General features: G+C 67.2%; 52 protein-coding genes, 6 tRNA genes and 1 pseudogene (2 of these 59 only partly in view). 34 read left to right on the top strand and 25 right to left on the bottom strand.

Translation table 11 applies throughout. From position 1 onward, the window contains the following. Window positions 1-24, top strand: partial view of an acetate/propionate family kinase gene (locus IAG39_RS06815; RefSeq protein ID WP_118932802.1) — the end only. 1,161 nt of this gene lie to the left of the window's left edge; 24 of the gene's 1,185 nt are visible here — the last part of the coding sequence; the start codon falls outside the window, past its left edge; it ends in the stop codon at window positions 22-24. Then, entirely contained in the window at window positions 21-794 is a 774-nt protein-coding gene (gene fabI / locus IAG39_RS06810) for an enoyl-ACP reductase FabI (protein ID WP_059379492.1), read from the top strand. Before IAG39_RS06815 ends, fabI begins: the two co-directional genes overlap by 4 nt. A 36-nt stretch (window positions 795-830) precedes the next feature. On the opposite strand, the gene IAG39_RS06805 is transcribed toward fabI, so the two are convergent. The 4 genes from IAG39_RS06805 to tkt all read right to left on the bottom strand — a co-directional run bounded on the left by IAG39_RS06805 (window position 831) and on the right by tkt (window position 7,031). Continuing rightward, entirely contained in the window at window positions 831-2,519 is a 1,689-nt protein-coding gene (locus IAG39_RS06805; protein WP_118932803.1) for a SulP family inorganic anion transporter, read from the bottom strand. A gap of 158 nt (window positions 2,520-2,677) precedes the next feature. After that, window positions 2,678-3,874: a phosphoglycerate kinase gene (locus IAG39_RS06800; RefSeq protein ID WP_118932804.1), complete on the bottom strand. Its 1,197-nt coding sequence runs from the start codon at window positions 3,872-3,874 to the stop codon at window positions 2,678-2,680. A gap of 95 nt (window positions 3,875-3,969) precedes the next feature. After that, a complete protein-coding gene (gene gap / locus IAG39_RS06795; protein WP_013395726.1) occupies window positions 3,970-4,980 on the bottom strand; it encodes a type I glyceraldehyde-3-phosphate dehydrogenase in 1,011 nt (336 codons plus the stop codon). A 14-nt stretch (window positions 4,981-4,994) separates the two neighbouring features. Next, a complete protein-coding gene (tkt, locus tag IAG39_RS06790; RefSeq protein WP_059379495.1) occupies window positions 4,995-7,031 on the bottom strand; it encodes a transketolase in 2,037 nt (678 codons plus the stop codon). A gap of 265 nt (window positions 7,032-7,296) precedes the next feature. On the opposite strand from tkt, the gene IAG39_RS06785 reads away from it, so the two are divergent. After that, on the top strand, window positions 7,297-8,028 hold the full coding sequence (locus IAG39_RS06785) for a 16S rRNA (uracil(1498)-N(3))-methyltransferase (RefSeq protein ID WP_118932805.1): 732 nt from the start codon (window positions 7,297-7,299) through the stop codon (window positions 8,026-8,028). Window positions 8,029-8,038: 10 nt separating this feature from the next. Here IAG39_RS06785 and IAG39_RS06780 read toward each other — a convergent pair whose 3' ends face one another. The 4 genes from IAG39_RS06780 to IAG39_RS06765 form a co-directional block, all read right to left on the bottom strand. Continuing rightward, window positions 8,039-8,506 (bottom strand): barstar family protein, encoded by a 468-nt coding sequence (locus IAG39_RS06780; protein ID WP_059379497.1) that lies wholly within the window; start codon window positions 8,504-8,506, stop codon window positions 8,039-8,041. Then, the gene (locus tag IAG39_RS06775) at window positions 8,503-9,735 is read right to left on the bottom strand and encodes a patatin-like phospholipase family protein (protein WP_223283379.1); all 1,233 of its coding nucleotides are present in this window, start codon (window positions 9,733-9,735) and stop codon (window positions 8,503-8,505) included. The genes IAG39_RS06780 and IAG39_RS06775 overlap by 4 nt, the downstream gene beginning before the upstream one ends. Continuing rightward, entirely contained in the window at window positions 9,716-12,004 is a 2,289-nt protein-coding gene (locus tag IAG39_RS06770) for an NADP-dependent malic enzyme (RefSeq protein ID WP_187774086.1), read from the bottom strand. Before IAG39_RS06770 ends, IAG39_RS06775 begins: the two co-directional genes overlap by 20 nt. A gap of 142 nt (window positions 12,005-12,146) precedes the next feature. Beyond that, complete coding sequence (locus tag IAG39_RS06765) at window positions 12,147-13,040, bottom strand: FAD-binding protein (protein ID WP_118933875.1); 894 nt, start codon at window positions 13,038-13,040, stop codon at window positions 12,147-12,149. Between the two features lie 42 nt (window positions 13,041-13,082). Here IAG39_RS06765 and IAG39_RS06760 point away from each other — a divergent pair, with 42 nt between their 5' ends. After that, window positions 13,083-14,243 carry a pyridoxal phosphate-dependent aminotransferase gene (locus IAG39_RS06760; protein ID WP_118933874.1) on the top strand — a complete coding sequence of 387 codons (1,161 nt, stop codon included), beginning with the start codon at window positions 13,083-13,085 and terminating at the stop codon, window positions 14,241-14,243. Window positions 14,244-14,310: 67 nt separating this feature from the next. On the opposite strand, the gene IAG39_RS06755 is transcribed toward IAG39_RS06760, so the two are convergent. Then, a complete protein-coding gene (locus IAG39_RS06755) occupies window positions 14,311-15,129 on the bottom strand; it encodes a lytic transglycosylase domain-containing protein (RefSeq protein WP_059380216.1) in 819 nt (272 codons plus the stop codon). Between the two features lie 82 nt (window positions 15,130-15,211). Between IAG39_RS06755 and ubiD the strand changes: the two genes are divergently transcribed. Further along, window positions 15,212-16,756 (top strand): 4-hydroxy-3-polyprenylbenzoate decarboxylase, encoded by a 1,545-nt coding sequence (ubiD, locus tag IAG39_RS06750; RefSeq protein ID WP_118933873.1) that lies wholly within the window; start codon window positions 15,212-15,214, stop codon window positions 16,754-16,756. A 58-nt stretch (window positions 16,757-16,814) separates the two neighbouring features. Then, window positions 16,815-16,985, top strand: a complete 171-nt coding sequence (locus IAG39_RS06745) for a hypothetical protein (protein WP_165867921.1) — start codon at window positions 16,815-16,817, stop codon at window positions 16,983-16,985. On the opposite strand, the gene IAG39_RS06740 is transcribed toward IAG39_RS06745, so the two are convergent. The 9 genes and pseudogenes from IAG39_RS06740 to IAG39_RS06700 form a co-directional block, all read right to left on the bottom strand. Beyond that, window positions 16,968-17,336 carry a hypothetical protein gene (locus IAG39_RS06740; RefSeq protein WP_118933872.1) on the bottom strand — a complete coding sequence of 123 codons (369 nt, stop codon included), beginning with the start codon at window positions 17,334-17,336 and terminating at the stop codon, window positions 16,968-16,970. The two genes, IAG39_RS06745 and IAG39_RS06740, sit on opposite strands and share 18 nt — an antisense overlap. A gap of 3 nt (window positions 17,337-17,339) precedes the next feature. Further along, a complete protein-coding gene (locus IAG39_RS06735) occupies window positions 17,340-17,756 on the bottom strand; it encodes a phage holin family protein (protein WP_059380220.1) in 417 nt (138 codons plus the stop codon). A gap of 69 nt (window positions 17,757-17,825) precedes the next feature. After that, complete coding sequence (locus IAG39_RS06730) at window positions 17,826-18,143, bottom strand: YqjD family protein (RefSeq protein WP_013395739.1); 318 nt, start codon at window positions 18,141-18,143, stop codon at window positions 17,826-17,828. Window positions 18,144-18,226: 83 nt separating this feature from the next. Further along, window positions 18,227-18,952, bottom strand: coding sequence for a hypothetical protein (locus IAG39_RS06725; RefSeq protein ID WP_373429137.1), 726 nt, complete (start codon window positions 18,950-18,952; stop codon window positions 18,227-18,229). 128 nt (window positions 18,953-19,080) lie between these two features. Then, on the bottom strand, window positions 19,081-21,810 hold the full coding sequence (locus tag IAG39_RS06720; protein WP_205736612.1) for a nitrate reductase: 2,730 nt from the start codon (window positions 21,808-21,810) through the stop codon (window positions 19,081-19,083). 21 nt (window positions 21,811-21,831) lie between these two features. Further along, window positions 21,832-23,034, bottom strand: a pseudogene (locus tag IAG39_RS06715) (NAD(P)/FAD-dependent oxidoreductase); the annotation flags it as partial. An 8-nt stretch (window positions 23,035-23,042) separates the two neighbouring features. Then, window positions 23,043-23,918, bottom strand: coding sequence for an ABC transporter ATP-binding protein (locus tag IAG39_RS06710; protein WP_118933870.1), 876 nt, complete (start codon window positions 23,916-23,918; stop codon window positions 23,043-23,045). Window positions 23,919-23,922: 4 nt separating this feature from the next. Next, window positions 23,923-24,753 carry a nitrate ABC transporter permease gene (gene ntrB, locus IAG39_RS06705; protein WP_059380223.1) on the bottom strand — a complete coding sequence of 277 codons (831 nt, stop codon included), beginning with the start codon at window positions 24,751-24,753 and terminating at the stop codon, window positions 23,923-23,925. 24 nt (window positions 24,754-24,777) lie between these two features. After that, window positions 24,778-26,079 (bottom strand): CmpA/NrtA family ABC transporter substrate-binding protein, encoded by a 1,302-nt coding sequence (locus tag IAG39_RS06700; RefSeq protein WP_118933869.1) that lies wholly within the window; start codon window positions 26,077-26,079, stop codon window positions 24,778-24,780. A gap of 395 nt (window positions 26,080-26,474) precedes the next feature. Between IAG39_RS06700 and IAG39_RS06695 the strand changes: the two genes are divergently transcribed. After that, window positions 26,475-27,059 (top strand): ANTAR domain-containing response regulator, encoded by a 585-nt coding sequence (locus IAG39_RS06695; protein ID WP_059380225.1) that lies wholly within the window; start codon window positions 26,475-26,477, stop codon window positions 27,057-27,059. 103 nt (window positions 27,060-27,162) lie between these two features. Beyond that, window positions 27,163-28,578: a siroheme synthase CysG gene (gene cysG, locus IAG39_RS06690; protein ID WP_118933868.1), complete on the top strand. Its 1,416-nt coding sequence runs from the start codon at window positions 27,163-27,165 to the stop codon at window positions 28,576-28,578. A gap of 70 nt (window positions 28,579-28,648) precedes the next feature. Here the strand turns inward: cysG and upp are convergent, their stop codons facing one another. The 3 genes from upp to IAG39_RS06675 form a co-directional block, all read right to left on the bottom strand. Then, window positions 28,649-29,287 (bottom strand): uracil phosphoribosyltransferase, encoded by a 639-nt coding sequence (gene upp, locus IAG39_RS06685; RefSeq protein WP_054451547.1) that lies wholly within the window; start codon window positions 29,285-29,287, stop codon window positions 28,649-28,651. 186 nt (window positions 29,288-29,473) lie between these two features. Then, a complete protein-coding gene (dacB, locus tag IAG39_RS06680) occupies window positions 29,474-30,922 on the bottom strand; it encodes a D-alanyl-D-alanine carboxypeptidase/D-alanyl-D-alanine-endopeptidase (protein WP_118933867.1) in 1,449 nt (482 codons plus the stop codon). 99 nt (window positions 30,923-31,021) lie between these two features. Then, window positions 31,022-32,179 carry an ABC transporter substrate-binding protein gene (locus tag IAG39_RS06675; RefSeq protein WP_059380228.1) on the bottom strand — a complete coding sequence of 386 codons (1,158 nt, stop codon included), beginning with the start codon at window positions 32,177-32,179 and terminating at the stop codon, window positions 31,022-31,024. Window positions 32,180-32,415: 236 nt separating this feature from the next. Here IAG39_RS06675 and IAG39_RS06670 point away from each other — a divergent pair, with 236 nt between their 5' ends. The 6 genes from IAG39_RS06670 (at window position 32,416) to secF (ending at window position 38,997) form a co-directional block, all read left to right on the top strand. After that, entirely contained in the window at window positions 32,416-33,231 is an 816-nt protein-coding gene (locus IAG39_RS06670; protein WP_059380229.1) for an IclR family transcriptional regulator, read from the top strand. 134 nt (window positions 33,232-33,365) lie between these two features. Next, window positions 33,366-34,424, top strand: coding sequence for a tRNA preQ1(34) S-adenosylmethionine ribosyltransferase-isomerase QueA (queA, locus tag IAG39_RS06665; protein ID WP_118933866.1), 1,059 nt, complete (start codon window positions 33,366-33,368; stop codon window positions 34,422-34,424). Next, a complete protein-coding gene (tgt, locus tag IAG39_RS06660; RefSeq protein WP_118933865.1) occupies window positions 34,421-35,557 on the top strand; it encodes a tRNA guanosine(34) transglycosylase Tgt in 1,137 nt (378 codons plus the stop codon). The genes queA and tgt overlap by 4 nt, the downstream gene beginning before the upstream one ends. Window positions 35,558-35,671: 114 nt before the next feature. Continuing rightward, the gene (gene yajC / locus IAG39_RS06655) at window positions 35,672-36,016 is read left to right on the top strand and encodes a preprotein translocase subunit YajC (RefSeq protein ID WP_054451553.1); all 345 of its coding nucleotides are present in this window, start codon (window positions 35,672-35,674) and stop codon (window positions 36,014-36,016) included. Window positions 36,017-36,127: 111 nt separating this feature from the next. Continuing rightward, a complete protein-coding gene (gene secD / locus IAG39_RS06650; RefSeq protein ID WP_059380232.1) occupies window positions 36,128-38,008 on the top strand; it encodes a protein translocase subunit SecD in 1,881 nt (626 codons plus the stop codon). Between the two features lie 53 nt (window positions 38,009-38,061). Further along, window positions 38,062-38,997, top strand: coding sequence for a protein translocase subunit SecF (secF, locus tag IAG39_RS06645; protein WP_054451555.1), 936 nt, complete (start codon window positions 38,062-38,064; stop codon window positions 38,995-38,997). Window positions 38,998-39,042: 45 nt separating this feature from the next. Here secF and IAG39_RS06640 read toward each other — a convergent pair whose 3' ends face one another. Then, window positions 39,043-39,378, bottom strand: coding sequence for a hypothetical protein (locus IAG39_RS06640; RefSeq protein ID WP_124260389.1), 336 nt, complete (start codon window positions 39,376-39,378; stop codon window positions 39,043-39,045). A 120-nt stretch (window positions 39,379-39,498) separates the two neighbouring features. Between IAG39_RS06640 and IAG39_RS06635 the strand changes: the two genes are divergently transcribed. The 5 genes from IAG39_RS06635 (at window position 39,499) to IAG39_RS06615 (ending at window position 42,328) form a co-directional block, all read left to right on the top strand. Next, on the top strand, window positions 39,499-39,813 hold the full coding sequence (locus IAG39_RS06635; RefSeq protein WP_118933863.1) for an ArsR/SmtB family transcription factor: 315 nt from the start codon (window positions 39,499-39,501) through the stop codon (window positions 39,811-39,813). Next, window positions 39,810-40,169 carry an SRPBCC domain-containing protein gene (locus IAG39_RS06630; RefSeq protein ID WP_118933862.1) on the top strand — a complete coding sequence of 120 codons (360 nt, stop codon included), beginning with the start codon at window positions 39,810-39,812 and terminating at the stop codon, window positions 40,167-40,169. Before IAG39_RS06635 ends, IAG39_RS06630 begins: the two co-directional genes overlap by 4 nt. Before the next feature lie 44 nt (window positions 40,170-40,213). Next, window positions 40,214-40,819, top strand: coding sequence for an ATP-dependent Clp protease proteolytic subunit (locus IAG39_RS06625; RefSeq protein ID WP_054451559.1), 606 nt, complete (start codon window positions 40,214-40,216; stop codon window positions 40,817-40,819). A 70-nt stretch (window positions 40,820-40,889) separates the two neighbouring features. Then, window positions 40,890-41,567 carry a VOC family protein gene (locus IAG39_RS06620; RefSeq protein ID WP_118933861.1) on the top strand — a complete coding sequence of 226 codons (678 nt, stop codon included), beginning with the start codon at window positions 40,890-40,892 and terminating at the stop codon, window positions 41,565-41,567. A 50-nt stretch (window positions 41,568-41,617) separates the two neighbouring features. Continuing rightward, window positions 41,618-42,328 carry an alanyl-tRNA editing protein gene (locus tag IAG39_RS06615; RefSeq protein WP_118933860.1) on the top strand — a complete coding sequence of 237 codons (711 nt, stop codon included), beginning with the start codon at window positions 41,618-41,620 and terminating at the stop codon, window positions 42,326-42,328. A 44-nt stretch (window positions 42,329-42,372) separates the two neighbouring features. Here IAG39_RS06615 and IAG39_RS06610 read toward each other — a convergent pair whose 3' ends face one another. Next, on the bottom strand, window positions 42,373-43,134 hold the full coding sequence (locus IAG39_RS06610) for a phosphatase PAP2 family protein (protein WP_118933859.1): 762 nt from the start codon (window positions 43,132-43,134) through the stop codon (window positions 42,373-42,375). Between the two features lie 168 nt (window positions 43,135-43,302). Between IAG39_RS06610 and miaB the strand changes: the two genes are divergently transcribed. The 5 genes from miaB (at window position 43,303) to lnt (ending at window position 48,889) form a co-directional block, all read left to right on the top strand. After that, on the top strand, window positions 43,303-44,736 hold the full coding sequence (miaB, locus tag IAG39_RS06605; RefSeq protein ID WP_118933858.1) for a tRNA (N6-isopentenyl adenosine(37)-C2)-methylthiotransferase MiaB: 1,434 nt from the start codon (window positions 43,303-43,305) through the stop codon (window positions 44,734-44,736). Further along, entirely contained in the window at window positions 44,733-45,758 is a 1,026-nt protein-coding gene (locus tag IAG39_RS06600) for a PhoH family protein (protein ID WP_059380239.1), read from the top strand. Before miaB ends, IAG39_RS06600 begins: the two co-directional genes overlap by 4 nt. Continuing rightward, window positions 45,748-46,221 carry an rRNA maturation RNase YbeY gene (gene ybeY / locus IAG39_RS06595; RefSeq protein ID WP_059380240.1) on the top strand — a complete coding sequence of 158 codons (474 nt, stop codon included), beginning with the start codon at window positions 45,748-45,750 and terminating at the stop codon, window positions 46,219-46,221. The genes IAG39_RS06600 and ybeY overlap by 11 nt, the downstream gene beginning before the upstream one ends. Before the next feature lie 152 nt (window positions 46,222-46,373). Then, entirely contained in the window at window positions 46,374-47,264 is an 891-nt protein-coding gene (locus tag IAG39_RS06590) for an HlyC/CorC family transporter (protein ID WP_118933857.1), read from the top strand. Beyond that, window positions 47,261-48,889 carry an apolipoprotein N-acyltransferase gene (gene lnt / locus IAG39_RS06585; RefSeq protein ID WP_118933856.1) on the top strand — a complete coding sequence of 543 codons (1,629 nt, stop codon included), beginning with the start codon at window positions 47,261-47,263 and terminating at the stop codon, window positions 48,887-48,889. Before IAG39_RS06590 ends, lnt begins: the two co-directional genes overlap by 4 nt. A 7-nt stretch (window positions 48,890-48,896) precedes the next feature. Here lnt and IAG39_RS06580 read toward each other — a convergent pair whose 3' ends face one another. Next, window positions 48,897-49,952 carry an aldo/keto reductase gene (locus IAG39_RS06580; protein WP_118933855.1) on the bottom strand — a complete coding sequence of 352 codons (1,056 nt, stop codon included), beginning with the start codon at window positions 49,950-49,952 and terminating at the stop codon, window positions 48,897-48,899. On the opposite strand from IAG39_RS06580, the gene IAG39_RS06575 reads away from it, so the two are divergent. The 10 genes from IAG39_RS06575 to IAG39_RS06530 all read left to right on the top strand — a co-directional run bounded on the left by IAG39_RS06575 (window position 49,951) and on the right by IAG39_RS06530 (window position 54,928). After that, entirely contained in the window at window positions 49,951-50,196 is a 246-nt protein-coding gene (locus IAG39_RS06575) for a hypothetical protein (protein ID WP_124260388.1), read from the top strand. The two genes, IAG39_RS06580 and IAG39_RS06575, sit on opposite strands and share 2 nt — an antisense overlap. Window positions 50,197-50,308: 112 nt before the next feature. Next, a tRNA-Ala gene (locus tag IAG39_RS06570) sits at window positions 50,309-50,384 on the top strand. A 39-nt stretch (window positions 50,385-50,423) separates the two neighbouring features. Then, window positions 50,424-50,499, top strand: a tRNA-Glu gene (locus IAG39_RS06565). 64 nt (window positions 50,500-50,563) lie between these two features. Continuing rightward, window positions 50,564-50,640, top strand: a tRNA-Asp gene (locus IAG39_RS06560). A gap of 103 nt (window positions 50,641-50,743) precedes the next feature. Continuing rightward, window positions 50,744-50,819, top strand: a tRNA-Ala gene (locus IAG39_RS06555). 39 nt (window positions 50,820-50,858) lie between these two features. Then, window positions 50,859-50,934, top strand: a tRNA-Glu gene (locus tag IAG39_RS06550). A 71-nt stretch (window positions 50,935-51,005) separates the two neighbouring features. Next, window positions 51,006-51,082 (top strand) — tRNA-Asp (locus IAG39_RS06545). A 214-nt stretch (window positions 51,083-51,296) separates the two neighbouring features. After that, entirely contained in the window at window positions 51,297-52,790 is a 1,494-nt protein-coding gene (locus IAG39_RS06540) for a PAS domain S-box protein (protein WP_118933854.1), read from the top strand. A 246-nt stretch (window positions 52,791-53,036) separates the two neighbouring features. Further along, window positions 53,037-54,056, top strand: coding sequence for a biotin synthase BioB (gene bioB, locus IAG39_RS06535; protein ID WP_118933853.1), 1,020 nt, complete (start codon window positions 53,037-53,039; stop codon window positions 54,054-54,056). Next, window positions 54,053-54,928, top strand: coding sequence for an EamA family transporter (locus IAG39_RS06530; RefSeq protein ID WP_165867922.1), 876 nt, complete (start codon window positions 54,053-54,055; stop codon window positions 54,926-54,928). Before bioB ends, IAG39_RS06530 begins: the two co-directional genes overlap by 4 nt. Window positions 54,929-54,944: 16 nt before the next feature. Here the strand turns inward: IAG39_RS06530 and IAG39_RS06525 are convergent, their stop codons facing one another. Next, window positions 54,945-56,209 carry the 3' portion of an MFS transporter gene (locus IAG39_RS06525; protein ID WP_118933851.1) on the bottom strand. Its footprint extends 118 nt past the window's final position, so the window shows 1,265 of its 1,383 coding nt (coding positions 119-1,383); its start codon lies off the right edge, out of view; it ends in the stop codon at window positions 54,945-54,947.

Raw genomic sequence — 56,209 nt, 5'->3', positions numbered from 1 at the left:
CTGGAACTGGTGAGGCAGCGATGAGCGCGCTCCTGCCGCTGGCGGGCAAGCGCGGCCTGGTGACGGGTATCGCCAATGCGGATTCGATCGCCTGGGGCTGCGCCAAGGCGTTTCACGCCCTGGGCGCGGAATTGGCCGTGACCTACCTGAACGACAAGGCCTTGCGGCATGTGGAGCCGCTGGCCCGCCAGGTGGAAGCGCCCCTGCTCTTGCCGCTGGACCTGATGCGCGAAGGCCAGCTGGAGGCCGTGTTCGACAGCGTGGCCGCCGAATGGGGTCAGCTGGATTTCGTGCTGCATTCCATCGCCTTCGCCCCGCGCGACGATCTGCACGGCCGCGTGACCGACTGCTCGCGCGAAGGCTTCCTGCAGGCCATGGACGTGTCCTGCTGGTCCTTCATCCGCATGGCCAAGCTGGCCGAGCCGCTGATGCGCAACGGCGGCGCGTTGTTCTGCATGAGCTACTACGGCTCGCAGATGGTGGTCGAGCACTACAACATGATGGGGCCGGTAAAGGCGGCGCTGGAGTCCGCCACCCGCTACCTGGCGGCGGAACTGGGCCCGCAGGGCATACGCGTGCACGCGATATCGCCGGGGCCGCTGAAGACGCGCGCCGCTTCGGGCATCGCCGAATTCGACGCGCTGCTGGACCGCGCCCAGGCCAAGGCGCCCACGCGCAGCCTGGTGTCCATCGACGACGTGGGCGAAGCCACCGCCTGGCTCGCCACCGATGCCGCCCGCCGCATGACCGGCCAGACGATCTATATCGACGGCGGCTATCACATCATCGATTAAGGGGGGCGCCTGGCCGGGGCGCCTTGGCTGGGCGCGCTAGCCCAGCGCCGCGGGCGGCGCCTGGCGCCAGCGTTCGATCGCTTCCACGGCCTGCTCGGGGCTGCCGAAGATCTTGTCGCGACCGATCTTCTTGACCAGGCCGGAGCGCTCCAGCGCGGTGCGGAACTGGCCATGTCCGCCCGCCACCAGCAGCGTGATGCCGCGCTCGTCCAGCTCGTGCTTCAGTTCATACAGCGCCTCGACCGCGTCGGCGTCGGCCTGGGTCATGGCTTCGGCGTCCAGCACGAACCAGCGCACGTCGCCCGCCTGCTCGATGACCTCGCGCGCGCGGCGGCGGAAGGCGTCGGCGTTGAAGAACCACACCGAGGACTCGAACAGCCAGATCACCGTACCCGGCACCGGCTGGGCTTCGGGATTCAGGTGCAGCTTGCCCAGCACCGTTTCCCCGGGCAGCCGGCCCAGCAAGGCATCGCGCGGATTGCCCGACACATACATCGCATACAGCAGCGTGGCGCCGACCGACACCGCCACGCCCTGCAGCACGCCAAAGCCCACCACGCCCACCGCGGCCAGGATGCCGAAGGCCAGCTCGATGCGCGAAATGCGTGCCAGGCGCATGAAGGCATGGCCGTCGAACAGGCTGATGGCGGCCAGCAGCAGGATGGCCGACAGCACGGCCTGCGGCAGCCAGAACAGCGGCCCGCTCAATAGGCTCACCACCACCGCCAACGCCACCGCCGCGGTGACGCTGACCAGCGGCGAGGAACCGCCGGCCACCAGCCCCACCGCCGTGCGCGAGTCCGCGCCCGTCACCACGAAGCCCTGGAACAGGCCCACCGCCATGTTGGCCGCGCCAAAGCCCACCAGCTCGCGGTTGGGATCCACGTGTTCGCCCGTGCGCGCGGCAAAGCTGCGCGCCGTCACGATGCCGCTGGAAAAGCTGACAACGAGCACCCCCGCCGCGCCCAGCAGGATGCCGTCCACGCCCTCCAGGCGCACCGGCAGGCTCAGGGCTGGCAAGCCCGCAGGCACCTCGCCCACGACGGCGATGCCCAGGCCAGGAAAGTTGAACAGCCAGGACAGCACGCAGGCCAGCACCACCAGCAGGATGGGACCGGGCCAGTTCGGCCGCCAGCGCTTGACCGCCACCAGCAGCGCGCAGGACGTCAGGCCCAGGATCAGGGTCGGGATCTGGATTTCGGGCAGACGCCGCGACAGCTCCAGAAAGGGATGCACCAGGCCGCTGTTGCGCAGGCCCACGCCGGTCAGGCCGCTCAACTGCGACAGCGCCAGCGTGATCGCCACGCCCGCCATGTAGCCGATCAGCACCGGCCGCGACAGCAGGTTGGCCAGCACGCCCAGCCGCAGCGCGCGCGCGATCAGGCAGCCCACGCCCACCGTCAGGGCGATGCCGGTGGCGGCCACCAGCCGCTCTTCCGGCGTGGTCAGCGCCATGCCGGTCAGGGTGGCGGCGATAAGGGTGCAGGTGGCCGTATCCGGCCCGACGATCAAGGTGCGCGACGAGCCGAACAAGGCGTAGCCCAGCATCCCGGCGATGGCCGCCCACAGGCCCGCCACCGGCGGCACGCCCATCATGGCGGCATAGGCCAGGCCCACCGGCAGCGCCACCGCCGCCACGCTCAGGCCGGCGGTGATGTCGCGCCGCGCCGATTCCCGGTTGATGCCGCGGAAATTGTTGAGGCCGGGAATGAAGCGTAGGTTCATGGTGCTGCGGAGAAATCGGGGATGAAGCGAGCGCGAGGCGCGCCAGATTGCGCCAAGGCTACACCAAGCCAGCCAAACCGGGGCGGCCGGGATCAAGGCGCCGGCATAAAAAAAAGCCGCCCCATCGGGGCGGCTTCGGTCTTGCATGGCTAGCCGTATTACTTGGCGTAGCGCGCTTCCAGCACGGCCACGGCGGGCAGGGTCTTGCCTTCCAGGAATTCCAGGAAAGCGCCGCCGCCGGTCGAGATGTAGCCGACCTGCTCGCCGATGCCGTACTTGGCAATGGCGGCCAGGGTGTCGCCGCCACCGGCGATCGAGAAGCCTTCCGATTCGGCGATCGCGCGCGCCACCACCTCGGTGCCGTTGGCGAACTGGTCGAACTCGAACACGCCCACCGGGCCGTTCCAGACGATGGTGCCGGCCTGCTTCAGGATATCGGCCAGTTGCGCCGCGGTCTTGGGGCCGATGTCCAGGATCATGTCGTCGTCGGCCACGTCTTGCGCCGCCTTGACGGTGGCTTCGGCGTCGGCGCCAAAGGACTTGGCGCACACCACGTCCACCGGAATCGGCACGGCGGCGCCGCGCTGCTTCATGATGTCGATCACGGCGCGCGCCTGGTCGACCTGGTCGGGTTCAGCCAGCGACTTGCCGATGGACAGGCCGGCAGCCAGCATGAAGGTGTTGGCGATGCCGCCGCCCACGACCAGCTGGTCGACCTTGTCGGCCAGCGACTGCAGGATCGACAGCTTGGTCGATACCTTGGAGCCGCCAACGATGGCGACCAGCGGACGCTTGGGTTCGTGCAGCGCGCGGCCCAGGGCTTCCAGTTCGGCGGCCAGCAGCGGACCGGCGCAGGCCACGGGCGCAAAGCGCGCGATGCCGTGGGTGGTGGCTTCGGCGCGGTGGGCGGTGCCAAACGCGTCGTTGACGTAGACGTCGCACAGCGCGGCCATCTTCTTGGCCAGCGTTTCGTCGTCTTTCTTTTCGCCGACGTTGACGCGGCAGTTTTCCAGCAGCACGACCTGGCCATGATCGACCTGGACGCCGTCGACCCAGTCGCGCACCAGCTGCACCGGCATGCCCAGCAGTTCGGACAGGCGCTGGCCGACCTTGGCCAACGAATCGGCTTCGGTCAGCACGCCTTCCTTGGGACGGCCCAGGTGGGAGGTGACCATGACGGCCGCGCCGGCGTCCAACGCCATGCGGATGCCAGGCACCGAGGCGCGGATGCGGGTGTCTTCGCTGATGCGGCCGGCGTCGTCGAACGGCACGTTCAGATCGGCGCGGATGAACACGCGCTTGCCGGACAGGGCGCCGGACTTGGCCAGCGCGGACAGAGTGTTGACCTTGGACATATTTGGATTCCTACGATGGGCGTACAAAGGGGACGAACCCATTTTCCGCGTACGCGGAAAACAAATCCGTCCCCTCTATGGACTAGCCGTGTTGCTTACTTGGCCGACATCAGCGCGACGGTGGTGTCGAGCATGCGGTTCGAGAAGCCCCACTCGTTGTCGTACCAGGACGAGACCTTGACCAGGCGGCCCGAAACCTTGGTCAGCGACGCGTCAACGGTGCTGGAGGCCGGGTTGTGGTTGTAGTCCACCGAAACCAGGGGCTCGGTGTTGTAGTCCAGGATGCCCTTGAGCTCGCCTTCCGAGGCGGCCTTCAGGATGCCGTTCACTTCTTCGGCGGTCGTGTCGCGGCTGGCCACGAACGACAGGTCGACCAGCGACACGTTGATGGTCGGGACGCGGATGGCGTAGCCGTCCAGCTTGCCGTTCAGTTCCGGCAGCACCAGGCCCACGGCGGCGGCAGCGCCGGTCTTGGTGGGGATCATGCTCATGGTGGCCGAACGCGCGCGGCGCAGGTCTTCGTGGTAGACGTCGGTCAGGACCTGGTCGTTGGTGTAGGCGTGGACGGTGGTCATCAGGCCGTTTTCCAGGCCCAGCTTGTCGTTCAGCGGCTTGACCAGGGGGGCCAGGCAGTTGGTGGTGCACGAAGCGTTGGAAATGACGGTGTCGGTAGCCTTCAGCACGCCGTGGTTCACGCCGTACACGATGGTGGCGTCGACATCCTTGCCGCCGGGGGCCGAGATGATGACTTTCTTGGCGCCGCCCTTGATATGCGCGCCGGCCTTTTCCTTGGTCGTGAAGAAGCCCGTGCACTCCAGCACCACGTCGACCTTCAGCTCGCCCCAGGGCAGCTCGGCCGGATTGCGGTTGGCCAGCACGCGGATCTTGTCGCCGTTGACGACCATGAAGTCGCCGTCGACTTCGACGGTGCCCGGGAACTTGCCGTGGGCGGTGTCGTAGCGCGTCAGGTGAGCGTTGGTCTTGGGATCGCCCAGGTCATTGATGGCGACGATTTCGATATCGTGCTTCTTGCCACCTTCGTAGTGGGCACGCAGGATGTTGCGGCCGATGCGACCGTAACCGTTGATGGCGACGCGAATGGTCATGACTAAGCTCCTTTTTACAAAACTTGCTTGACGGTCTCGGCCACCTTGTCGGCGGTCAGCCCGAAGAACTTGAACAGTGCGCCGGCCGGCGCGGATTCACCGTAGCGGTCGATGCCGACGACGGCGCCTTCCAGGCCCACGTACTTATGCCAGAAGGCGGTAACCCCGGCTTCGACAGCCACCCGCGGCAGGCCCTTGGGCAGCACGGATTGCTTCCAGGCGGCGTCCTGGCGGTCGAACACGTCGGTGCTGGGCATGGAGACCACGCGCACGGCGATGCCTTCCTTGGCCAGCTGCGCCTGCGCGTCCAGCGCGATGGCGACTTCCGAACCGGTGGCGATGATGACGGCGCGGGCGCCTTCGGCATCGCGCAGCACATAGCCGCCGCGGGCGATGGCGTCCACGGTGGCGGCGTCGCGCGGCACGAACGGCAGGTTCTGGCGCGACAGCAACAGGGCCGTGGGGCCGCCGTCGTGCACGTCCATGCCGATGCTGGTCGGGCGCGTCACGGCCGCGTTCCAGGCCACGGCGGTTTCAGCCGTATCGCAAGGACGCCACAGCGACAGGTTGGGGATCAGGCGCAGGCTGGCCGCATGCTCGATGGACTGGTGGGTCGGGCCGTCTTCGCCCAGGCCGATGGAGTCGTGGGTGAACACGTGGACCACGCGCTGCTTCATCAGCGCGGCCATGCGGATGGCGTTGCGCGAGTAGTCGGAGAACGTCAGGAAGGTGCCGCCGAACGGCAGGTAGCCGCCGTGCAGGGCCACGCCGTTCATGATGGCGGCCATGCCGAATTCGCGCACGCCGTAGTTGATGTGGCGGCCGAACTGGATGCCCTTATCGCCGGCGCGGACGGCGGCAACGCCCTTCCAGTCGGTGAAGTTGGAGCCGGTCAGGTCGGCCGAGCCGCCCAGCATTTCCGGCAGCAGCGGCGCCAGCGCGGTGATGGCGAACTGCGACGCCTTGCGGGTGGCGACGGTTTCGGCCTTTTCCAGCGTGGCGTCCAGGAACGCCTTGAACTGTTCGGCGTAGCCGGCGGGCATTTCGCCCTTCATGCGGCGCTTGAATTCAGCGGCTTCGGCGGGGAATTCGGCGGCGTAGGCGTCGAACGCGGACTGCCATTCAGCCTGGGCGGCGGCGCCCTGCTTGCGGCCATCCCAGCCGTCGTAGATGTCTTGCGGAATCTGGAACGGTTCCGACGACCAGCCCAGCGCGGCGCGGGTGGCGGCAATCTCGTCCTTGCCCAGCGGCGCGCCGTGCACGTTGTGCGTGCCGGCCATGTTGGGCGAACCCTTGCCGATGACGGTGCGGCAGACGATCAGCGTGGGCTTTTCCGATTGCGAGCGCGCGGCCTTGATGGCGGCGTCCACGGCGGCGACGTCATGGCCGTCGATGCCGCGGATCACGTTCCAGCCGTAGCCTTCGAAGCGCTTGGCGGTGTCGTCGGCGAACCAGTGTTCGACGTGGCCGTCGATGGAAATGCCGTTGTCGTCATACAGCACGACCAGCTTGCCCAGCTTCAGCGTGCCGGCCAGCGAGCAGACTTCGTGCGAGATGCCTTCCATCAGGCAGCCGTCGCCGGTGAAGGCGTAGGTGTGGTGGTCGACGATGGCGTGGCCGGGCTTGTTGAATTCAGCAGCCAGCAGCGCTTCGGCCAGCGCCATGCCCACGGCATTGCCCAGGCCCTGGCCCAGCGGGCCGGTGGTCGTTTCCACGCCCGGGGTGATGCCCACTTCGGGGTGGCCCGGCGTCTTGGAATGCAGCTGGCGGAAATTCTTCAGCTCTTCGATCGGCAGGTCGTAGCCGGTCAGGTGCAGCAAGGCGTAGATCAGCATCGAGCCGTGGCCGTTGGACAGCACGAAGCGGTCGCGGTTGGCCCAGGCGGGATCCTTGGGATTGTGACGCAGGTTGCCGGCCCACAGGGCTTGGGCGATTTCCGCCATGCCCATGGGAGCACCCGGATGCCCGGAGTTCGCTTGTTGCACGGCGTCCATCGCGAGGGCGCGGATGGCATCCGCCAAGGCAAGTTTAGGGGCGGTCGGATTGCTCATTCGGAAGGCTCTTTGAAGCTGGCGGGCCTACGGTCAAAATAGGGGCCAGTTGAGTAGGTTGCGAAGCATGGGATTTTAGCATCCAGGGGTTTCCCCGACGCCATCGGCCATAAGGCGGCCCGTGCTAGGCTAGCTTTCTGAGGACAAGTGCCCCCACGCCGCGCCCGCTGCGCGGGCTAGCTGCCCCCCAAGGGGGCGTTTTTGCCTTGGGACGGCCCGGCGGCAAAAGTATCCTTCTCCACATCAAATCAGTTCTCGCACATTTATGTCAGCCCCCCGCTTCTTCTGCGATATCCCCCTGAGTACCGGCGCCCGCGTGGCGCTTCCCGAAGCCCTGGCGCACCATGCGCTGCGCGTGCTGCGCCTGCGCGCGGGCGAGGCCGTGGCGCTGTTCAACGGCCAGGGCGGCGAGTATCCCGCCACGCTCGAAGTGGAAGGCAAGGCTGGTTTTGCCCAGTTGGGCGAATTCCTGCCGCGCGAGGCCGAACTGGGCGGCCGCGTCACCCTGGTGCAGGGCCTGCCTTCCGGGGACAAGATGGACTGGGTGGTGGAAAAGGCCGTGGAGCTGGGCGCCGCGCGCGTCAGCCCCATCGCCGCCCAGCGCAGCGTGCTGCAGCTGTCGGGCGCCCGGCTGGACAAGCGCGTGGCGCATTGGCAGCGCATCGCGCAGTCCGCCAGCGAACAATGCGGCCGCAACCGGCTGATGGCGGTGGACGCGCCGGTCACCCTGGCCGAATGGCTGCAGCAGCCCGCGGACGGCCTGCGCCTGCTGTGCCACCCGGAAGCGCGGGACGATCTTGCCGGCGCGCTGCGGGCCGCGCCCGGCCTGCAGGCGCTGACCCTGCTGGTGGGACCGGAGGGAGGATGGTCGGACAAGGAATTGGCCCAGGCCCGCGAGGCGGGCGTGCAGGCGGTGCGATTCGGCCCCCGGGTGCTGCGCACCGAGACCGCGGGGCTGGCGCTGCTGTCGGCGGCCAGCGCGCTGCTGGCCTGGTAAAACAACCGGATCAGTGGTCTTCGCCGTAGGGCGCTGCCGCCACCCCGGGCTCGGGGTCCGGATGGCGTCCGGCGTGTTCGATGACATACGCAAAAACGCGGCCGTTTTCGCGGGCGAAATCGGCCGCGTCGGAGCAGACGGTTTCAATGCGGCCCGAGTCTTCTTCCAGCGCCGGGTCGCCCGAATGCAGCTTGTACAGCCACAGCACCACGCCGGTCTTGTGGTCCAGCACGGTATCGCACAGGCAGTCGTAGAGGGCGTCGAGGTTGCCGCCGAAGTATTCGGGGAAATCCACTGCCTTGACGATGGCGCGCAGCACGGCGGAACGGCTGCGGGCAGGATCGCAATTGGCGACGAACAGGGCCAGGCCAAGCTCATGGGCGGCGTCCACCACGGCCTTCTTGTCCAGCCCGTCATGGGCCAGCGCACCGCCGCGCATCAGCTGCCGCTGCAGAGTAGATTGGCCATTGCGCGTCATGCCTGAGCCCCCTTGAAAAAGGCGATCACTTCGTCGTTACGCTGCATCGTATCGGCATAACCCAGTTCAATCAATCGCTTGGTGTAGCTGGATTCAAATAAGAGGTAGGACATCAGCGAACCGCCGCCGGGACGGTCTGGATCGGACGATACACCGAGTACGCGGAAAAGAGCACGGGCCTGGGTCGGCATATCCTGCAAATGTTCCAGCGCCATGACGTCCAGCGACTGGCTGGGCGTGATCGTCAGGACCTCGATGCGGCGCGCATGCCCGTGCTGCGCCCCTTCCGGGCCGGACTGATCCATCAGGAAGTTGATGCGCTCCAGGCGCTCGACGTCCGCCGACAGGCCGTCCAGGAAGATGCTGGCCAGCGCATGTCCGCCGACCTGGGCCAGCGAGGGGTAAGGCGGCGAATCCTCGCGGTTTTCCGGGTGGGTTTCGTCGCGGAAACCCGTGCCGATCACCAGCACGCGATGCGCGCCCAGGTGGATGGCAGGACTGATGGGCGCAAGCTGGCGCATCGAGCCATCGCCGCACCACTCCCCCTTGCCGTGCACCTGCACCTGCCGGGCCGGAAAGACGAACGGAATGGCGGACGAGGCCATCAGGTGGTCGATGCCGATGGGCGTGGGCAGCGCCAGGCGCAGATAGCGGTGCCAGGGCTCGATGGGCGTGTGCGCCTGGTAGAAGGTCAAGTGCTCGCCGCTGGTATAGCCCGAGGCCGTGATCGCCAGCGCCGACAGCGCGCCGGTTTCCAGGTTGGTGCGCAGATGCTGGAAGTCCAGCACCCGCTCCAGCAGAGCCTGCATGGGGCTGTTGTCCAGCAGCGAATGGGGCCGCTTGCGCGTCAGGCCCGAATACATCCACCCCAGCGACAGCAGCCCCAGCCAGCGCACGCCGGTGCGGATCAGGCCGGGCGCGTCGGCCCGGTAGATCATGTCGGTATTCAGTGAAGACCACAGCCGGCGGATGCGGCGCACGCCCAGATGGGGCCGGTCGGCGCGGCAGGCCAGCGCGGCGGCGTTGATGGCGCCGGCGGACGTGCCGCAGATGATGTGAAAGGGATTCTGGAAACGCGAATGCCAGTCAGGATCCAGCAATTCCATGATGGCGCTGAGCACGCCCACCTGATAGGCGGCGCGGGCGCCGCCACCGGTCAGGACCAGGCCGGTCGGCGTGCGCGGGCACGCCGGACCGGGTGGCGTCACGTCAACGCGGTGTATTGACATCGACCACCGTCATCGCGGTCATGTTGACGATGCGGCGCACGGTGGAGCTGGAGGTCAGGATGTGCACCGGTGCGTTGGCGCCCAGCAGGAACGGACCCACCGCGACGTTGCTGCCGGCGGCGGTCTTCAACAGGTTGTAGGCGATGTTGCCCGAGTCCACGTTCGGGCACACCAGCAGATTGGCCTGGCCCTTGAGCGTGGAGGACGGCAGAATGCGCATGCGCAGCGCCTCGTCCAGCGCGCAGTCGCCGTGCATTTCACCGTCGATCTCAAGTTCCGGCGCGGCCTCGCGCACCAGTTCCAGCGCGCGGCGCATCTTCGCGCCCGAGGCCGAACTGCCCGAGCCGAAGTTAGACCGCGACAGCAGCGCGACCTTGGGCGCCAGATACATGCGGCGCATCTCGTTGGCGGCGGCGATGGTGAATTCGGCGATCTGCTCGGCCGAGGGCTCATCGTTGACGTGCGTGTCCACCAGCACCACCGTGCGCTCGTTGAGCAGCAGGATGTTCATGGCGGCGTACACGTTGTGGCCAGGACGGCGGCCGATGACCTCGTCCACGAAGCGCAGGTGGTCGTGGTACGCGCCCACCGAACCGCAGACCATGCCGTCGGCGTCGCCCAGGCGCACCATCATCGCGCCGATCAAGGTCATGCGGCGGCGCATTTCCACGCGGGCCATTTCCTTGGTGATGCCGCGGCGGCACATCAGCTCCCAGTACGTGGTCCAGTACTGGTGGAAGCGCTCGTCATATTCGGGATTGGTGACTTCGACGTCTTCCCCGAGGCGCAGCCGCAGGCCCAGTTTTTCGATACGGGTCAGCAGCACCGACGGACGGCCCACCAGGATGGGACGGGCCAGGCCTTCATCGACGATCACCTGCACCGCGCGCAGCACGCGCTCGTCCTCGCCTTCGGCGAATACGATGCGGGCCGGACCGCCTTCGCGCACGATGCGCTTGGACGCCGAGAACAGCGGCTTCATGAAGGCACCCGAGTGGTACACGAACTGCTGCAGCTGTTCTTCGTAGGCTTCCAGGTCCGCCAGCGGGCGCGTGGCCACGCCGCCTTCCATTGCGGCCTTGGCCACCGCCGGGGCGATGCGCACGATCAGGCGCGGATCGAAGGGCTTGGGGATCAGGTATTCGGGGCCGAACGAAATATCAAAGGTGCCGTAGGCTGCGGCCACCACTTCGTTCTGCTCTTCCTCGGCCAGCTCGGCAATGGCATACACCGCCGCCTTTTCCATTTCGCGAGTGATGGTGGTGGCGCCCACATCCAGCGCGCCGCGGAAGATGTAGGGGAAGCACAGCACGTTGTTGACCTGGTTCGGATAGTCCGAACGGCCAGTCGCCATGACCACGTCATCGCGCACCGATTGCGCCAGTTCCGGCAGGATCTCGGGCGTGGGGTTGGCCAGCGCCAGGATCAGCGGGCGCGGACCCATGGCCGCAACCATTTCCGGCTTGAGCACGCCGCCGGCCGACAGGCCCAGGAACACGTCGGCACCCTGGATCACTTCGGCCAGCTTGCGGGCGTCGGTCTTCTGCGCGAAGCGCGCCTTGTCCGGGTCCATCAGCACGGTGCGGCCTTCGTAGACCACGCCTTCGATGTCGGTGACCCAGACGTTTTCCAGCGGCAGGCCCAGGTCCACCATCAGGTCCAGGCAGGCCAGCGCGGCGGCGCCTGCGCCCGAAGTCACCACCTTGACCTGCTTGATGTCCTTGCCCACGACCTTCAGGCCGTTGATGAAGGCGGCGGACACACAGATCGCGGTGCCGTGCTGGTCGTCGTGGAAGACCGGAATCTTCATGCGCTCGCGCAGCTTGCGTTCGACCGTGAAGCACTCCGGAGCCTTGATGTCTTCGAGGTTGATGCCGCCGAAGGTGGCTTCCAGGCCGGCGATGATCTCGACCAGCTTGTCCGGGTCGGTCTCGTTGATCTCGATGTCGAAAACGTCCAGGCCGGCAAACTTCTTGAACAGCACCGCCTTGCCTTCCATCACCGGCTTGGAGGCCAATGCGCCGATATTGCCCAGGCCCAGCACCGCGGTGCCGTTGGTGATCACGCCCACCAGGTTGCCGCGCGCCGTGTAGCGGTACACATTGGCCGGATCGGCCACGATTTCTTCGCAGGCCGCCGCCACGCCGGGCGAGTACGCCAGGGCCAGGTCGCGCTGGTTGGTGAGCTGCTTGGTCGGCGTGACCGAGATTTTGCCGGGGCGTCCAAGCTCATGGTATTCAAGGGCGGCTTTGCGGAGATTGGCATCCATAGTGGCGGCTACTGGCTAGAGTGTGTGACACGAAAGGGGGGAATTCTATTCCGATGACGGACGCCGCGATACCTCGGCAATGCCCGCCTGCCCGTTGGATAAGCAGACGCGTCCCATGTTAGCGTCAGCTTACAAATTGTCGCTATTCCGCGATGTGGAATAAGGGGAACCGTCCATCCGGGTCGAACAGAGCCTTCACCCGGGAGTCCAACCGGGTGGTGGCCAGACCAGGCGGCTCCTCCCGCTCCGCCTGCGGCTGCGGCTGCGGCGCCGGCGCGGCGTCGGCCAGCGTCACCGACTGCACCCAGGCCAGCGTGCCGCCATGCCCCAGCAGCAGATGCGCCAGGTTGACGGTGGCGGGCGCGTCGGGCTTGAGCGCGTCCAGCCGGTAGCGGCCCAGCCAGCGCTCGCCGTCCCGGGTGGCGAAGGCATCGCCGCCCGAGGCCAGCTGGAACAGCGCCGGCACCAGACGCTGCACGGTGGCGGAACGCAGCGGCTGGACGTCCGACTCGCCGAACGGCCCCAGCGTTTCCTCTATGCCGTCGGCCAGCATCACCTCCAGCGCCAGCACGCCGGAGTCGGCGCAGCGCCCGGCGGGCCAGTTGGCCTTGGCCGCCAGCCACTCGGCCAGCGTCATGTTCCCGGGCAGGCCGGCGAACTGCCGCAGCCCTGCCTGGGCCAGCGCCGCTACCGGCGTGCCCGGCTGCGCGCGCCAGCGCCCGCTATCGCCGGACAGGCGCACCAGGCCGGTCAGGGCGGATGGGTCCACCCTGAGGACTGGTCCATGAGCGGTCTCGAAAGGTCCTTCAGCCCCGTGCAGCGCCAGCGTCACGCGATATTCGGCACACAGCGTGCGCGCGTGCGCCACATCCGCGTCGCGCGCCGGCGTCAGCAGGCCCCGCGGGCCGCCCTCTCCCGCCTCGCCCAGATCTCGAACGGAACCCTGGCAGAGCAGGCCCAGCCGCTCGATGAAGGCCGACCACGGGCTGCGGACCGGACGACGGCCCATGAGGAAAGCGCGCCGGGATGGCTGCATGACTACAATTCCTTTTTCGCTACAAACGCCTTCGAGAATCCGATGCCCCGCCTTGCCCATCGCACCAACGACTTCCTGACCTTCCAGGTAATGGAACTATTCAAGCAGGCGCAAGCGCTGCAGGCGGCTGGCAAGGACATTATCAGCCTGGGCATCGGCGAACCGGACTTTACCGCGCCCCCCCAGGTCGTGGAAGCGCTGGAGCGCGCAGCCCGCGCCGGCCTCAGCGGCTACAGCCCCTCGGCCGGCCTGACGCCGCTGCGCGAGGCCATCGCCCGGTTCTACCACGAACAGTTCGGCGCCCGGATCAATCCGGCCCGCGTCATCGTCACCGCGGGCGCCTCCGGCGCCCTGACGCTGGCCTGCGCGGCGCTGGTCAACCAGGGCGGCGAAGTGCTGATGCCGGATCCCTCCTACCCCGCCAACAGCAACTTCGTGCTGGCGGCGGGCGGTGTGCCGCGCCTGATCCCGAGCACGGCGGCCAAGCGCTTTCAGCTGTCGGCGCAGGACGTGGCCAGCCACTGGACGCCCGCCACCCAGGGCGTGCTGGTCGCCTCGCCCAGCAACCCCACCGGCACCTCGATCGACCACGGCGAGCTGGCCGAGCTGCTGGCTCAGGTCCGCGCCCGCGACGGCTTCGCCATCGTCGACGAAATCTACCTGGGGCTGTCCTATGAAGGCCAGCCCCGCTCGGCCCTGACGCTGGACGACGACGTCATCGTCATCAACAGCTTCTCGAAGTACTTCCACATGACGGGCTGGCGCCTGGGCTGGATGATCGTGCCCGAGGACATGGTGGCGCCGGTGGAGAAAATCGCCGCCAGCCTGGCGATCTGCGCGCCCACGCTGGCGCAGCACGCCGCGCTGGCCTGCTTCGAGCCGGGCGCGATGAAGACCTTCGAGCACCGCCGCGAGGCCTTCAAGCAGCGCCGCGACTACCTGCTGCCGGAATTCGAGCGCATGGGCATCCAGGTGCCGGTGAAGCCCGACGGCGCCTTCTATATTTATGCCGACATCGCCAACCTGGGCATGGATAGCGCCGCGTTCTCGCAGCGCCTGCTGCTGGAGGCCGGCGTGGCCGCCGTGCCGGGCCTGGACTTCGGGCCGGCCCATGGCAGCCACACCATGCGCTTTTCCTATGCCACCGGCCTGGACCGCCTGGAAGAGGCGGTCGCCCGCATCGGCCGGCTGCTGCAGGGCTGATCTTGAACACCCCAAAAAACAAAGCGCGTCCCAAGGGACGCGCTTTGCATTCGGGCCATTACGGCGATCAGTCGCGCGCCAGCGCGATCCCGGAAGCCAACGCCAGGCGGCGGCGTTCCGCCTGCACCTTGGCGCCGTAGCCATTGTCGTCCGGTCCCGTGGCGCCGACGTAGCATGCCAGGCCGCCATCGATCGAACCGCGGCGATTGATGCAATCGCGCAGGATCGTGGCTCCGACCCCGATATTTGCGGCCGGGTCCAGCGCGGTCTTGCCGACCGCGTCGAATTTTTCCTGGTGCACGCTGGTCATCACCTGCATCAGCCCCTGCGCGCCCACGTGGCTTTCGGCCAGCGGGTTGTAGCGGGACTCGATGGCGATCACGGCCAGCACCAACAACGGATCCAGCTGCTTTTCGCGGCTGACCTTGTACACCACGTTCAGCAGCGGGCCGGTGGCGTCATAGGCGACCTTGTACTTGCGCGAAATATAGTTGCGCAAGGCTTCCGCCTGCGGACCGGTGGCGGTCATGGCGACAGGCTTGGGCGCCGGCGGGGCGACGCGGGCTGGCCCCAGCATGCCGGTGGCGTTGCTGGCGGGGGCGTTGGGAACGGCCATGGCAATTGCCGACGACATGTCGGAACCCAGTTCGGAACCGGCTTCGGATTCGGTGCCGGTTTGCATGGATGAAGGCGCTAGGGCGGTCAACAAGGCTTTGTGCACTTGCAATGCCTGGTCGCGCAAACCAGGCAGGGCGAATCCCATGCTTACCGTCACAATGACCGCAATGCCCAGATAAACGGAGCAAATGCGCAGGGACTCGGCAAGATATTGGTGCACTCCTTGGGCCAGGCTTCGGAACAGGCTGGCCACTGACGCATCGGGCATAAAACCTCCTGCGTTAAAAAAGAGGGAGTCAATGTTAACCTCTCTGTCTACCCAATATGTAACCAAATAGCTGGGATCTGTAGTGAAATACCGCGACCTTAGAGACTTCATCGCCCAACTTGAACGCATGGGCGAGCTCCGACGCATCGCTGCGCCGGTGTCCACCCGGCTGGAAATGACTGAAATATCCGACCGAGTCCTGCGCGCGGAAGGGCCTGCCCTGCTGTTCGAAAACGCGCGGCACAATGGCGAGCCGGCGCAGATGCCGGTGCTGGCCAACCTGTTCGGCACCCCGGCCCGCGTGGCCCGCGGCATGGGCGCCGACGACGTCAGCGCCCTGCGCGACATCGGCGAACTGCTCGCCTCGCTGCGCGAGCCCGAAGCGCCCAAAGGCCTGCGCGACGCGCTGGCCAAGGTCTCGATGCTGAAGTCCGCGCTGTGGGACATGAGCCCCAAGAACGTCAAAAGTCCCGCCTGCCAGGAAATCGTCTGGGAAGGCAAGGACGTGGACCTGAACCGCCTGCCGATCCAGACCTGCTGGCCCGGCGACGTGGCGCCGCTCCTGACCTGGGGCCTGGTGATCACGCGCGGCCCCAACGCCCGCCGCCAGAACCTGGGCATCTACCGGCAGCAATTGCTGGGCCCCAACAAGCTGATCATGCGCTGGCTGTCGCACCGCGGCGGCGCGCTGGATTTCCGCGACCACGCCCTGGCGCATCCCGGCACGCCCTTCCCCATCGCCGTGGCCTTGGGCGCCGACCCGGCCACCACGCTGGGCGCGGTCACGCCGGTGCCCGACAGCCTGTCCGAATACCAGTTCGCCGGCCTCTTGCGCGGCTCCCGCACCGAGGTCGCGAAAGCGCTGGGCAGCGATCTATCCGTGCCGGCCTGGGCCGAAATCGTGCTGGAAGGCCATCTGCTGCCGTCCTCCGACCCGCGCGCCATCGCGCCCGTCGTGCCCGAAGGCGTCAACCCGCCGCCGAACACCGATTACGAAATGGCGCTGGAAGGCCCCTACGGCGACCACACCGGCTACTACAACGAGCAGGACTGGTTCCCCGTCTTCACGGTGGAGCGGATCACGATGCGGCGCAATCCCATCTACCACTCCACCTACACTGGCAAACCGCCCGACGAACCGGCCGTGCTGGGCGTGGCGCTCAACGAAGTCTTCGTGCCGCTGCTGCGCCGCCAACTGCCCGAGATCGTGGACTTCTACCTGCCGCCGGAAGGCTGCAGCTACCGCCTGGCGGTGGTGTCGATCCGCAAGCAGTACGCCGGCCACGCCAAGCGCGTCATGTTCGGCCTGTGGAGCATCCTGCGCCAGTTCATGTACACCAAGTTCATCGTGGTGGTGGACGAGGACATCAATCCGCGCGACTGGAAGGAAGTGGTGTGGGCGATGACCACCCGCATGGACCCGGTGCGCGACACCTTGCTGGTGGAAAACACGCCCATCGACTATCTGGATTTCGCCTCGCCGGTCTCCGGCCTGGGCGGCAAGATGGGCATGGACGCCACCAACAAGTGGCCCGGCGAAACCAATCGGGAATGGGGCACTCCCATCACCATGGATGCGGACGTCAAGAAGCGCGTGGATGAGATGTGGGGGCAGTTGGGCTTGTAATCCTGCCCAGCCTCTCGTACCGGGACCGGCGTTATCGCGGCAGGATCAGGAAGCGCTGATGAGCGCGTCGATCAATAGCGGGCGGTACTGCAATGTGTGGGGCATGGTGCCAGGCCCGGCCTGGCTCGAACAGCACAGCGTAGCGCTGAATCCAGGCATAAAAAAACCTGCCTTTTTCAAGGCAGGCTTCTTGTTGGGCAACGCCATAGCTTCAGCGCCTGTCATCTGACGGATCATCATCGCGGCGCGAGTTCTGCCAGGCTTTGAACAGTTGCCAGCCGACAAAGGCGCCGCCGGCGATCTTCAAAAGCTTGGAGCGCTTGCCGCCGCGCATGATCATGGCGGACAGCGATGAACTGACGATGGGATAGCGGCGCGCCAGGCTGATCGCCTGCAAGGCCCAGCGCGATGCGCCGCCCGAAGCCAGGCCGGGCAAGAGCCCCTTGAGGAGCGCGGCCGGTTCCAGCTTGCGTCCGGTGGCCGCGATGCTCTGCGCCAGCGATTCGCGTTCGATGGCGGCGCGGGCGCGCAGCAGCTCGATGCGCACGGCGCGGTCGACGGTGGGAGACCTTTTCGTCATGTTTCAGCCCTCCTCGCGCCGGCGCGCCTGCGCTTCGTCGTCGTCTTGCGCGTCGCGCACCCGCTCCAGCAATTCGGCGTCGCGCCCGAGTTCCTCGAGCGTGGCGGCGAATGGCGGCGCGCCGTAGACCAGCCCGCGGCGCACTGCAACCAGCAAGGCCACACCGACCAGGCCATAGAAGCCCGCCAACAGGCCCAGGGCCAGGTAGCGGTCTTCAGTGGGCCAGAACGCCACCGCGACCGTGACGGTGAAGACCAGCACCGCCAGCGTCAGGAACAGCAGCGCAGCAAACGCCATGCCCAAAAGCTTGAGCAAGCGCGCTTTTTCATCCGCCGCTTCCAGCGCCAGCAGTTCCAGGCGCGTGCGCAACAGCCCGACCACGCTGGAGGCAACGCCGAAAACAGATTTTCGTAGACCCATGGCTGAAAAGGACGCCGGGCGGGAAGCGCGGTCTTGCGCCCGCGCCGCCCGCCCGGATGTCCTGCCCTATCAGCGGCGGCTGATCAGCAAGCCGAGCAGCAGGCCGGTCACGCCTGCGATGCCGATGGCTTGCCAGGGATTGTCGTGCACGTAGTCGTCGGTCGCGCGGGCAGCCTTGCGGCCGCGTTCCAGCACGGCGTCCTGCGCTTCGTACAGCGCTTCGCGCGTGCGCTTCAAGGACGTCAGCGCGCGGTCGCGCAATTCGTTGGCCTTGTCGCCGGTGCTGCTGGCGGCTTCGCGCAGCAGGCTTTCGGCGTCATTCAGGCTGGACTTGACACTGTCGATGAGTTTTTCTTTTGCGACTTCTTCGGATTTTCTCGTGGCCATTATTTGAGCTCCTGTTGTGTGTCAATGACGGAACCATCATACCAGCCGCCATGCGGGAGACACGGCGCGCTTGCTACGGTGTGCTACTTGATTTGCGTAATCTCAACGGCGGATTTGACGCCGCCCTGATCGATGTCCTGCTTCATCACCAGATTGATCGCCGGACAGTACCAGTCCGTCACGGTGGTGTTCATGCCCGGGATGGGGATCGTCAGGCCCTGAAACGTGGCCATGGTGGGATCGGAATTGCGGGTGTAGGTGATCGGATGGCAAGACTGCGAGCCCAGCGCGGTATTCACCGCAGCCTTCTGCCCCACGGTCTTCTCACCGATGCGCACCGTGGTGCTGGGCTGGCCGCCGACGGGCGCTTCCTTGCCGATCTTCAAGCGGAACGACGAGCCAGGCAATTTCTGGCCGGCGCTGAGCTTGCCGTCATAGGCGAAGAGACCCAGCATGCGCAGGTCGAACTGGCCTTCGGAAGGCTTGGGCGCCTCGCCCGCGGTGGCATAGCGCAGGAAGGTGGCCTGGCCGCCCTTGACCGTCATCAGGTAATCCAGCTTGGACTTTCCCGGGGGCAGGCCCGCATAGCTGAACGTGGCCACGCCCTGCACGCGCGCGCGGCAGTTGTCGCCATTGCTTTTTGTAACTTCGGCGAAAGACAGGTCGGCGCCCAGCGCCAGATTGCCGGTGCCCGTCAGTTGCACCGTGCCGCCGTCATGCATGAACTGCGCATCGCACACGCCGGCCTGCGCCGCGGCGGCCGCGCCCAGCGCGCCCGCCGTAAAAATCAGGGATGCCATTTTTCGCATCGTCACAAGCCACTCCATGAATCCGGATGAAAACCGCCCGCGCCTGGCGCATGGCTGGCTTGATACTACACCGGTTGCGAGACGCGGCGCGTGTCGGAACGTGTCGGCCGCGACCACGCTGGCAGCGGCTACGCCGGCGCGGCGGCGGGCGCGGCGCGGCCGATCAGGACCTGGATCTCCGGCACGCAGGAACCGCAGCCAGTGCCGCAGCCCAGCGCAGTCTTCAAGGCCGCCAGATCGCAGCCCCGGGCGATACCGGCAAGAATCGCGGCCTCGCTCACGCCGTTGCAGACGCAGACTGCGCGCGAGCGGACCGCGCCCGCAATCCGTCCGGTCAGCAGCGCCGCCACGCTGGCCGGCGCGTCACCGCCGCCGGCCCAGGACAACAGCGCATCCTGCGCCCGCAGATCACCTGTCAGCAAAAAGCCGCGCAAAGCGCCTTGCTCCACCCTCACCCTGCGCATCTGGCCGCGCGCGGGATCGTCGAAAGCCACGTCGGGCAGGTGCAGGTCCAGCGCATCCGCCATCGCATCCAGGACCTCTGCCGGCGGCGCGGCGCAGGCCGCCAGGCGCATCCGCACGCCACCCGCGCCCGCCGGCAGGACCACCGCGTAATCGAAGCGTCCCAGCCAGGGCGCCAGCCGCGCGCGCAACATGGCGCTGTCGCCCTGCAGCCAGCCCGCGGCCTGCCATGGCAGGCCTGCCGGTACGGCCGACACGGCGCTGTGCTTGAGTTCCGGCTGGCGCGAAATGGGATCGGCGGCCGGGTTGGTCAACGCGTTCACTCCCAGCCCCGCCATGTAGGCGCTGCCCCAATGCATGGGCAGGAACACCTGTCCCGGCGTCAGCGTATCGTCCGCCTGCACGGGTAGCACCACACTACCCCGGCGCGACGCCAGCCTGGCCAGCGCGCCCGGGTCCAGCTTGAGCCGGCGCATGTCCTCGGGATGCATGGACACCCAGGGTTCCTCGACATGCTGCGTCAGCACGCGGGCCAGCGACGTGCGCGCCATGGTGTGCCAATGGTCGCGCAGGCGGCCGGTGGTGAGCCGCAGCGGATATTCCGGCGTAGCGGCTTCGACGACCGGACGGTAATCCACGTCGCAGAAACGGGCGCGTCCGCTGGCCGTGGGAAACACGCCATCGGCATACAGGCGCGCCGTGCCCTGACCTTGCCGGTACGGCCATTGCTGCGGTCCGTACGCATGCAGCGCCGCATAATCCAGCCCGCTGTAGTCCAGGTCCCGGCCCGCCGTGGTGCGGGCATGCTCGGCAAAGACCTCGCTTTCATCCCGGTAGTCGAACAGCGCCGCCTTGTGCGGGGCCATGCGGGCAGCCAGGCGCAGCGCGACCGCCTGCGCCAGCCGCCAATCCGGCTGCGCGTCGCCGGGCGGATCGATCGCCGCCCGCACCCGGCTGATGCGGCGCTCCGAGTTGGTCACGGTGCCGGACTTCTCGGGCCAGGTGGCAGCGGGCAGCACCAGATCGGCGTAGGCCAGGGTTTCGGTGCCCGCGTACGCCTCCTGCACGATGACAAACTCGGCGCGCTCCAGCGCAGCGCGCACCCGGGCCTGATCCGGCAGGGACTGCGCCGGGTTGGTGGCCGCGATCCACAGCACCTTGATGCGACCTTCGCGCGCCGCGTCGAACATATCCAGCGCGGTGGCGCCCGGCGCCCGCGGCAAGGCGTCCACGCCCCACAGCGCGGCGGCCGCCTCGCGGTCGGCCGCCGACGCGGGATCGCGATGGCCCGGCAGCAGCGTGGCCATGCCGCCCGCCTCGCGCCCGCCCATCGCGTTGGGCTGCCCCGTCAGCGAAAACGGTCCCGCGCCCGGCTTGCCGATCTGCCCGGTCGCCAAATGCAGATGTATCAGGGCGGCGTTCTTGTCGGTGCCGCTGGCCGACTGGTTCAAGCCCATGGTGTAGAGCGACAGCGCCGCGCCGGCCGCGCCGAACCAGCGCGCCGCCTGGACGATGTCCTCCGCCGGCACGCCGCAGATCTCCTGCGCGGCTTGCGGGGTGTACCGCCGAGCGCGCGCCATCAGGGGCTCGAAGCCTTCCGTATGCCGCTCGATGTAGCCGTGATCCAGCAGCCCCTCCTGCTCCATGACATTGAGCATGGCGTGGAACATGGCCACATCCGTGCCCGGCGCCAATTGCAGGTGCAGGTCGGCGAAGGCCGCGGTATCGGTACGCCGAGGATCCGCGACAATGACCTTCATGCCTGGACGCCGCGCCCGCGCGGCCTCCAGCCGCCGGAACAGCACGGGATGCGCATAGGCCATGTTGGAGCCGGCGATCAGCACCGTGTCGGCCAGATCCAGGTCCTCGTAGCAGGCCGGCGGCGCGTCCGCGCCCAGCGTGCGCTTGTAGCCCGAGACCGCGCTGGACATGCACAGGCGCGAATTGGTGTCGATGTTGTTGGTGCCGGCCAGCGCGCGGGCCAGCTTGTTGAAGACCGCGTAATCCTCGGTCAGCAACTGCCCCGACAGGTAGAAGCCCACGGCGTCCGGGCCATGCCGCGCAATGGTGTCGGCCAGCTTGGCCGCCGCGATATCCAGCGCCTGGTCCAGCGCGATGGCGCGCTGGGGGTGGGCGCGCGTCTCGCGCCATTGCGCCGACAGCACGCGCGCGCCGTCGCGCCGCACCGTGTCCGCCAGCGCCAGGCCCTTGCTGCAGAGCTTGCCATGGTTGGCCGGATGCTGCTCGTCGCCGCGCACGCGGAGCACCGCGCCATCGCGCGTTTGCACCCGCACGCCGCAGCCGGTGCCGCAATAGCAGCACACCGACGCCACTTCGCGCACGCCTTGCGGCGCCGCGTCCACGCTATCGATCAGGCCAGCCATGGGCGCATCCATTTCCTATTCCTCCGCGGCGCCTTCGCCGTGCATGAGCCGCTCGCGCAATGCGCCGATGCGCCGGCCCTCGCGGATCAGGCGCACATACCAGGCGCTATCCGCCGTGTCGCCGTACAGGCAGGCGCCCACCAGCTTGTCGTCGCGGATCACCAATTTCTTGTAGACGCCGCCTGGCGTATCGGCCAGCGTGATCGACTCGGTCTGCTGCCCGCCGGCAAAATCGCCAGCGGAAAACAGATCGATGCCGGTGACCTTGAGCCGCGTCGACGTCACGCTGCCTTCGTAGCGGCCGATGCCGTGCAGCGCCAGATGGTTGGCCGCCACCTTCGCCTGTTCGTACAGGGGCGCGACCAGGCCGTAGGCGGTGCCGCGATGGCTGACGCATTCGCCCACCGCGTAGATGCGCGGGTCATAGGTCTGCAAGGTGTCGCTGACCACCACGCCGCGGTCCACATGCAGGCCGCAGCGCTCGGCCAGTTCGGTGTCGGGCCTGACGCCCACCGCCATCACCACCAGGTCCGCCGCAATCTCTTCCCCGTCCGCGAAGCGCAGCGCGCGCACCCGCCCGTCGGCCCCTCCCAGGATCTCGCGGGTCTGGCGCCCCAGCAGAAACTTCAGGCCGCGCACTTCCAGCCCGCGGCGCAGCATGGCCGCGGCGCCGCCGTCCAGCTGCCGGTCCAGCAGCGATGCCCCCAAATGCACCACGGCCACATCCATGCCGCGCGCAGCCAGGCCGTTGGCGGCCTCCAGGCCCAACAGGCCACCGCCTATCACCACCGCGTGCCGGTAGCGCGAGGACGCCTCTATCATCTGGTTCACGTCGCCGATATCGCGAAAGGCGACGACGCCGTCCAGATCGCTGCCCGGCACAGGCAGGATGAACGGCTTCGAGCCGGTGGCCAACAGCAGCCGGTCGTAGGGCGTCTCGGACCCATCGTCCGCCAGCACGATGCGCCGGGCGCGGTTGACGCCCACGACCTTGCGGTTCAACAACAGGCGGATGCCGTGGCGGAGGTACCAGTCCTCATCGTTGAGCACGATATCCCGCAAGCTCTGTTCGCCGCTCAGCACTGGCGACAGCAGGATGCGGTTGTAGTTCGGATGCGGCTCGGCGCCGAATACCGTGATCTCGTACAGATCGGGCGTCAGCTTCAGCAGTTCTTCCAGCGTGCGTATGCCCGCCATGCCGTTGCCGACCACCACCAGCTTCTGCTTCGCCTCCATGACGGCCCCTACGCGGCTGCGCGCGATGCCCCGGCCTCGGCCAGCGGCTGCGGGTCGGCATCCAGCGCCGCGTTGGCCTGGAGCGCCGCCTGCGAGCGCTCGGGGTTGCCATGGCGGCGGTGCAGGAAGTCCACCACCGCGGCCCGGCACGCCAGATAGGCCGCGTCATTGGCCAGCCGCACGCGGTCGCGCGGACGGGACAACGGCACGGGCAGGATTTCGCCGATGGTCGCGGCCGGACCGTTGGTCAGCATCACGATGCGGTCGGACAGCAGCACGGCTTCATCGACGTCGTGCGTGACCATGACGGTGGTGGTGCGCGTCTTGGCGACGATCTTCAGCAGTTCGTCCTGCAGGTGCGCGCGGGTCAGCGCGTCGAGCGCGCCGAAGGGCTCGTCCATCAGCAGCACGCCCGGCTCGATCGCCAGGGCGCGCGCAATGCCCACGCGCTGCTTCATGCCTCCGGAAATCTCGCGCGGCAGCTTGTTCTGCGCCGGCAACAGGCCCACCAGGTCCAGCGCCGCGCGTGTGCGCTCGACCAACTGCGGGCGCTTCTCCTTGGCGCCGAACACCCGCTCCACCGCCAGATATACGTTCTGGAAGCAGCTCAGCCAGGGCAGCAGCGAATGGTTCTGGAACACCACGGCGCGGTCCGGGCCGGGGCCGGTGATCTCGCGTTCCGCGCACAGCAGCACGCCGCTGGTGGGGCGGGTCAGGCCGGCGATGAGATTGAGCAGGGTCGATTTGCCGCAGCCGGAATGGCCGATCAGCGTGATGAACTCGCCCTGCTCCACGGTCAGGTCTATGTCGCGCAGCGCCACGAAAGCGCCCTTGCGGGTATTGAACGTCTGGCCCACGCGCTCGATGCGTACGTATTTCTTCATGGCGCTATTCCTCGGTGTAGGTGTAGCGGCGGGCCAGGGCAACCAATAGAGTTTCCAACAGCAGCCCGACGATGCCGATCACGAAAATGGCGATGACGATGTGCTCCACCTTCAGGTTGTTCCACTCGTCCCAAAGCCAGAAGCCGATGCCCGTGCCGCCCGTCAGCATCTCCGCGGCCACGATCACCAGCCACGCAGTGCCGATCGACAGGCGCACCCCGGTCAGCATGTAGGGCAGCACGGCAGGCAGCAGCACCTTGGTGGTCACCTTCCATTCCGACAGGTTCAGCACCCGCGCCACGTTCAGATAGTCCTGCGGCACGCGCGCCACGCCGACCGCGGTGTTGATGATCATCGGCCAGATCGAACAGATGAAGATGGCCCAGATGGCGGCCGGGTTGGCCGCCTTGAACAGCAGCAGTCCAAGCGGCAGCCAGGCCAGCGGCGACACCGGCCGCAGCAGGCTGACGATGGGCGAGAACATCGCCCGCACCGCCGCATAGCGGCCGATGGCGAAACCCGCGGGGATGCCGACCAGCGCGGCCAGGCCGAAGCCGAGCGCCACGCGCTGCAGCGATGCCAGCAGGTTCCAGCCTATGCCCTTGTCATTGGGGCCGTTGTCGTAGAACGGATCGGAAAACAGTTCCACGGCGGCGCGCCAGGTCACGCCCGGCGTGGGGATTTCCGGTATCCGCATCGCCACCACCTGCCACACCAGCACAAACAGCGCGAAGCCCGCCACGGGCCCCACCACGGCCCGCAGCGCGGACTCCAGACGTTCGCGCCAGAGGGCGAGGAGTTCATCGCCGCGGCTCATACTCGTTGCGTCAGACATTGCATGCCCCTTTTGTATCGGCGCTCAGGCCCGGACCTTGAATCCGTCGGCGTAGGCGGCAGGATTGCTGCCGTCCCAGACCACGCCGTCGATGAGTTTCGAAGTGCGCATCTCGCTGGGCGGCAACGCCGCGCCGGCGGCCTGCGCGGCCTGCTTGTAGAGGTCGATCCGGTTGATCTGTTTCGCCATCGCCAGATAATCGGGATGTTCCTTCAGCAGCCCCCAGCGCTTGTGCTGCGTCAGGAACCACATGCCGTCGCTCAGGTATGGGAAATTGGCGGCGCCGTCGGCGTAAAAGCGCATGGCGTGCTCGTCCGTCCAGCTTTTCCCCAGCCCATCGTCGTAGCGGCCCAGCATGCGGTCGACGATGCCGCTGGCGTCCGTATTGACATAGGACTTGGCCGCGATGGTCTCGGCGGTTTTCTGGCGGTTGGCGGGCGAGGCGTCTATCCACTTGCCGGCCTCAAGAATGGCGGCGGTCACCGCGCGCGCCGTGTTCGGGTGGCGCGATACGAAGTCGGCGCTCGTGCCCAGCACCTTCTCGGGGTGATCGGTCCAGATGCCCTGCGAAGTGACGGCGGTGTAGCCGATCTTGTCCAGGATGGCGCGCGCGCCCCAGGGCTCGCCCACGCAATAGCCGTCCATGTTGCCCACGCGCATGTTGGCGACCATCTGCGGCGGCGGCACGGTGATGACCTTGGCGTCCTTCATGGGATGGATGCCGTAGGTCGCCAGCCAGTAATACAGCCACATCGCGTGCGTGCCGGTGGGAAAGGTCTGGGCAAAGGTGTATTCACGCTTGTCGGACGCCATCAGCTTGGCCAGCGATTCACCGTCGCGCACGCCCGCCGCCAGCAGCTTGTTCGACAGCGTGATGGCCTGGCCGTTCTGGTTCAGGCTCATCAGCACGGCCATGTCCTTCTTCGGCCCGCCTATGCCCAGGTGCACGCCGTAGACCAGGCCGTACAGCACGTGGGCCATGTCCAGTTCGCCGTTCATGAGCTTGTCGCGCACGGCGGCCCAGGACGCTTCCTTGGACGGCGTGATCGTCACGCCGTGCTTCTTATCCAGGCCCAATACCGAGGCCATCACGACCGAAGCGCAATCGGTCAGCGGAATGAAGCCGATCTTGACCTCGGTCTTCTCGGGCGCGTCGGTGCCGGCGGCCCAGGCGCCGGCCCGCACCAGCGGATCGACCAGCGACAGCAGGCTGGCGCCGGCCACCGCGCGCGCCGTGCCGCAAAGCCATTTGCGGCGCGCGGCGTTGGCGCTGAGATCCCCGCCCGCGGCGGCGTCGGTGGAGGGACTATGGGTCGATGGCGTCATGCATGGCTCCTGGCAAAAAAAAACGTCCCGCGCGCCATGGATTTCCATCCAGTGGCGCTGCGGAACGTCGTTGTCCCTTGCCGCTGATTGCGGCGCGTTGCGTGGGCCGACCTTCGTTGGCCGCCCGCTTCCACTGAAGCAAATGGCGTGCCAGAAAGAATGGGATATTGCCTGGCTCGCCGCCAGGCCGCGCCTGCACTAGCGCTGCTCCGCATCGCGCCGGGCCAGCGGGCAAGGCATGAAACGGGGTGCGAACCAACTTGGTGCACCGTCGGTTGCGGCAGCGCACCATCCATGTGCCAGGCGCGCTCCGGCGCTGTGCGCACCGACTGGCCGTCGTCGAAGAATGCGATGGCATGGAACTTGCATGACAGGAAGCATCAGAGGGGAATCTCATGCTCAAGGTCATGCTGCTCAACGATGGCGAAGGACGCGCGGCGTCGCTGCGGCAGACGCTGGCCGCAGCGGGCGTACATGTCGTGGCCGAAATGGCGCCGGACATGGATCTGGCCGCCGCCATCGCGCAGGCCGCGCCCGACGTGGTGCTGATAGACAGCGACGCCCCCGGCCGCGACACGCTGGAGAACGTGTGCGTCGCCAGCGAACACAGCGACCGCCCGGTCGTGATGTTCACCGACAACGGCAACCGCGAAACCATACGCAGCGCCTTGCGCGCCGGGGTCGCCGCCTACGTGGTGGGCGACGTGCCTGCCGGACGCATCGAGCCGCTGCTGACGGTGGCGATCGAGCGCTTCGCCATGGAGAAGTCGCGGCGCGAAGAACTGCGCGACGCGCAATTGCGTCTGGCCGACCGCCAATGGGTGGAAAAGGCCAAGGGCATCCTGATGAAGGCGCGGTCGATTTCCGAGGATGAGGCCCACGGCCTGTTGCGCCAGCGCGCGATGCAAAGCCAGAAGCGGCTGGGCGAGGTCGCCCGGGAGGTCGTGGAGATGAGCGCCTGGCTGGGCAAATCCACTTAATGAGCTTTGGTTATATGGAACAAAGAAATCAAAAGTTGTGGGGATGAAGCCCCCTTCCTATGATCCAACGACACTATGCCGGGTACGCCCGAGGCTGGCATTCATGAAGCTTTTCCCGATTTTTGCCGATCTGAAAGACAGGCTGGTCCTGGTGGTGGGCGGCGGCGGCGTCGCCGAACGCAAGACGCTGTCGCTGCTGGAAGCCTCCGCCGACGTGCTGGTGGGCGCGCCGGAACTGACGCCCGCCCTGGCCGCGCTGGCCGCCGAAGGCCGCATCCGCCATTTGTCCGGCCGCTTCGATCCCGCCTGGCTCGACGAAGTCTGGCTGGCGGTCGCGGCCACCGACGACCGCGAGACCAACGCCGCCGTCTCGGAGGCCGCCGCCGTCCGGCGCATCTTCAGCAACGTGGTGGACGATCCCGAACTGTCGTCCTTCCAGGTGCCGTCCATCGTCGACCGCTCGCCGGTCATCGTCGCGATTTCCTCGTCCGGCGTGGCGCCGGTGCTGGCGCGGCGCATCCGGGAACGCATCGAATCGCTGTTCGACCACACCCTGGGCCAGTTGGCCGGGCTGGCCGCCAGCTATCGCAAGCGCATCCGCGCCAGTCATCCCGACCTGGGCGCGCGCCGCCGCTTCTACGACTGGCTGCTGGACGGCCCAGTGGCCGGCTTCCTGCGCCAGCAGCAGCCGGCCCAGGCCGAAGCCGCGCTGGCGGCGGCATTGGCGGCGCCGCGGGCGCCCGACGCCGGCAGCGTGGTGCTGGTGGGCGCTGGCCCCGGCGACCCCGGCCTGCTGACGCTGAAGGCATTGCGCGCGCTGAACGAGGCCGACGTGATCCTGCATGACCGCCTGGTAAGCGCCGACGTCATGTCGCTGGCGCGCCGCGACGCCGAGCGCGTATCGGTCGGCAAGCTGCCCGGCGAGGACCACAACGCCACCCAGGCCCGCATCCACAGGCTGATGGTCGAGCACGCGCGCGCCGGCCGCCGCGTCGTGCGGCTCAAGGGCGGCGACGCCTTCATCTTCGGGCGTGGCGGTGAGGAACTGGAATACCTGCGCACGCACGGCGTGCGCTATGAAGTAGTGCCCGGCATCACCGCCGCGCTGGCCTGTGCCGCCTATGCCGGCGTTCCGCTGACGCACCGCGAACACGCCCAGTCCGTCCGCCTGGTCACCGCGCATTGCCGCGAAGACGAGGACAACCTGGACTGGCCCGCGCTGGCCCGTGAAAAACAGACCCTGGCCTTCTACATGGGTGTGGGGCAGCTGGATCTGCTGACCAGCCGCCTGCTGGCCCACGGCCGCTCGGCGGACACGCCGTTCGCGCTGATCGAGAACGGCAGCCGGCCCGAGCAACGGGTGTTGTCTGGCGCGCTGGAGCAATTGCCGGCGCTGGCCGCCGAGCACGCGATCCGTTCGCCGGCGCTCTTGATCGTGGGCGAGGTGGCGGGATTGGCTTCGCAATTGCAGTGGTTCGGCCAGCACCTGGACGGACGCATGGAGCGTCTGGCGGCCTGAGGGGCCGTGGGCCCGATGCAAAACGCCAGCCTGCGGGCTGGCGTTTTTTTTCGTGGCCGTACCCCGGCCGCTATTCCGTCTTCTGCGTCGTGCCGAAAATGCGGTCGCCGGCGTCGCCCAGGCCCGGCATGATGTAGCCGTGCTCGTTGAGGCCGTCGTCGATGGACGCGGTGTAGATGTGCACGTCGGGATGCTTGGCCAGAACCGTATCGATACCGACCGGCGCCGCTACCAGCACCAGGGCGCGGATTTCCTTGCAACCGGCGCGCTTGAGCAGATCAATGGCGGCGACCATGGAGCCGCCGGTGGCCAGCATCGGGTCGACGATCAGGGCCAGGCGCTGGTCCAGTTCACCCACCAGGCGTTCCAGGTAGGTATGCGCTTCCAGCGTTTCTTCGTTGCGGGCCACGCCCACCACGCTGACCTTGGCGCCCGGAATCAGGCTGAGCACGCCGTCCAGCATGCCGATGCCGGCGCGCAGGATGGGCACCACGGTGACTTTCTTGCCGGCGATCTTTTCGACCTGCACCGAGCCGCACCAGCCCTCGACGGTGGCGGGCGCCAGCGGCAGGTCCTTGGACGCTTCATACGTGAGCAGCGCGCCCACTTCCTGCGACAGCTCACGGAAGCTCTTGGTGCTGAGGTCGGCGCGACGCATGATCCCGAGCTTGTGGCGGATCAGCGGATGGCGGATTTCGTGCACGGGCATGTGCGTAACTCTCCAGAGTATTGATAGACAGGGTATTCGCCTCAGGCGGAACCATGACGGCGCGGCGCGCTTTGCATCGCCCCGCCGTCGAGCCACATTTGAGGATCGTAATCGGTTTGGAAGGGAATTGTTATTGACCGCCCGCAGGATGATCCGAAGATTCGCGCCGGCGAGGCGCAGGCATGGTCATTGTTCAGCGAGCCAGGCGATCAGGGCGTCGTCGAAGGCGCGCACGGCGCCGGCCTGTTCGTGGTTGACAATGCTGACCACCACGTAGCGCTTGCCGCTGGCGCCCAGCACGTAGCCTGCGATGGAACGCACGTCGCGCAGCGACCCGGTCTTCAGGTGGGCCATGCCCAGGGTGCCATCGCCCTTGAGGCGGCGGCGCACCGTGCCATCCACCCCCGCGATCGCAAAGGATGAAATGTACTCGGGCATGACCGGCGAGTTCCAGGCCACGGTCAGCATCGACGCCAGGCTGTCGGCCGACACCCGCGCGTCGCGCGACAGGCCGGCGCCGTTGTCGATGACCAGCTCGGGCATATCCAGGCCCTGCTTGGCCAGCAGCCCCTTGGCCACGGCCTCGCTGCTGGCGACGGTGGCGGGCCGGCGGCCGCGCTCGGCGCCCAGGGTCAGCAGCAAGGTGCGCGCCATGACGTTGTTGCTGCGCTTGTTGATCTGGCGGATCGCCTCGGCCAGCGTGGGCGAATCGTGCGAGGCCAGCACCACCGCGTCAGGCGGCACCATGCCGGAACGGACCTGGCCCTTGAAAGTGCCGCCCAGCTCCTTCCAGAGCATGCGGAACACTTCGGTGGCGTAGTCGGGCTGCGACAGCGCCAGGCGGTACAGGCTGAATTCGCCGCAGGAGCCGGCCACCTTGCCATTCACGCGGATCGTGACGCCCTGCTGGGTGATCAAGGGTTCGGTCGTCACCACGGGAGGCCCGGGGCAGCGGGCATCGCTCCATTCGACGCGGCCCTCGATCTTCAGGCCCGGCAGCGGCGGATCGATCAGCGGCACCCATTTATTGGCGGCGGGGTCCGGCGTGAACAGCAGCCGCATTGCGCCAAAACCCACCATCAGGGCATCCGGGCTGGCGTTGTAGGCCCGGTCCGGGGCGCCGTCGAAAGCGCCTGGGTCGGTCGCGACCTGGCCGAAGATGCTGCGGTCGATGACCAGGTCGTTGATCTGCTTGACGCCGCGCAGGCGCAGTTCGCGCAGCAGCACCCACAGGTCCTGCAGCAGGAATTGCGGATCGCCGCCAGCCCGCAGGTATAGCGGGCCGCTCAGCACGCCCTTGGCATCGGGCCGCGCGCCGGGCGCCGTCATGAATTCGGTGCGCCAGACATAGTTGGGTCCCAGCTCGGACAGCGCGGCCCAGGTCGTGACCAGCTTCATCACCGAGGCGGGATTGCGCGACTCCTTGGCATTCAGCGCCGCCAGGCGCGGCCCGCCCACTTCCTGCACCACCAGGGACAGGGAGCTGTCGGGCAGCTTGCTGGCTTTCCAGGCGTTCACCACGTTGGGCGGCAGGCCGGGCACCTGCGCCCAGGCCGCGCCCGCCACCACGGCCAGCAGCCCGCCGGCCAGCCATCGCTTCAGCCCGCCCCTACGCTTATATGCTTGTCCCGTCATGCCACGCCCACCCGGTTGCTCGTCCTGCAAAACCGAGAGCATACAAAACCTGGGGCGCTTGCGGGCGGCGCGGGCCTGCAAGCGCTCCCGTGGAGCGCTTTATTTTTGAAGGCGCCACTTGCCCGAAGCCACGGTCGCCATCACCAGCGCCCGCTCGTCCAGCCCGTTGTGGTCGGTGGGACTCATGTTGACCACGCCTGTCGCGGTGGGCAGGTTCTTGACGTTCTCCAGCGCGTCGCGCAGCGCCGCCCGGAATTCGGGCGTGCCGGGCTTGGCCGTCTTCAGCGCCACCGGGATGGCCTGCTGCAGCAGGAGGCCGACGTCCCAGGTGTAGGCGGCGAACAGGGACACGCTGCCCGCGCCGTTGGCCGCCTCATACTTCTTGGCGAAGGCCTGGGCGGTGGACTTGACGGGGTTGGTGTCCGGCAGCAGGTCGGCGACCATTACCGGCCCCACCGGCACCCAGGCGCCCTCGCAGGCGTCGCCACAGACCCGCAGGAAGTCGTTGTTGGCCACGCCGTGGTTGAAGTAGATCTTGCCCTTGTAGCCGCGTTCGCGCAGCGCCCGCGCCGGCATCGCGGCGGGCGTGCCGGAGGCCCCGACCACCACGGCGTCCGGCGCCGCGCCGATCACCTTCAGGGTCTGGGCCACGGCGGACGTGTCGGTGGGCGCGAAGGCTTCCTTGCCCACCACCTCGATGCCGTGCTTCTTGGCCGCCTTCTCGATTTCCACCCAGAAGGTCTCGCCCAGCGCGTTGTTGAAGCCGATGAAGGCCAGCTTCTTCACGCCATTGGCCGCCGCGTGGCGCGCGATGCCCTCGGCCATCAGCGAATCGGAGTGCGGCGTCTTGAACACCCAGCGGCGCTTGTCGTCGACCGGCTCGATCAGCCGCGCCGAAGAAGCCAGCGTGATCACCGGGGTGGCGCCGCTGGCCACCGTGTCCAGCATGGCCATGGTGTTGGGCGTGGTGGTGGACCCGACGATCAGGTCCACCTTGTTCTCCGAGATCAGCTTGTGGGAATTGCTGACGGCGCGGGTGGTGTCGGAAGCGTCGTCCAGCACCACGTACTCGACCTTGACGCCCCCGATCTCGGTGGGCAGCAGGCTGATCGTGTTGCGTTCGGGGATGCCCAGCGAGGCCTGGGGACCGGTGGTGGACAGCGTGGCGCCGATTTTCACCTGGGCCAGCGCGGGCGTGGCGCCCGCTGCCAGCAGGGCGGCCAGCGCGGCGGCCATGAGGGTACGACGAGGGGTCATGCGGAGTCTCCTTGGATACGCGGATGTCTTATGCTTTGCGCCGATCCGCTACGGCGTGGAACTCTGTTTATACGGCGGGGAACCCGGCGGGCGGGCACCTCGGGGGGCCCGCTGCGGGTTTGTCCGCACGGCCTCGCAGCGCGGCGCGGCTGCGTTCTTGCTGGTCTCCACGTTGCCAGTGACTGGCAAGCGCTGTATTTTTTAGTGATACACGTATTCTAATAAGAGACAAACTCATGTCAACAGATAGCAGCACGGGGATCCAATCAGCCGAAATCGCCCTGGACGTGCTGACCCGGCTGGCCGAACTGGGCGGCGCCCTGTCCGTGTCCGAGCTGGGCCGCAGCCTGGACATGCCGCGCGCCAAGGTGCACCGCTACCTGGTGTCTCTGGAGCGGCGCGGCTATGTGGAACAGGACGCGGCCAGCGCCCGCTACCGGCTGGGCCCGCAGGCGCTGCACACCGGACTGGCGGCGCTGGCCGAAGTGGATTTCGTGAAACTGGCGGCCGGCAGCCTGGACGGCCTGAGCGCCGCCATCGGCCAGACCGTGTTCATCGCGGTATGGGGCCAGCACGGCCCCACCATCGTGCAATGGCGCGACGCGCGACTGCCGGTGACGGTCAACGTGCGGGTGGGCTCGGTGCTGCCGCTGCTCAACAGCGCCACCGGCCGGGTCTTCGCCGCCTGGCTGCCCGAGGCCCTGGCCCTGCCGCGGGCACTGTCCGAATGGGAGGCGCTGCAAGCGCATGATCCCGAGGCCGCCCGCATGCTGGATGCGGCGGAACCGCCCGCCGATCTGGCCGCCGCGCTGCGCCGCCAGTGGCAGGCGACCCGCAAGCGCGGTTACGCCAGCGTCAGCGGCCACCTGCTGCACGGCATCAATTCGGCCTCGGTGCCGGTGCTGGATGCGCAGGGCCATCTGGCCGGCGCCATCACCAGCCTGGGACTGCACGGGGGATTCGACCTGTCGGCCGACGGCGAACCGGTGCGGGCGCTGACGGCGGCGGCGGCGGATTGCTCGCGCCGGCTGGGCTGGAGCCCGGCGCGCTGAACGCAGCCGGAGCGGCCATCCGTCCCCCGGCCGGGCAGCCCGATCCTGCGGCCGCTTTACAATACAGGGTTGCCCCGGGCCCGCCTGGCCCGTTTTCGCCCTCTTTTTGCCGCCCTTGCCGGACGGATAGCCGCGTGACCCAGTCCCTCACCGTTGCCGATTTCAATTACGAACTGCCGCCCGAGCTCATCGCCCAGGCGCCCGCCGCCGAACGCACCGGCAGCCGCCTGCTGCACCTGGACGGCGCCGGCCAGCTGCACGACCGGCAGTTCGCCGACCTGGCCTCGCTGCTGCGTCCGCAAGACCTGCTGATCTTCAACGACACCCGCGTCATCAAGGCGCGCCTGAACGGCCACAAGATCACCGGCGGCAAGATCGAAGTGCTGGTCGAACGCATCACCGAACCCGACCGCGTCCTGGCCCACGTGCGCGCCAGCAAGTCGCCCGGTCCGGGCATGGTGCTGCGCCTGGCCGACGCCTTCGACGCCACCGTGCTGGGCCGCGAAGGCGAACTCTTCGACATCCGCTTTCCCGGCCCCGTGCTGGATCTGCTGGACGCGCACGGCGCGACGCCGCTGCCGCCCTACATCACGCACGAGGCCGACAGCGGCGACGACGAACGCTATCAAACCGTCTACGCGCGCGAACCCGGCGCGGTGGCCGCGCCCACCGCCGGCCTGCACTTCGACCAGCCCACGCTGGATCGCCTGGCGGCGATGGGCGTGGAACGCGCCTTCGTCACGCTGCACGTGGGCGCGGGTACCTTCCAGCCGGTGCGCGTGGACAATCTGGCCGATCACATCATGCACGCCGAATGGTTCACCGTGCCGCAAGCCACGGTCGACGCGATCGCCGCCGCCCGCAGCCGCGGCGGCCGGGTCATCGCCGTCGGCACCACCAGCGTGCGCGCCCTGGAATCCGCCGCCGCCCAGACCGAAGGGCGCACCGCCCTCGGCCTGCCGCTGGCCGCCGCCCAGGGCGACACCCGCCTCTTCATCACCCCCGGTTACCGGTACCGCGTCGTCGACGCCCTGGTCACCAACTTCCACCTGCCCCAGTCGACCCTGCTGATGCTGGTGTCGGCGCTGGCCGGCGTAGAACCCATACGCCGCGCCTACGCCCACGCCGTCGCCGAGCGCTACCGCTTCTTCAGCTATGGCGACGCCATGTTTATCGAGTCCCCCGCCCCATGACCGGACTGAATTTCGAACTGCTCGCCACCGACGGCGGCGCCCGCCGCGGCCGCATCACGCTGAACCACGGCGTGGTCGAGACGCCCATCTTCATGCCTGTTGGCACCTATGGCAGCGTCAAGGCCATGATGCCGCACGAACTGAAGGAAATCGGTTCGCAGATCGTGCTGGGCAACACCTTCCACCTGTGGCTGCGCCCAGGCACGGAAATCATGGAAAAGCACGGCGGCCTGCATGGCTTCATGCAGTGGGACAAGCCCATCCTGACCGACTCCGGCGGCTTCCAGGTGTTCAGCCTGCAAGGTATGCGCAAGATCACCGAGGAAGGCGTCAAGTTCGCTTCCCCGATCGACGGCGCGCGGCTGTTCCTGACGCCGGAAGAATCCATGCGCATCCAGCGCTCGCTGAATTCCGACATCGTCATGGTGTTCGACGAGTGCACGCCCTATGAAATCGACGGCCGCCCCGCCACCGTCGAAGAAGCGGCCCGCTCCATGCGCATGTCGCTGCGCTGGGCCCGCCGCTCGCGCGAGGAATTCGACCGCCTGCAGAACCCCAACGCCCTGTTCGGCATCGTCCAGGGCGGCATGTACGAAGCCCTGCGCGACGAGTCCCTGGCCGGGCTGCAGGACATCGGCTTCCACGGCTACGCCATCGGCGGCCTGTCGGTCGGCGAGCCCAAGGAAGACATGATGCGCATCCTGGCGCACGTCACGCCCAAGCTGCCGGCCCAGGCGCCGCGCTACCTGATGGGCGTGGGCACGCCGGAAGACCTGGTCGAAGGCGTGAGCCGCGGCGTGGACATGTTCGACTGCGTCATGCCGACCCGCAACGCCCGCAACGGCTGGCTGTTCACGCGCTTTGGCGACGTCAAGATCCGCAACGCCAAGTACCGCGACGACACCCGCCCGCTGGACCCCAGCTGCAACTGCCATACCTGCGCGAATTTCTCGCGGGCCTACCTGCACCATCTGCAGCGCGCCAATGAAATCACCGGCGCGCGCCTGAACACCCTGCACAACCTGCATTTCTATCTGACCATCATGAAGGAAATGCGCGAAGCCATCGCCGAAGGCCGCTTCGACGCCTGGCGCGCGCAGTTCGCGGCAGACCGGGCGCGGGGGGTGGATTAGAATTTCAGGACCTATATACAATAGTCGGCTTGCCCTATCCATGGCTCGCGCGGGGATGGGCGCATAAAAACACTAGATACAAACACCCAAACAGACTAAACGCAGGAGAATTCAATGTCCGTTATCGATACCGCCAGCCTCGTCGTGGCTCAGGCCGCAGCCCCCGAGGGTAACGCGCTGATGGGCATGCTGCCCATCATCCTGATGTTCGTGATCCTCTACTTCCTGATGATCCGTCCCCAGATGAAGCGCCAGAAGGAACACCGCAACCTGATCGCCGCCCTGGCCAAGGGCGACGAAGTGGTCACCGCCGGCGGCATGCTCGGCAAGGTCACCAAGGTCAACGACAGCTACGTCACCGTCGAAGTCTCCGAACTGGCCGACAAGCCCGTCGAAGTGATCATGCAGAAGTCCTCGGTCTCGACCGTGCTGCCCAAGGGAACCATCAAGGCCCTGTAAGCGTCCCACAGGAGCCCCCATCGGGCTCCTGTTGCTTGATGGCCCTGTCGCCGCCCGCCGCGCTTGTCGCCCGGGCGGCCCTTTCATCACTTTTACATGAAGTAGCCGGCAATGAACCGCTATCCCCTTTGGAAGTACATTACGGTCCTGGTCGCGGTCATCATCGGCCTGCTGTACACGCTTCCCAACTTCTACGGCGAATCCCCGGCCGTCCAGGTTTCCAGCGCCAAGGCCACGATCAAGGTCGATCCCGCCATGCTGAGCCGGGTCGAACAGATCCTGACCGACGCCAAGATCCCCAATGAAGGGGTCTATTACGAACAGAACGGCACGCTCGGCACCGTGCGCGCCCGCTTCACGTCGACCGACCTGCAGTTGCAGGCGCGCGACCTGATCGACAAATCCCTCAACACCGTCGCCGGCGACCCCCACTACACGGTCGCGCTGAACCTGCTGCCCGCCTCGCCCGCCTGGATGCGCGCCCTGGGTTGGTTCGCGCCCAAGCCGATGTACCTGGGCCTGGACCTGCGCGGCGGCGTGCACTTCCTGCTGCAAGTGGACATGCAGGGCGCCCTGACCGCCCGCTACGACTCCCTGGCCGCCGACGTGCGCTCCGTGCTGCGCGACCAGAAGGTCAACGTGGCCGGCGTCGAACGCTCGGGCCTGGCCATTGCCGCCACCTTCGCCGACACCGACGACCGCGACCGCGCCATCTCCACCCTGCGCAGCCGCCTGCCCGACCTGGAGTTCACCGAGCGCACGGAAAACGGCAAGCCGTTGCTGATGGCCGCGCTGAACCCGGCCGCCGTCACCCGCGTGCAGGACTCCGCGCTCAAGCAGAACATCAACACGCTGCATAACCGGATCAACGAACTGGGCGTGGCCGAACCGGTCATCCAGCAGCAAGGCGCCGACCGCATCGTGGTGCAGCTGCCCGGCGTGCAGGACGTGGCCAAGGCCAAGGAACTGCTGGGCCGCACCGCCACGCTGGAAATCCGCATGGTCGACGACTCCCCCGCCGCGCAGGCCGCGCTGCTGGGCGGCAGCGTGCCTTTCGGCCTTGAACGCTACAACGACCGCGACGGCCGTCCCATCCTGGTCCGCCGCCAGGTCATCCTGACCGGCGAAAACCTGCAGGACGCCCAGCCCGGCCGCGACTCGCAGACCCAGCAGGCCGCGGTCCACCTGACGCTGGACTCCAAGGGCGCCCGCATCTTCCGCGACGTCACCCGCGACAACATCGGCAAGCGCATGGCCATCCTGCTGTTCGAAAACGGCAAGGGCGAAGTGGTCACGGCTCCGGTCATCCGCGGCGAAATCGCCGGCGGCCAGGTGCAGATCTCGGGCAGCATGAGCTCCGAAGAGGCCGCCGACACCGCGCTGCTGCTGCGCGCCGGCGCCCTGGCTGCGCCCATGTCCATCATCGAGGAACGCACCATCGGCCCGAGCCTGGGCGCGGACAACATCGCCAAGGGCTTCTACTCGACGCTGTACGGCTTCCTGGCCATCGCCGCCTTCATCATCCTGTACTACCACCTGTTCGGCGTGTTCTCCACGATCGGCCTGACCATGAACGTGCTGCTGCTGCTGGCGCTGCTGTCCATGCTGCAGGCCACGCTGACCCTGCCGGGCATCGCGGCAATCGCGCTGACGCTGGGCATGGCCATCGACTCGAACGTGCTGATCAACGAACGGATACGGGAAGAGTTGCGCGCCGGCGCCAGTCCGCAACAGGCCATCCATCATGGCTTCGAGCGCGCCTGGGGCACCATTCTCGACTCGAACCTCACCACGCTGATCGTGGGCCTGGCGCTGCTGGCCTTCGGTTCGGGCCCGATCCGGGGCTTCGCGGTGGTGCACGTGCTGGGCATCCTGACCTCGATGTTCTCGTCGGTGGTGGGCGTGCGCGCGCTGGCCAACCTCTGGTACGGCCGCAAGAAGAAGCTCACGTCGATCTCCATCGGTGAAGTCTGGAAACCGAAGACCAACTGAACATGAGCGCGGGCGGCCCGGCCGCCCGCCACAGATAAAGCCTAAGGCGAAAAATGGAATTTTTCCGTATTCACCGCACCATCCCGTTCATGCGCCACGCGCTGGTGCTGAACATCATCAGTCTCGTCACATTCCTGGCGGCTGTTTTCTTCATCGTCACGCGCGGCTTCCACCTGTCGATCGAATTCACCGGCGGCACGGTCATGGAAGTCAACTACGCTCAGACGGCGCAGCTTGAAAACGTGCGCGGCGTGGTCTCCAAGCTGGGCTACACCGACTTCCAGGTGCAGAACTTCGGCACCTCGCACGACGTCATGATCCGCCTGCCGCTGCAGGAAGGCCAGACCTCGGCCACCCAGAGCGAAACCGTCATGGCCGCGCTGAAGACCGCCGATTCCGGCGTCGAGCTGCGCCGTGTCGAGTTCGTGGGCCCGCAAGTGGGCCAGGAGCTGCTGCACAACGGCCTGATGGCCCTGCTGGTCGTGGTCATCGGCATCATGGTCTACCTGGGCTTCCGCTTCGAATGGAAGTTCGCCGTCGCCGGCGTGATCGCCAACCTCCACGACGTGGTGATCATCCTGGGCTTCTTCGCCTTCTTCCAGTGGGAATTCTCGCTGTCGGTGCTGGCGGGCGTGCTGGCGGTGCTGGGCTACTCCGTGAACGAATCCGTGGTCATCATGGACCGGATCCGCGAAAACTTCCGCAAGTACCGCAAGGCGGACGTGCACGAAGTCATCAACAGCGCCATCACGCAGACCATCTCGCGGACCATCATCACCCACGGTTCCACGCAGATGATGGTGCTGGCCATGCTGTTCTTCGGCGGCCCCACCCTGCACTACTTCGCCATGGCCCTGACCATCGGCATCTGGTTCGGCATCTACTCGTCGGTGTTCGTGGCCGCGGCCCTGGCCATGTGGCTGGGCGTCAAGCGCGAAGACCTGGTCAAGCCGGTCAAGAAGGAAGGCGAGGAAGGCGAAGCCGCCTGATCCGTTTCCGCTTGAAGAGAAACCCGCCGCATTGCGGCGGGTTTTTTATTGCGCGGCGCTTGCCGCCTTGCGCCTGGCCAGGAACCGCAGGGCCAGACCGCCGGGAACCACGGCGAACTGGAGCAAGCCGGCGTAGAGCCAGGCCCAGGTCCAGCGGAAACGCCACGGAATGAATTCAGGCACCCCGTTGTCGTCGAAATACGGGTCATGAATGACCAGCGCCAGGCCGCCCAGATACGAAAGCACAAGACATCCCGCCACGAACAGCCACCGCCGCGTGGCCGGGGCCGTCCAACCATGACGGCGGCCGTGCACGGCGCTGGCCGCCAGGCTGATCAGCAGGCTGGCCGCGAACAAGACGGGGAATAAAAGAAAAGCCACGGCATCGCTCCCGGCTGCAGGTCCGGCGCCATTGTGCCAGCCGCGATCGCAAACGGTTCGCGGACGCGCACAGGATGCCTTCCGCTTGACCAATACATAAGTATTGACTAATGTATTGTCATGCTCGAGAACGACATCTTCAAGGCGTTGGCCGATCCGACCCGCCGCGCCATCTTCGAAAAGCTCGCCACCGGCGGCATGAACGCCAGCGCCCTGCGCGTGGGCATGGAGATCAGCCAGCCAGCCATGTCGCAGCACCTTTCCGTGCTGCGCAAGGCGCGCCTGGTGCGCGAGGAAAAACAAGGCCGTTTCGTGAACTATGAAGTCGACCCCGACGGACTCGCGCTCATTGCCGGATGGCTGGCGAAGTACCGCGCCTACTGGCCGGCCCGCATCGAAGCCCTGAACGCCCTGCTCAAGGACATGGACCAATGAAGCCGACCGCGCCGCAAGACCCGCCCCAGGACATCGTGCTCGAATACGAACTCGACGCGCCGCCCGAAAAAGTCTGGCGCGCCATCAGCATCCCCGAATTCCGCGAACAATGGCTGCCTGGACGGGCGCTGGCCAGCGCCGAACCCGCGGACGCGACGCCAGCTGAAGAAATCCGATACCGCATGCGCGACGAGGAACCGCCTTTCCTCGAAAGCCTGGTGACCTTCCAGATCCGGCCCGTCGCCGACGGCCGCACGCTCCTGCGCATCATCCACGCGCTGGACGACGCGCGGCTGGAGCGCCGCGGGCGCCTCGCCGCCAACGACGCCAGCCCCTTCCTCATGCGCGCCGCCTGAACCCGGCCCAAGCGCAAGGCAATCGCAACCCAGGAGATTCGTCCATGCAGGACGTGATGCAATACGTACCCATGGTGGTCGAGCAATCCGGCCGCGGCGAGCGGTCCTTCGACATCTATTCGCGGCTGCTGCGCGACCGCATCATCTTCCTGAACGGCGAAGTCAACGACTCGGTGTCGGCGCTGGTCTGCGCCCAGCTGCTGTTCCTGGAATCCGAGAACCCGACCAAGCCCATCCATCTCTACATCAACTCTCCTGGCGGGGTCATCACCAGCGGCCTGGCCATGTACGACACCATGCAGTTCATCACCGCGCCGGTGCACACGCTGTGCATGGGTACGGCGCGCTCCATGGGCTCGTTCCTGCTGATGGCGGGTGAACCCGGCGAACGATGCGCGCTGGCCAATGCCAGCGTGCACGTGCATCAGCCTTTGGGCGGCTTCCAGGGCCAGGCCTCGGACGTGCTCATCCACGCCGAGGAAATGCGCAGGACCAAGGACCGCGTCACGCGCGTCTACGCCCAGCACTGCGGACGCAGCTACGAAGACGTCGAGCGCACACTGGACCGCGACTGCTACATGAGCGCGGAAGAAGCGCTGGAATGGGGCTTGATAGACCGGGTGCTGAAGCGCCGGGACCTGGGCGTCTGACACTGTACCGCCGCCCCCCGTCGCGCTGTACGGGTACGGATCCGCGCGGATTCGCTACCATAGCCGCACCATGAAACTCGTCATCGATCACCTCGTCATCGCCGCCGCGGACCTGGACAGCGGCGCCGAATACGTCGCCGGACTGCTCGGCATCGCCCCCTCGGGCGGCGGCGCGCATCCGCGCATGGGCACCCACAACCGGGTGCTGGGCATGGCCGGCGGCATCTACCTTGAAGTCATTGCCATCGATCCGCAGGCCCCGGCGCCTGCGCGGCCGCGCTGGTTCGGGCTCGATCAGGACGCCGTCCGCGCCCGCATCGCCCAGGGCCCCTACCTGGCGCATTGGGCGGCACGGGTCGAAGCGCCGCAGGATCTGACCCGCATGCAGGCCGAGCATCCCGCGCGCATTCCTCCCGCCATCCCCATGGAGCGCGGCCATTTGCGCTGGCGGCTGACGGTGCCGGACGATGGCAGCCTGCCCGCCTGGCGCGAAGCCGGCCACGCGGCTGGCGACGGCCTGCTGCCCACGCTGATCCAGTGGGACGTGGCCGACTACCCCGGCGTCAGCCTGCCGCGCCAGGACCTCGTCCTCAAGCAACTTTCCGGCAGCCATCCGCAGGCCGGACTGCTGCGCCAGGGGCTGGCCTGGCTGGGCGCGGACCACCTGATCCAGCTGGAACAGACTGACGGCCCGCCGCGCCTGAGCGCGCAGATCGAAACAGCCGACGGCCTGAAGATCCTGGCCTGACTGTCCGCCCCGCCTTGCAAAAAAACCCAGAACATCCGGAGACCCTTTACATGCATTCCACCCGCAAGCGTTTCGACGAAGACCCTTATCTGGACCGGTGCGAGGCCACCGTGATCGCGGTCAGCCCCGAGGGCGTCGAACTGGACGAGACCGTCTGCTACGCGCGCAGCGGCGGCCAGGCGGGCGACAGCGGCACGTTGACATTGGCCGACGGCCGCGCACTGGCGCTCACCGACACCGTCTACGCCGAAGACCGCAAGCGCATCCTGCACGTGCTGGAAGGCGACATCGCGCCGCAAGTGGGCGAGCGCGTTTCGGTGGCCATCGACTGGCCGCGGCGCCACCGCCTCATGCGCCTGCATACCTGCCTGCACCTGCTGGGCTCGCTGGTGCCCGCGCCGGTGACCGGCTGCAATATTTCGCCCGATTCCGCCCGCATCGACTTCGACCTGCCCGAATCCACGCTGGACAAGGCCGACCTGACCGAACGCCTGAACGCCCTGATCGACGCCCGTACCGGCGTCAGCATCAACTGCATCACGCCCGAGGAACTGGCCGCGCAACCCGATCTGGTGCGCACCATCGGCGCCGCGCCCCCGGCAGGCACGGCCAGCATACGCATCGTCGAGATCCCCGGCGTGGACCGCCAGCCCTGTGGCGGCACGCACGTGGCCAACACGGGCGAAATCGGCGCCGTAGCAGTCACCAAGATCGAAAAGAAAAGCCGCACGAACCGGCGCGTGGTGGTGAACTTCGCGTAAGCCGCCGCCTGAAGCCGGCTCATGGCCGGCCGCCTGGACCAGGCTTACTTCTTCCACCAGCGCCAGGGCGCGCGCAGAGGCCATTGGTAGCTGGCGCCCAGCACCCGGGGCGCCAATACGTGCCCGACCAGCACCGCGATACCCGCGGCCGTCATCACGTCCGACAGATAGTGGTCCAGGTTGACCAGCCGGCTCATCGCCACCAGCGCCGCCAGCAGCAGGAAGACCCAGCGCCAGCGCGGCGCCAGGATGCCCAGCACCACCGCCACGGCAAATGCCGCATAGGTGTGGCTGGAAGGGAAGGAGTTGTACAGCTGGGCACGGGAGAAAGACTCGCCCAGCCCGTAGATGCCCTTCTCGAAGAAGAGCTCGGGGCGCGCCCGCGCCACCGAACGCTTGAGCACCAGCACCACCAGCCCGCCGACCGCCATGGTCGACAGCATCAGCAGGCTGCCGCGCGCCATGCTGGCGTAGCTCATGCGCACCGGGTTGCGCCAGCCGCGCGCCAGGCCGACCAGGCCGATCACGTAGAAGGCCAGCGCCACGCCGATATAGGGGCCGCTTTCGCCGAGTTCGCCGATCCATTCGAAGGATTCGTTCACGCCTTCGGACACCGACTGCTTGATCCACACCGCCAACGGCAGGTCGACCCATAACGCGCAGGCGCTGGCGGCCAGCGCCAGCGCGCAGCCCAGCAGCACCCAGGTCAGAGCGGAAAACGGGTTGCGGAACTGGTCGGGCGCGGAACCGGCCGCGGCGTCGGATACGGGAGCGGCCGCCGAAGGCGTCAGGGGGTTGCTGTTCATCGGTACCGCTGTCGGGAAATGAGAAATATTCTGGACTGTGGAATCAGCCCGGCACGCTATCGTAACGGCCTGCGCGCGCCAGACCAAGAAGCAAATTCGGGCAAGGGTTAAAATCCCGGGTTTCCTACCATTCTGCCCCCGGGATCTACACCCGTCACGGCGACCATCATGCAAGAAACTACCCTCAAGCGCGCCGACGCCGCGCCCGACGGCGCCAACGCCGCCCTCCCCGCCGCCGACGCCGGCTCCCCCCGCAAGCTGTACATCCGCACCTTCGGCTGCCAGATGAACGAGTACGACTCGGACAAGATGGCCGACGTGCTGCGCGGCGACCAGGGCCTGGAGCTGACCGACAACCCCGAAGACGCCGACGTCATCCTCTTCAACACCTGTTCGGTGCGTGAGAAGGCGCAGGAAAAGGTCTTCTCGGACCTGGGCCGGGTGCAGCACCTGAAGAAAACCAATCCCAACCTGGTGATCGGCGTGGGCGGCTGCGTGGCCAGCCAGGAAGGCGAAGCCATCGTCAAGCGCGCGCCCTACGTGGACGTGGTGTTCGGTCCGCAGACGCTGCACCGCCTGCCGGACCTGATCAAGCGCCGCCGCGACGAAGGCCGCTCGCAGGTGGACATCAGCTTTCCCGAGATCGAAAAGTTCGACAACATGCCGCCGCCCCGCGTGGACGGCGCCACGGCGTTCGTCTCCATCATGGAAGGCTGTAGCAAGTACTGCAGCTTCTGCGTCGTGCCCTACACGCGCGGCGAGGAAGTCTCGCGCCCCTTCGAGGACGTGCTGGTGGAAGTCGCCGACCTGGCCGACCAGGGCGTGAAGGAAGTGACGCTGCTGGGCCAGAACGTCAACGCCTACCGCGGCCGCATGACGGACAGCGACGAGATCGCCGACTTCGCCATGCTGCTGGAATACGTGCACGAAATCCCGGGCATCGAGCGCATCCGCTACACCACCTCGCACCCCAAGGAAATGACCCAGCGCATGGTGGACGCCTACGCCCGCCTGCCCAAGCTGGTGTCCTTCCTGCACCTGCCGGTGCAGGCCGGCAGCGACCGCGTGCTGGCGGCCATGAAGCGCGGCTACACCACCCTGGAATTCAAGTCCGTGGTGCGCCGCCTGCGCGCCGCCCGCCCGGACCTGACGCTGTCCTCGGACTTCATCGTGGGCTTCCCCGGCGAAACCGAGGAAGACTTCGAAAAGACCATGAAGCTGATCGAGGACGTCGGTTTCGACACCTCCTTCTCGTTCGTGTATTCGCGCCGCCCGGGCACGCCCGCCGCCGACCTGCACGACGACACGCCGCAGGACGTGAAGTTGCGCCGCCTGCAGCGCCTGCAGGCGCTGATCAACGAGCAGGCGGCCACGATCGCCCGCAACATGGTCGGCACGCGCCAGCGCCTGCTGGTCGAAGGCCCCTCGCGCCGCGACCCGAACGAGCTGATGGGCCGCACCGAGAACAACCGCATCGTGAACTTCGCCGCGCCCGCGCGGCTCATCGGACAAATGGTCGACGTCATCATCACCGAAGCGCACACCAATTCGCTGCGCGCCCGGGTCGCCGACGTGGACCGCACTCCCCAAGAGGCCGAATGACCACTCCCCGCTCCCGCGCCCGTCGCAGCATGCCCATCGTCGTCACCCTGGACGGCGACAACACCCATCTGGCCAACCTCTGCGGCCCGCTGGACGAAAACCTGCGGCAGTTGGCCGACGGCATGAACGTCAAGCTCTCGCGCCGCGGCAGCCGCGTCACCATCGAAGGCGAACTGGCGGAGCTGGCCGGCCGGATACTGCGCCGCTTCCACGAGCAGGCCGTGCACCGCGCCCTGTCGGTCGACGACATCCAGCTCGGGCTGGTGGAGATCGGCGTCGGGCGGCAGGAACAGGAACTGAAGGAAGAGCAGGCCCGCGAGGCCGACCCGCTGCCCGCCCTGGACGACGAAAGCGACAGCATCGCCCTGCGCACCAAGCGCAGCGACCTGCGTCCGCGCACGCCGCGCCAGCGCGACTACCTGAACAACATCCTCAAGCACGACATCACCTTTGGCGTCGGCCCCGCCGGCACCGGCAAGACCTGGCTGGCCGTGGCCTGCGCCATCGACGCGATGGAGCGCGACACGGTGCAGCGCCTGGTGCTGACGCGTCCCGCGGTCGAAGCCGGCGAGCGCCTGGGCTTTCTGCCCGGCGACCTGGCGCAGAAGGTCGACCCGTACCTGCGCCCGCTGTACGACGCGCTGTACGACCTGATGGGCTTCGAGAAGGTGCAGCGCCTGTTCGAAAAGCAAACCATCGAAATCGCGCCGCTGGCCTATATGCGCGGCCGCACGCTCAACCATGCCTTCGTCATCCTGGACGAGGCGCAGAACACCACGCCGGAACAGATGAAGATGTTCCTGACGCGGATCGGCTTCGGCAGCAAGGCGGTCATCACCGGCGACCCGTCGCAGGTGGACCTGCCGCGCGGCCAGGATAGCGGCCTGGCGCATGCGGTGAAGGTGCTGCACGACGTGCAAGGCATCGCCACCACCCGATTCACCAGCCGAGACGTCGTGCGCCATCCCTTGGTCGCCCGCATCGTCGACGCCTACGACCGCGCCGCCGAAGATGAAGCCTGAACTGTCCCTGTCCGTGCAATACGGCGTCGAGGAAGCCCGCCTGCCCCGCTGGCGCCTGCGCCGCTGGGCCGAACGCGCGCTGGCGGGCGCGGCCGAGGACGGCCTGGTCACGTTTTCGGCCGCGGAACTGAGCCTGCGGCTGGTCGGCGCGGCCGAAGGCCGGCGCCTGAACCGCGACTTTCGCGGCCGCGACTACGCCACCAATGTGCTGACCTTCGAATATGGCGTGGATCCGCTGGGCGTTGCGCGCGGCGACATCGTCATGTGCGTGCCGGTGCTGGTGCGCGAGGCCCGCGAACAGCGCAAGGCGCTGCTGGACCACGCCGCCCACCTCACCATCCACGGCGTGCTGCACGCGCTGGGCTACGACCACATCAAGGCCCGCGACGCCAAGCGCATGGAAGCCCTGGAGACCGCCACGCTGGCCGCCATGCGCATCGCCGATCCTTACGTCGAGGCATGACGCGGCACTCGGGTCAACCCTGAGAAATTGGCTGAAAATGGCGTCCAGCAAGGCGCAGATGGCGGCGGTTCCCCTCATTTTGGGGACCGCCGTTACAAATTGCAGGCCAGTATCGGTTATGCTGGCCCCTCCATAACTTGTCCTCCCGGACGATGTCTGACCCTTACCCTGCTCCCGAAGCGACGCCTGCTCGCTCCTCCAAACCCGCCGCCAAATCCCTTCTAGACCGCCTGCTTTCCCTCGTGCGCCGCGAGCCCGAGGACCGCGAAGGCATCAAGGCCGTTCTGGAAGCCGCGCACGAACGCCAGCTGCTCGACGCGGAATCCTACAAGATGATCAAGGGCGCGCTCGCCGTGTCCGAAGGCACCGTGGGCGACATCATGGTCCCGCGTTCGCGCATGGATCTGCTGGACGTCACGCAGCCCATCCCCTACCTGGTGGCCTCGGTCATCGAGACCGCCCACTCGCGCTTCCCCGTCTACGAGGGCGACCGCGACAACATCATCGGCATCCTGCTGGCCAAGGATCTGCTGCGCTGCATGCTGGAACCCGGCATCGAAGTGCGCACGCTGGTGCGGCCCGCGGTGTTCATCCCCGAATCCAAGCGCCTGAACGTGCTGCTGCACGAGTTCCGCGCCAGCCGCAACCACCAGGCCATCGTCATCGATGAGCATGGCGGCATTTCCGGCCTGGTCACGATGGAAGACGTGCTGGAACAGATCGTTGGCGACATCGAAGACGAATTCGACGAAACCGAGGAAGACTCGATCTTCCCCGAAGGCGAAAACCAGTGGCGCGTCCTGGCCGCCACCGACATCTCGCACTTCAATGAAGTGTTCGGCTGCCAGTTGCCCGACGACGAGTACGACAGCGTCGGCGGCTGGATGGGCGGACAGCTGGGCCGCATCCCGCGCCGCGGCGACACCGCCGAATTCGACGGCCTGCGCCTGGAAGTGGCCCGCGGCGACGCGCGCCGCGCCATCTGGCTGCGCGTCAAGCGCAACGCCCCGTCCCAAGCCTCCCGCCCCTCCGACGAAGCATGACCCAAACCCCGCGCAGCCGTAATCTGCGCGGCGCCGCCGGCCTGGTGCTGGCGGGCGCCGCGCACGCCTTGACGTTCTCGCCCGGCCCCCTGCCGGATTGGGCGTTGGCGGTGACCCAGGTCCTGATGCTGGCCATCGCCGCGCGCGTCACCCTGTACGCGCCTTCGGCCAAGCAGGCCTGGCTGCGCGGCTGGCTGTTCAGCTTCGCTAGCTACTCGTTGGGCTTGTACTGGATTTTCATCAGCCTGCACCGCTACGGCGACCTGGCCGCGCCGCTGGCCGTGGCCGCGGTGCTGGCGCTGTCGGCCTTCCTGGCCCTGTTCCCGGCCGCCGCCAGCGCGCTGGCGCGCCGCTACGCGCCGCTGGAGCCGGGCTCTCCGCCCTCCCGCATCCTGTCGGGCACGCTGGCCTGGGCCGCGATGTGGGCCGCGTTCGAATGGCTGCGCGCCGTGCTGCTGACCGGCTTTCCCTGGCTCAACATCGGTTACGCGCAGGTCGATAGTCCCATCGCCGGCTGGGCGCCGCTGCTCGGCGTGCATGGCATGGCTTTCCTGGCCGCCTTCGTCGCCGCGGCCCTCGCCAGCTTGTGGCAGCCCTCGCGCAAGAGCGGCACCGGCTCGCGCCACGCCCTGGCCGCCGGCATCGCGCTGGCCCTGGCCGCCGCCGGCTGGCCGCTGTCCCGCATCGACTGGTCCACGCCGTCCGGCGATCCGCTGAACGTGCGCCTGGTCCAGGGCAACATCGGACAATCCCAGAAATTCGACCCCGCCCTGCTCGACCAGAGCCTGACGCGCCACCTGGACCTGGCCGCCATGCCGCCGGCGCCGGGCGTGCCCGCGCCGCAGCTGATCATCCTGCCGGAAACCGTGCTGCCGATTTTCCAGGACCAATTGGATCCGCGCGTCTGGGCGGTCTGGCGCGACCTGGCCGCCCAGCGCAACGCCACCATCGCCATGGGCGTGCCGCTGCACGACCGCGTCGACGGCCGCGACCGCTACACCAACAGCGTCATGGGCTTTGACGGCAATACCCCGGTCGAACAGCTCGTGGCCGGCAGCACCGCCATGCGCTACGACAAGCGCCACCTGGTGCCCTGGGGCGAATACGTGCCGCCCGGCTTCCACTGGTTCGTGGACATGCTGAACATTCCGCTGGGCGACTTCGACCGCGGCGCGGTGCGGCAGACGCCCTTCGCCGTCGGCGGCCAGCACATCGCATTCAACATCTGCTACGAAGACCTGTTCGGACCCGACCTGCTGCCCGCGCTGCAGCCCGGCCCCAACGGCGAACCGGGCGCGACCATACTGGTGAACGTCAGCAACCTGGGCTGGTTCGGCGACTCCTGGGCCTTGCGCCAGCATCTGCAGATCGGCCGCCTGCGCACCATGGAAACGGCGCGGCCGATGCTGACCTCCACCAACACCGGCATCACCGCCGCCATTGACGCCAAGGGCCGCGTCGCGGCCCAGCTCGCGCCGCTGCAGGCCGGCGTGCTGCCGGTGGCCGTGCAAGGCATGACGGGGCTGACGCCCTACGCGCGCTTCGGCGACAAGACGGCGCTGGCCCTGATCGGCCTGGCGCTCATCGCCGCGTTCGGCAGCGGCCGCAAGACGCGCCGCGCCTGAGGCGTCTTCAGGCGAACAGATTGGCCGGCAGCGCGCCGCTCTCCTCGGGCGGGCGCAGCGGCCCGCTGCCGGCGCCGGTGCGCTCGATCGCGTCCGCGATGGCGTCCATATCCTCGCCATCCAGTTCCAGCGACGCCGCGCCCAGCAATCCATTCACCTGGGCCGCGTTGCGGGCGCCCACGATCGCGCCCGTCACGCCCGGCCAGGCCAGGGTCCAGGCCGCTGCTACCGCCGCAACCGTTGCGCCGTGGCGTTCGGCGATGGGCTTGAACGCATCGGCCAGCGCCAGGTTGCGTTCGATGCCCGGAGAGGCGAATTCCGCGTTGCGCGCGCGCCAATCATCCGCCGGCAAGGCGCGGGCGCGTTCCACGCTGAAGGCGCCGGTCAATAGGCCGGACCCCATCGGGCTGTAGACGATCACGCCCGTGCCATTGCGCTCGCACCACGGAATCAGCTCCGCGCCCGCGGCGCGCTGAATGGCCGAAAACGGCGGCTGCAGCGTATCCACGTGGCCCAGCATTTCGGCCTGCTGCAGTTGCGCGAGATTGTGGTTGGACAGACCCACCGCCCTGACCTTGCCCTCTTGCTTCAGATCCAGCAGTTCCTGCCAGTACACCTCCAGGGGCGTGCCGTCGCCCGCCGGCCAGTGCATCTGATAGAGATCGATGCGCTCGACGCCCAGCCGGCGCAACGAGTCTTCGACTTCGCGCCGGATGCTGGCTGGCGCGCCGGTGCGCCGCGGCATCGCCTGGGGCTGCTCCGCCGACCAGGTCAGGCCGCATTTGGTGAACACGTAAGGCCGGGCGTCCGGCGTCATCTGCGCCAGCGCCCGGCGCACGATTTCCTCGGAATGCCCCAACCCGTACACCGCGGCGGTGTCGATCCAGTTGATGCCGCGCTCGACGGCGCGGCGGATCGCCGCCACCGAATCAGCATCGTCCTGCGGCCCCCAGCCCACCGCCCAACCGCTGCCGCCGATGGCCCAGGCGCCCAGCCCGATGCGGGTGATGTCCATGCCGCTCTGGCCCAGCGGCCGCGTGGGAAACGAAGTCTTGCTGCTCATGGCGATGTCCGTGCGTGCGGGTCCGGCGCAGAAAATTCTCCGGATCGGCGAAAAAATTTTTCGCTCACGATACCATTCTCACAAGTCTTTGATTTACTTGATTTCTGCATCAATCATGCTGGCCCGCCCTGAGCAAAAAAAAGAGCAAAATCGGGCGAAAATCGCCTTCCACCCCCCTTTTTTTCCCGACTTTTTTGCTTTTTGCCGCCAAGCGACTTGCACACCAAATTTAGTTCGTGCATAATCTCGTTTCTTCGCCAACGGCACTAAACAAAACCGGCAACGAACTACGAAAAAGCACTCGGTAAAACGTGTGTTCGATTTCGTAAAACGTTGAACGGGTTGATTAGAAAGACGGGGGTATAGCTCAGCTGGGAGAGCGCTTGCATGGCATGCAAGAGGTCAGCGGTTCGATCCCGCTTACCTCCACCAGTCAACGGCGAAGGATGCAGTACCAGTTTGCAAGTCCAAGTCCCCTTCGTCTAGAGGCCTAGGACATCACCCTTTCACGGTGAGTACAGGGGTTCGAATCCCCTAGGGGACGCCAGTTCTTCTGGCAGCAGTATGTAGTGATGCAGTTGAAGTGACAATGTAGTTGAGTACGCCGCTGCGGAGCGGTAGTTCAGTTGGTTAGAATACCGGCCTGTCACGCCGGGGGTCGCGGGTTCGAGCCCCGTCCGCTCCGCCAAAAGCTCTCGCTCAGAGTCTTTCAAGAGCTCCGTTTTCGGGGCTTTTTTGCTTTATATAGTGTGAGACCTTGTTGTCTGAAGTTTGGGACATCGAGGATCCTGGGGGGTATAGCTCAGCTGGGAGAGCGCTTGCATGGCATGCAAGAGGTCAGCGGTTCGATCCCGCTTACCTCCACCAGTAAGCAGTACGGTAGTAAAGTTGTTCTGTTTTGTTCAGGTCCCCTTCGTCTAGAGGCCTAGGACATCACCCTTTCACGGTGAGTACAGGGGTTCGAATCCCCTAGGGGACGCCAGTCTTTCTGGCATGTAGTACCAAACTGCCTTGACACCGCAGTGCATTGAAGAAGTCAGAGTAAACCGCTGCGGAGCGGTAGTTCAGTTGGTTAGAATACCGGCCTGTCACGCCGGGGGTCGCGGGTTCGAGCCCCGTCCGCTCCGCCAAGCACATCACGCAGTTCGCAAGCGCGCTAGCCTTGCCAGCCATAGAAAGCTCCGGTTTCCGGAGCTTTTTTGCATTTCTGCCCGCATCATCTGGCGGCAGCCATCTTCCCCGCCATCCCCCCTACGCTCAGACTCGTCCATTTCGCCATCTGGACAGGCTTTCAGTGCGCCTTCATTCTCTTTTCGTCGTGCCCCGCGAAAAGAAGAGGACTACGTGACCGCGAACGCCGCCGCTCCCCATCCGCACCGCCAGCATCTGCAACGCATCATCGCAGGCCTGAACGAAGGCATCATCCTGCTCGAAGCGGACGGCGCCATCGCCTGGGCCAATGCCAGCGCGCTCAGGCTGCATGGCGCCGATGAGCTGGATGAACTCGGCGGCACGCCAGCCGGCTACCGCAAGCGCTACAGCCTCAGCTACCGCAACCATCACCGTGTACCCGCGCGCCAATATCCGCTGGATCTGCTGGCTGCGGCCGAGCCGTTCGACGAACTGCTGCTGGACCTGGAACGCAAGGACGACGACGCGTTCCTGCGTAATGTGCGCGCCAGCGGCCTGAACCTGGACGGTAGCGACGGCGCCGACTACCGCGTCCTGATCCTGCATGACCAGACCGAGCAGATCAACGCCGAAGTACGCTTCGAGCGCGCCTTCGGCGCCAACCCCGCGCCCGCCCTCATCTGCCGCCTGTCCGACCTGCGCTATGTGAAGGTGAACCAGGGCTTCCTGGAGATGACCGGCTATGCGCGCGACGTCATCGTGGGCAAGTCAGCCTATGAACTGGACGTGCTGGACGGCGGCGACGACAAGGACAACGCGGTCGCCAGCCTCAACGAAGGACAGACCATTGCGCAACGCGAGGGCGTGTTGAAACTTGCAGACGGCAGCGTGAAATTCGTCATCGTCGCGGGCCAGCCCATCGACATGCAGGGCGAACCATGCATGCTGTTCACCTTCATCGACCTCGAAGCCCGCAAGCGCACGGAGCTGGCCTTGCGCGAAAGCGAGGAACGATTTTCCAAGACGTTCCGTCTGGCGCCCGTTCCCATGGCGGTCTGCGAGGGTGAGACCCTGCTCGCGCTGGACCTGAACGACGCCTTCGCCACGGCCGCCGGCGCCTCTGCGCAGGACGGCATAGGCCAGACGCTGACCGGATTGGGGCTCCAGCTCTCCGATGAACTGGAGGCCAGCCTCAAGCGCGGCGAAAGCGCCCGCAGCCGCGAGGTGGCATTGGCGGCCACGGACGGCAGCCGGCTGGATTGCCTGCTGTCGGCCGACCCCGTGACCCTCGGCGGCCAGCAACGCGTGCTGCTGGCGATCCAGGACATCACGGAACGCAAGCGCTCCGAGGGGGAATTGCTGACCGCGATCGAGGCTGTCATGCAGGACACCTCCTGGTTCAGCCGCAGCGTCATCGAGAAGCTGGCGCAATTGCGCGAGCCCGCGCCCGCGACGCGCGACGTGGCCGAACTGGCGCAGCTCACCTCGCGCGAACGCGAGGTGCTGAGCCTGATGTGCCAAGGCCACGACGACGAGGGCATCGCCCGGCAACTGAAGCTGTCGCGCAACACGGTGCGCAACCACGTGGCCACCATTTACAGCAAGATCGGCGTGCACCGCCGCAGCGCGGCCATCGTGTGGGCGCGGGACCGCGGCATTACCGGGCACGAGCGCGTGCGGACGCGGGACAAGCGGGCCAAGGGCTGATCCCCCTCTAAAAATTTACAATTAGATGCAAAATAATCGACACCTCGGCGTCCCCGAAGATGTCCGCCACTTAGTAGCCCGCACCCCCAAAAATCTTTCATTTCCCATAAAAACCAGCACAACAGGCTGCTAATTTCTGGTTGATGGCCTGCATTGCGCAAACCCTGCGCAGCTTCTTACGATCCGCCGATCCTGCCCTTGCCCGACAAGCGGCGCGATCCCCGCAAGACCGAAAGGAGCCCATCCATGCAGACCGCCTACGTCCCCGTCCCGACCATCGCCAAGCCGGCCGCCGCCCCCGCCTGGAGCGCCGCCGACATCATGGCGCTCTACGAGCTGCCGTTCATGGATCTGGTGTTCCGGGCGCAGCAGACGCACCGCGCCCACTTCGATCCGAACGCCATCCAGCTGTCCAGCCTGCTGTCGATCAAGACTGGCGGCTGTCCCGAAGACTGCGCCTATTGCCCGCAGTCCTCGCACTACGACACCGGCCTGGACGCCGACAAGCTGATGCCCCTGGCGGACGTGGTGGCCGCGGCCCGCAAGGCCCAGGAAGGCGGCGCGCAGCGCTTCTGCATGGGCGCCGCCTGGCGCAGCCCCAAGCCGCACCACCTGGAGGCAGTGGCCGAGATGGTCAGCGCGGTGAAGGCCCTGGGCCTGGAGACCTGCGTCACGCTGGGCATGCTGCGCGAAGGCCAGGCCGAACAGCTCAAGAGCGCCGGCCTGGACTACTACAACCACAACCTGGACACCTCGCCCGAGTTCTACGGCAAGATCATTTCCACCCGTACCTACCAGGACCGGCTGGACACGCTGGACCGGGTGCGCGACGCCGGCATCAACGTGTGCTGCGGCGGCATCGTCGGCATGGGTGAATCGCGCCGCGAACGCGCCGGCCTGATTGCCCAGCTGGCCAACATGGAGCCTTATCCCGAATCCGTGCCGATCAACAACCTGGTGCAGGTGGAAGGCACGCCGCTGGCCGGCGTGGAAGCCCTGGACCCGTTCGAATTCGTGCGCACCATCGCCGTGGCCCGGATCGCCATGCCGCGCGCCGCCGTGCGCCTGTCCGCCGGCCGCGAAGCCATGGATGACGCGCTGCAGGCCCTGTGCTTCATGGCGGGCGCCAACTCGATGTTCTACGGCGACGCCCTGCTGACCACCGCCAATCCGCAGATGGAAGCCGACCAGCGCCTGCTGCAGCGCCTGGGCATGCGCATCGACGCCGCCCAGCACACGCACCACGACGCCACGGCATGCCGTTGACGCCCGGCCTCCTCTACCTGCTGGCCAGCGTCGCCTGCAGCGTCACCGTGGCCGTGCTGCTGAAGCTGGCGCGGCGCTACCAAGTGGACGTGCGCCAGGCCATCGCCATGAACTATGCGGTGGCCGCCCTGCTCTGCTGGGCCGTGCTGCGCCCGGACCCGGCGACGCTGCTGACCCCGCAAACGCCGTGGCTGGTGCTGGCCGCGCTGGGCGTGCTGCTGCCCAGCGTGTTCCTGGCGATGGCGGCGGCCGTGCGCCATGCCGGCATCGTGCGCAGCGACGCGGCGCAGCGCCTGTCCCTGTTCATCCCGCTGCTGGCGGCCTTCCTGCTGTTCGGCGAACCGGTAAGCGGCCGCAAGCTGGCCGCGACGCTGCTGGCCGCCAGCGCCTTGTATTGCCTGCTGCGCCGTGCGCCCCGCGTGCAGGCGCCGGGCGAGGACACGGTGGCCAACAGCCGCGCCATGTGGCTGTGGCCGCTGGTCGTCTGGGTGGGCTATGGCGTCATCGACATCCTGTTCAAGCAGATGGCGCGCGCCGGCACGGCTTTCGCGGGCGGGCTGCTGCTGGCCTTCCTCATCGCCGGGGTGTTGATGCTCTGCTACCTGCTGTGGCGGCGGGTGCGCTGCCAGCTTCGGCACCTGGCCGCGGGCGCGGCGCTGGGACTGGCGAACTTCGGCAACATCCTGACCTACATCCGCGCGCACCAGTCGCTGCCCGAACATCCCGCGCTGGTGTTCGCGTCCATGAACATGGGCGTGATCACGCTGGGCACGCTGGTCGGCGCGCTGGCTTTCCGCGAACCACTGACCCGGCTGAACCTGCTGGGCATCGCGCTGGCCCTGGCGGCCATCGTGCTGATGGCGCCCTGGTAGGGGCGCCATCCCGGCCTCAGGTGCCGGTGCGCATCTGGCGTTCGTCTTCTGCCGCGTCGTCCGCCGTATCCTTGGCGGCGTCGCCTGACGGTTCCGCAGCGGGCGGTTCGGCGGCCGCCACGGGCGCAACTTCGGGCTGCACCATTTCCATGGCGATGTCGGTGGCCGGATCCACGCGCGGATCCAGCACCGCCGCGGCGGGCGAGCTCTGCAGCGTGTCCGGCATGGGCACGAAATGCGTGGGCGCCTCTTCCACCTGATGCGCGCCGGTGACGCGGGTGGGACGCACCTGCCAGACCAGGATCAGGGCGCAGGCGGAAATGAAGACGTAGTACATGCTGGGGCCGGCCAGGGACATCAGCACCCCGGCGATCATCGGCCCGACACATGCCCCCACGCCGTAGGTCATGAGCAGCACGGCCGACAGGCTGACCCGGCGCTCGGATTCCACGTGATCGTTGGCGAACGCCGCGCCCAGCGGGTACAGCGTGAACTGCAGCACGCCGAAGACACAGGACATGGCGACCAGCGCCCAGTACGGCAGCACGATCCAGCCCCACATCACCACCGGCAGCAGCACCAGCAGCAGCGCGTTGAAGCGGATCAGCCCGGCGCGGTTGATGCGGTCGGACAGCCAGCCCATGGGCCATTGCGACAGCAGGCCCGCGGTCACCGCGGCGGCCACGAAGATCGCCGCCTGCGAGGTCGACAGGCCATGCTTGGCGCCGTAGACGGCCGCCAGGCCATAGAAAGCGCCGGAAAGGTTGCCGGCCACGAACAGCACCGTCATGGACAACGGCACGCGCCGCATGAAGAAGCGTATATCCAGCGGCGCCGGGAGCGGCGTGGGCGGGTGCGAACGCGCCGTGACGGCGATCGGCACCAGGCACAGCACCAGGCACATGGCCACCAGCGTCAGGGGCCGCAGGTCCAGCGTGGCATAGGCCGTCAGGGCCAGTTGACCCAGCACGGTGCCCAGGCCGGACACAACCATGTAGACCGAGAAGACGCGCCCGCGCTGGTGGTTTTCGGTCTGCTCGTTGAGCCAGCTTTCGATGACCATGAATTCGGTCACCATCACGATGCCCGAAATGACGCGGAACACCAGCCACAGCGGCATGGAGTCGACCAGCGTCTGGGCCAGGATCATGCTGGTGGCCACCGCCGCACAGGCGACGAACGCCCGGATGTGGCCCACCCGGATGATGAGTTTGTGCCCAAGGCGGGCGCCGCACACCAGGCCCAGGTAGTAGCCGGCGATCAGGGCGCCGATCCATACCT

Source organism: Achromobacter xylosoxidans (genome assembly GCF_014490035.1).
GTDB classification, from domain to species: domain Bacteria; phylum Pseudomonadota; class Gammaproteobacteria; order Burkholderiales; family Burkholderiaceae_B; genus Achromobacter; species Achromobacter bronchisepticus_A.
The sequence above is the reverse complement of the archived record's forward strand: the minus strand, read 5'-3'. Positions and strand labels throughout refer to the sequence as shown.

Coding starts and splice junctions, on each gene's coding strand:
- fabI (WP_059379492.1), top strand. CDS start 21: ATGAGCGCGCTCCTGCCGCTGGCGGGCAAGCGCGGCCTGGTGACGGGT.
- IAG39_RS06805 (WP_118932803.1), bottom strand. CDS start 2,519: ATGAACCTACGCTTCATTCCCGGCCTCAACAATTTCCGCGGCATCAAC.
- IAG39_RS06800 (WP_118932804.1), bottom strand. CDS start 3,874: ATGTCCAAGGTCAACACTCTGTCCGCGCTGGCCAAGTCCGGCGCCCTG.
- gap (WP_013395726.1), bottom strand. CDS start 4,980: ATGACCATTCGCGTCGCCATCAACGGTTACGGTCGCATCGGCCGCAAC.
- tkt (WP_059379495.1), bottom strand. CDS start 7,031: ATGAGCAATCCGACCGCCCCTAAACTTGCCTTGGCGGATGCCATCCGC.
- IAG39_RS06785 (WP_118932805.1), top strand. CDS start 7,297: ATGTCAGCCCCCCGCTTCTTCTGCGATATCCCCCTGAGTACCGGCGCC.
- IAG39_RS06780 (WP_059379497.1), bottom strand. CDS start 8,506: ATGACGCGCAATGGCCAATCTACTCTGCAGCGGCAGCTGATGCGCGGC.
- IAG39_RS06775 (WP_223283379.1), bottom strand. CDS start 9,735: ATGTCAATACACCGCGTTGACGTGACGCCACCCGGTCCGGCGTGCCCG.
- IAG39_RS06770 (WP_187774086.1), bottom strand. CDS start 12,004: ATGGATGCCAATCTCCGCAAAGCCGCCCTTGAATACCATGAGCTTGGA.
- IAG39_RS06765 (WP_118933875.1), bottom strand. CDS start 13,040: ATGCAGCCATCCCGGCGCGCTTTCCTCATGGGCCGTCGTCCGGTCCGC.
- IAG39_RS06760 (WP_118933874.1), top strand. CDS start 13,083: ATGCCCCGCCTTGCCCATCGCACCAACGACTTCCTGACCTTCCAGGTA.
- IAG39_RS06755 (WP_059380216.1), bottom strand. CDS start 15,129: ATGCCCGATGCGTCAGTGGCCAGCCTGTTCCGAAGCCTGGCCCAAGGA.
- IAG39_RS06745 (WP_165867921.1), top strand. CDS start 16,815: ATGAGCGCGTCGATCAATAGCGGGCGGTACTGCAATGTGTGGGGCATG.
- IAG39_RS06740 (WP_118933872.1), bottom strand. CDS start 17,336: ATGACGAAAAGGTCTCCCACCGTCGACCGCGCCGTGCGCATCGAGCTG.
- IAG39_RS06735 (WP_059380220.1), bottom strand. CDS start 17,756: ATGGGTCTACGAAAATCTGTTTTCGGCGTTGCCTCCAGCGTGGTCGGG.
- IAG39_RS06730 (WP_013395739.1), bottom strand. CDS start 18,143: ATGGCCACGAGAAAATCCGAAGAAGTCGCAAAAGAAAAACTCATCGAC.
- IAG39_RS06725 (WP_373429137.1), bottom strand. CDS start 18,952: ATGCGAAAAATGGCATCCCTGATTTTTACGGCGGGCGCGCTGGGCGCG.
- IAG39_RS06720 (WP_205736612.1), bottom strand. CDS start 21,810: ATGGATGCGCCCATGGCTGGCCTGATCGATAGCGTGGACGCGGCGCCG.
- IAG39_RS06710 (WP_118933870.1), bottom strand. CDS start 23,918: ATGAAGAAATACGTACGCATCGAGCGCGTGGGCCAGACGTTCAATACC.
- ntrB (WP_059380223.1), bottom strand. CDS start 24,753: ATGTCTGACGCAACGAGTATGAGCCGCGGCGATGAACTCCTCGCCCTC.
- IAG39_RS06700 (WP_118933869.1), bottom strand. CDS start 26,079: ATGACGCCATCGACCCATAGTCCCTCCACCGACGCCGCCGCGGGCGGG.
- IAG39_RS06695 (WP_059380225.1), top strand. CDS start 26,475: ATGCTCAAGGTCATGCTGCTCAACGATGGCGAAGGACGCGCGGCGTCG.
- cysG (WP_118933868.1), top strand. CDS start 27,163: ATGAAGCTTTTCCCGATTTTTGCCGATCTGAAAGACAGGCTGGTCCTG.
- upp (WP_054451547.1), bottom strand. CDS start 29,287: ATGCCCGTGCACGAAATCCGCCATCCGCTGATCCGCCACAAGCTCGGG.
- dacB (WP_118933867.1), bottom strand. CDS start 30,922: ATGACGGGACAAGCATATAAGCGTAGGGGCGGGCTGAAGCGATGGCTG.
- IAG39_RS06675 (WP_059380228.1), bottom strand. CDS start 32,179: ATGACCCCTCGTCGTACCCTCATGGCCGCCGCGCTGGCCGCCCTGCTG.
- IAG39_RS06670 (WP_059380229.1), top strand. CDS start 32,416: ATGTCAACAGATAGCAGCACGGGGATCCAATCAGCCGAAATCGCCCTG.
- tgt (WP_118933865.1), top strand. CDS start 34,421: ATGACCGGACTGAATTTCGAACTGCTCGCCACCGACGGCGGCGCCCGC.
- yajC (WP_054451553.1), top strand. CDS start 35,672: ATGTCCGTTATCGATACCGCCAGCCTCGTCGTGGCTCAGGCCGCAGCC.
- secD (WP_059380232.1), top strand. CDS start 36,128: ATGAACCGCTATCCCCTTTGGAAGTACATTACGGTCCTGGTCGCGGTC.
- secF (WP_054451555.1), top strand. CDS start 38,062: ATGGAATTTTTCCGTATTCACCGCACCATCCCGTTCATGCGCCACGCG.
- IAG39_RS06635 (WP_118933863.1), top strand. CDS start 39,499: ATGCTCGAGAACGACATCTTCAAGGCGTTGGCCGATCCGACCCGCCGC.
- IAG39_RS06630 (WP_118933862.1), top strand. CDS start 39,810: ATGAAGCCGACCGCGCCGCAAGACCCGCCCCAGGACATCGTGCTCGAA.
- IAG39_RS06625 (WP_054451559.1), top strand. CDS start 40,214: ATGCAGGACGTGATGCAATACGTACCCATGGTGGTCGAGCAATCCGGC.
- IAG39_RS06620 (WP_118933861.1), top strand. CDS start 40,890: ATGAAACTCGTCATCGATCACCTCGTCATCGCCGCCGCGGACCTGGAC.
- IAG39_RS06615 (WP_118933860.1), top strand. CDS start 41,618: ATGCATTCCACCCGCAAGCGTTTCGACGAAGACCCTTATCTGGACCGG.
- IAG39_RS06610 (WP_118933859.1), bottom strand. CDS start 43,134: ATGAACAGCAACCCCCTGACGCCTTCGGCGGCCGCTCCCGTATCCGAC.
- miaB (WP_118933858.1), top strand. CDS start 43,303: ATGCAAGAAACTACCCTCAAGCGCGCCGACGCCGCGCCCGACGGCGCC.
- IAG39_RS06600 (WP_059380239.1), top strand. CDS start 44,733: ATGACCACTCCCCGCTCCCGCGCCCGTCGCAGCATGCCCATCGTCGTC.
- ybeY (WP_059380240.1), top strand. CDS start 45,748: ATGAAGCCTGAACTGTCCCTGTCCGTGCAATACGGCGTCGAGGAAGCC.
- IAG39_RS06590 (WP_118933857.1), top strand. CDS start 46,374: ATGTCTGACCCTTACCCTGCTCCCGAAGCGACGCCTGCTCGCTCCTCC.
- lnt (WP_118933856.1), top strand. CDS start 47,261: ATGACCCAAACCCCGCGCAGCCGTAATCTGCGCGGCGCCGCCGGCCTG.
- IAG39_RS06575 (WP_124260388.1), top strand. CDS start 49,951: ATGGCGATGTCCGTGCGTGCGGGTCCGGCGCAGAAAATTCTCCGGATC.
- IAG39_RS06580 (WP_118933855.1), bottom strand. CDS start 49,952: ATGAGCAGCAAGACTTCGTTTCCCACGCGGCCGCTGGGCCAGAGCGGC.
- bioB (WP_118933853.1), top strand. CDS start 53,037: ATGCAGACCGCCTACGTCCCCGTCCCGACCATCGCCAAGCCGGCCGCC.